Raw genomic sequence first — 41,207 nt, 5'->3', positions numbered from 1 at the left:
GCGGCCGGGATCGCGGGACTGCTCAAGACGCTGCTCGCCCTCCACCCCCTCCCCCCCCCCCCCACCCCCCCCCCCCCCCGCCCCACCCCCCCCCCCCCCCCCCCCCCCCCCCCCCCCCAGCCGCGGCAGGATCTCGGTCCGCACGTACTCGTGCGCGTCTCGGGTCGGCAGGATGTGCGGCCCCTGCACCCACACGATCCCGTGCCGCACCGCCGCGGCCGTCAGGCGTTCGCGCAGCGGGCCCACCACGCCCGCGCCCAGCACCAGCGCGTCGACCACGCCGAGCCGGGCCAACGCCGCTTCTTCCGAAACGACGCCGTCCGCGGCAAGACCTGCCGCGGACAGCGCCGTCGTCACCCTCGAGACCGTGGCCGGGTTGCGGCCGAACAGGAGCACCTTCATGCCCCCAGCCTCATACCTCGAGGGCGGTTGAGGTCAAGACAGTTCGAGCGTGGGCTGGTACATCTCGATCCAGTGGTACAGGTCGAGCACCCGGTCCAGGCCGATGCGCATGGCCGGGTCCATCGTCGCCGAGTCCACTTCGGACGCGCGGTGCGCCCAGCCGCGGTCGACCAGGCCGAACACCTCGTGCTTCGGCTCGGCCAGGACCTCCTTGACCTGCTGCTGCAACGCCGCCGCGTAGCCCGGGTCCTGCGTCGACGGGTACGGGCTCTTCACCCGCTGGGCCACCGACTCCGGCAGGACGTGCTTGGTCGCGTGCCGCAGGAGGCTCTTCTCGCGGCCGTCGAACGTCTTCAGCGACCACGGCGTGTTGTACACGTACTCGACCAGCCGGTGGTCGCAGAACGGCACGCGGACCTCGAGGCCCACCGCCATCGACGCGCGGTCCTTGCGGTCGAGCAACATCCGCACGAACCGGGTCAGGTGCAGGTTGCAGATCGTCCGCATCCGCGCCTCGAGCGCGGACTCGCCGTCGAGGTGCTCCACCGAAGCGACCGCGGAGGAGTACTGGTCCGCGACGTAGGCCTCGACGTCGAGGTTCTTCACCAGCTCCGGCGTGTACAGCGACGCCCGCTCGTTCATCATCGAGTTGCGGAACGCCAGCCACGGGAACGTGTCGGCGTTGACGGCCTTCTCGTCGTGGAACCAGCGGTAACCACCGAACACCTCGTCGGCCGACTCGCCGGACAGGGCGACCGTCGACTGGCCGCGGATCGCCTTGAACAGCAGGTAGAGCGAGGTGTCCATGTCGCCGAGGCCGGCCGGGATGTCGCGGGCCCGCAGCACCGCGCGCCGGACCTCGGGGTCGGTCAGGTCACCCGGGTTGAGCATGACGTCTTCGTGCGCCGAGTTGACCAAAGACGCGACGTCGCGCACGAACGGCGAGTCCGCCGTGTCGCGCATCTCGTCGGGCTTGAAGTTCTCCTCCTGGCCGAAGAAGTCGACGGAGAACGTCCGCAGCTGCTCGCCCTGCTCGGCCAGCCGCGCGGCAGCGAGCCCGGTGACGGCGCTGGAGTCGAGGCCGCCGGAAAGCAGCACGCACCGCGGGACGTCGGCGACGAGCTGGCGGTTGACGATGTCGGTCATCAGCTCGCGGACGCGGCCGACCGTCGTCTCCTGGTCGTCGGTGTGCTTCTTCGCGTCCAGCTTCCAGTAGGTGCGGGTCTTGATGCCCTCGCGGGACACGGTGACGATCGTGCCCGGCTGGACCTCTTCCATGTCCTTCCACAGCGACCAGCCCGGCCGCTTGGTGAAGCCGGCCAGCTCGCGGAAGCCGTCGAGGTCGACGACCTTCTTCGCGAGCGGGTTCGCCAGGATCGCCTTCGGCTCGGAGCCGAACAGCACGCCGTCGCGCGTCGGGTAGTAGTAGAACGGCTTGATGCCCATCCGGTCGCGGATCATCACGAGCCGGTCGTCGCGCTCGTCCCAGATCGCGAACGCGTACATGCCGTTGAGGTGGTCGACAACCGCGTCGCCCCACTGCAGGTAGCCGTGCAGGACGACCTCGGTGTCGCTGTCGGTCTCCCACTTGTGGCCGAGCTTGGTCAGCTCTTCCTTCAGTTCGGTGAAGTTGTAGGCCTCACCGCTGTAGACCATCGCGACGTCGCCGTTCGGCGTGTGCACGGACATCGGCTGACGGCCACCGGGCAGGTCGATGATCGCGAGCCGCCGGTGCCCCAGCGCGACGTTCCGGCGGACCCAGGTGCCCTCGTCGTCCGGGCCGCGGCAGGACATGGTCGCGGTCATCGCGTCGACCACGTCCTGGCGGCGGGTGAGGTCGGCGTCGTAGGAAACCCAGCCGGCGATACCGCACATAGGTGATCCCCTCTCCCAAATATTGCTTAGCCGATACAACTATCGGTAACACAGGTGTAACACGGGTCGAAGATCTTGTCTGCCCGAATTGCACGTTCCGCACTTGTTCGGTCACTCGGTGTGTCGTGAGTCACTGACCAACTGCATACAGTGATTAACCGGCAAACGTTTGCGTGACCGGCGCCACCGGCCATAAAGACGGCGTAAATGGGTGTCAGGAACGCATCAAGAGGCCGTCAGCCGCAGGTCGGGACGGGGTCCCCGAGCCGCACAGTGAACCGTCCGGTCACCGAACCCGGTGACCCGTCTTGAGAGGTGCCCTGTGGCCGACTTGCTCTACGCCGTCCTGCTGATCGGCGTGTTCGTGGTGCTCGCGCTGGCGCTGCGCGGGCTGGAGAAGCTGTGAGCGGCGCCGGGACCGTGGCCAACGTCGTCGGCGGGCTGCTGGCGCTGGGCCTGCTCGTGTACCTGTTCGTCGCCTTGATCAGGCCGGAGAAATTCTGATGTCCGACACGACGGCCGGGCTGATCCAGCTCGGCCTCCTCCTCGCCGCCCTCGCCGTGGTCTACAAGCCCCTCGGCGACTACCTGGCGCGCGTCTTCTCGACCGAGAAGCACCTGAAGCTCGAGAAGGGCCTGTACAAGCTCTTCCGCGTCAACCAGGACTCCGAACAGCGGTGGCCGACCTACGCCGCGGGGGTGCTGGGCTTCTCGTTCGTCTCCGTCGTCCTGCTCTACCTGCTGCAGCGGCTGCAGCCGATCCTGCCGTGGAACCTGGGCCGCGGCTCGGTGAGCCCCGCCGTCGCGTTCAACACGGCGGTTTCCTTCGTCACCAACACGAACTGGCAGTCCTACGTCCCCGAGACGACGATGGGCCACTTCGTGCAGATGGCCGGGCTGACCGTGCAGAACTTCCTGTCGGCCGGTGTCGGCCTGGCCGTGGCGATCGCGGTGACGCGCGGGTTCGTCCGCGCCAAGACCGACCGGCTCGGCAACTTCTGGGTGGACCTCACGCGCGGCACGGTCCGCGTGCTGCTGCCGATGGCGTTCGTCTTCGCGATCGTGCTGGTCGCGCTCGGCGTGGTGCAGAGCCTCAAGGCGGGCGTCGCCGTCACCAACCCCGATGGCAGCCAGAGCACCATCGCCCTCGCCCCGGCCGCGAGCCAGGAGGCGATCAAGGAGCTCGGCACCAACGGCGGCGGCATCCTCAACGCCAACTCCGCGCACCCGTTCGAGAACCCCAACGCCTGGACCAACCTCATCGAGCTGTTCCTGATCCTGGTGATCCCGGTCAGCCTCACCCGCGCGTTCGGCAAGCTCGTCGGCAAGCCCAAGCAGGGGTACGTCCTGCTCGGCGTGATGACGCTGCTGTGGGCGGCTTCGCTGGCGATCATCTGGTTTTCCGAGGCCTACGCGAACAACCCGGCCGCGCTGGCCGCGGGAGCGAGCATGGAGGGCAAGGAGCAGCGGTTCGGCATCGGCTTGACGTCGATCTTCGCCGACACGACCACCGGCACGTCGACCGGCGCGGTCAACGGCGCCCACGACAGCCTCTCGGGCCTCGGCGGCGGGGGACCGTTGCTGAACATGCTCTACGGCGAGATCTCGCCCGGCGGTGTCGGCACCGGCCTCTACGGAATCCTCGTCATGGCCATCATCGCGATGTTCCTGGCCGGCCTGATGGTCGGGCGCACCCCGGAGTACCTGGGCAAGAAGCTCGGCAAGCGCGAAGTCACGGCCGCGGCGATCGCCATGCTGGCGATGCCGACCGTGGTGCTCCTCGGCTCGGGGATCGCCCTGTTGCTGCCGGGCACGGCGGGGGCGCTCGGCAACAGCGGCGCGCACGGCCTGTCCGAAATCCTCTACGGCTACGCGTCCACCGGCAACAACAACGGCAGCGCGTTCGGCGGCCTGACCGCGACGAGCGACTGGTTCCAGTCCTCGTTCGGCGTGGCGATGCTGATCGGCCGGTTCGTGCCGATCCTCGCCGTGCTCTGCCTGGCCGGTTCGCTGGCCGCCCAGCGCAGGGTGCCCGAAACCGCGGGCACCCTGCCCACCACCGGGCCGCTGTTCGCCACCATGCTCACCGGCACGGTGGTGCTCGTCGCGGCCCTCACCTTCATCCCGGCGCTCGCGCTCGGGCCCATCGCGGAGGCACTCGCATGACCGTCACCGAAGAACGACCTCAGGTGACTCCGGCCGAAACCACGAGCAAGGTCGGCGCGGGAGTGTTCAGCCCGCGCCAGCTCTGGACGTCGCTGCCGGACGCGTTCCGGAAGCTCAACCCGAAGCACCAGCTCGGCAACCCGGTGATGTTCGTGGTGTGGGTGGGGTCCGCGCTCACCACGGTCTTCGCGGTCACCGACCCGAGTGTGTTCACCATCCTGATCGCCGTCTGGCTGTGGTTCACGGTCCTCTTCGCGAACCTCGCCGAAGCCGTCGCCGAAGGGCGGGGCAAGGCGCAGGCGGAGTCGCTGCGGAAGTCGAAGAAGGAGACCGTCGCCCGGCGGCTCACCTCGACCGGCGAGGAGCAGGTGCCCGGGGTCGAGCTGAAGATCGGCGACCTGGTCGTCGTCGAGGCGGGCCAGGTGATCCCGGGCGACGGCGATGTCGTCGAGGGCATCGCGACCGTCGACGAGTCGGCCATCACGGGCGAGTCCGCCCCGGTCATCCGCGAGTCCGGCGGCGACCGGTCGGCCGTCACCGGCGGCACGACCGTGCTGAGCGACCGGGTCGTCGTGAAGATCACGACCAAGCCGGGTGAGTCCTTTGTGGACCGCATGATCGCGTTGGTGGAAGGCGCTTCGCGGCAGAAGACGCCGAACGAGATCGCGCTGACCATCCTGCTCTCGACGCTGACGATCATCTTCCTGCTCGCCGTCGTGGCGCTGCAGCCGATGGCGCGCTACTCCGGGTCCGAGCAGTCCGTGATCGTCCTGACCGCGCTGCTGGTCTGCCTCATCCCGACGACGATCGGCGCGCTGCTCAGCGCCATCGGCATCGCCGGCATGGACCGCCTGGTGCAGCGCAACGTTCTCGCGACCAGCGGCCGCGCGGTCGAAGCCGCGGGCGACGTCTCGACGTTGCTGCTCGACAAGACCGGCACCATCACCTTCGGCAACCGCAAGGCGACCGAGCTGATCCCCGTCGGAACGTCCACGATGGACGAACTCGCGCGGGCGGCCCGGCTGGCGAGCCTCGCCGACGAAACCCCCGAGGGCCGCAGCGTCGTCGAACTGACCGACGCCTACGCGAGCCAGGACGTGCCGGGCGAGTTCGTCCCGTTCACCGCCCAGACCCGGATGAGCGGGCTCGACGTCGGCACCCGGCGGATCCGGAAGGGCGCGGCGAGTGCCGTGCGCGCATGGGTCCGGGACAACGGCGGGCAGTTCCCCGACGAGACCGAGCGCGTGGTCGACGAGATCAGCGCCCAGGGCGGCACCCCGCTCGTCGTCGCCGAAGACACCGTGGTGCGCGGTGTGATCCGGCTGTCCGACGTCGTCAAGCCCGGCATGAAGGAGCGCTTCAAGGAACTGCGGGCGATGGGCATCAAGACGGTGATGATCACCGGTGACAACCCGCTCACCGCCAAGGCCATCGCCGCGGACGCCGGTGTCGACGACTACCTCGCCGAGGCCAAGCCCGAAGACAAGATGGCGCTCATCAAACAGGAGCAGGAGGGCGGCCGCCTGGTCGCGATGACCGGTGACGGCACCAACGACGCCCCCGCGCTCGCGCAGTCCGACGTCGGCGTCGCGATGAACACCGGCACGTCGGCCGCGAAGGAGGCCGGCAACATGGTCGACCTCGACAGCGACCCGACGAAGCTGATCGAGATCGTCGAGATCGGCAAGCAGCTGCTGATCACGCGCGGCGCGCTGACGACGTTCAGCGTGGCGAACGACCTCGCGAAGTACTTCGCGATCCTGCCGGCGATGTTCACCGGCATCTTCGCCCAGCTCGGCGCGCTGAACATCATGCACCTGGCCACGCCGAAGTCGGCGATCCTCTCCGCGGTCATCTTCAACGCGCTGATCATCGTCGTGCTGATCCCGCTGGCCCTGCGCGGCGTGCGGTACAAGCCGTCGTCGGCCTCCGCGCTGCTGCGCCGCAACCTGCTCGTCTACGGCCTCGGCGGCATCGTCAGCCCCTTCCTCGGAATCTGGCTGATCGACCTGCTCGTGCGCCTCATCCCTGGAATCGGGTGAATGTCGTGAACACTCTGCTCAAGCAGACCTGGGCCGGGCTGCGCGTCCTCGTCGTGATGACCGTCCTGCTCGGGATCCTCTACCCCCTCGCCGTGTGGGCGGTCGCCCGGATTCCCGGCCTGGAGGGCAACGCGGAAGGCTCGGTCGTCACGCAGAACGGCCAGGCCGTCGGGTCGTCGCTGATCGGCGTCGACCCGGTGCCCGCCGACCCGGCGCGCGACCCGTGGTTCCACAACCGGCCTTCGGCGCTGTCGAAGGACGCGCTCGGCCCCGGTGACCCGTCGACCTCCGGCGCGTCCAACAAGGGCCCGTACAACGAGGACCTGGTGAAGACGATCCAGGAGCGGCGCGCAGCGATCGCCCAGCGCGAAGGGGTGTCGCCCGATCAGGTGCCGCCGGACGCGGTGACGGCGTCGGGCTCCGGCCTCGACCCGGCGATCAGCGTCGCCTACGCCGACCTCCAGATCGCCCGGGTCGCCCGGGTGACGGGGCTGCCGGTGGACCGCGTCAAGCAGCTGGTCGAGCAGAACACGAGCGGCGCGGGCATCGGCGTCCCGGGTGTGAATGTGCTCCAGCTCAACTTGGCCGTGCAAGCCGCGGCCGGAGGGGCACACTGACAGCGTGACCAGTGCAAAGAAGCCGCGCCGGGGGGAACTGAGGATCTACCTCGGCGCGGCTCCGGGCGTCGGCAAGACCTTCGCCATGCTCGGCGAGGCGCGGCGGCGCCTGGACCGCGGCACCGACGTCGTGGTCGGGCTGGTGGAGACGCACGGCCGCGAGAAGACCGCGAAGCTGCTGGAAGGCCTGGAAACCGTGCCGCGGCGGCACGCCGAGCACCGCGGCCGCGAGTTCGACGAGATGGACGTCGAAGCCATCCTCAAGCGGGCCCCGGAAGTCGCCGTCGTCGACGAACTGGCGCACACCAACGTGCCGGGCTCGCGCAACGCCAAGCGCTGGCAGGACGTCGAAGAGCTCCTCGAAGCCGGGATCGACGTGCTGTCGACGGTCAACGTGCAGCACCTGCAGAGCCTCAACGACGTCGTCGAGCGGATCACCGGCGTCACCCAGCAGGAGACCGTGCCGGACGAGGTCGTCCGCCGCGCCGAACAGCTCGAGCTGGTCGACATCACGCCCGAGGCGCTGCGGCGGCGGCTCGCGCACGGCAACGTCTACCCCGCCGAGCGCATTGACGCCGCCCTCGGCAACTACTTCCGGCCGGGCAACCTGACGGCGTTGCGCGAGCTCGCCCTGCTGTGGGTGGCCGACCAGGTCGACGTCGCGCTCCAGCGCTACCGCGCCGAGCAGCGGATCACCGACACGTGGGAGGCGCGCGAACGCGTCGTCGTCTCCATCACCGGCGGCCCGGAGAGCGAGACGCTCATCCGCCGCGCCAGCCGGATCGCCACCCGCGCCGGCGCCGAGCTGCAGGTGGTGCACATCCTGCGTGGCGACGGCCTGTCCGGGCTCGGGCCCACCGCGATCGCCCGCTGCCGGACGCTCGCCGAAGAAGTCGGCGCGACCTTCCACACCGTGGTCGGCGACGACGTCCCGACCGCGCTGCTGGACTTCGCCCGCGGGGTCAACGCGACGCAGCTGGTGATCGGCACCTCCCGGCGCTCCCGCGTGGCGCGGCTGTTCGACGAGGGCATCGGCGCCGGCGTGGTCCGGCAGTCGGGCCCGATCGACGTCCACATGGTCACCCACGCCGAGGCCGGCGGCCGGCTGCGCGCCCGGCTCGGCGCGAGCCCGCTCGGGTTCTCGCGGCTCGTCGCGGGCTGGGTGCTCAGCGTGGTGCTGCCGGTGCTGGTCACCGTGGTCGGGTTCTTCATCCCGGCCGGGCTCGACTTCGCCACCGACGTCATCTCCTACGTGCTGGCGACCGTGGTCGTCGCGCTGGTCGGCGGCCTCGGCCCGGCGCTGGTCGCGGCCGTGCTCGGGGCCGGGCTGCTCAACTTCTTCTTCACCCCGCCGCTGTACACGCTGACCGTGCACACCCCGCAGAACCTCGTGACGCTGATCGCGATGGTCGTGGTCGCGGTGCTCGTCGCGCTGGTCGTCGACCAGGCGGCGCGCCGCGCCACGCAGGCGGCGCGGGCGCGGACCGAAGCGGCGCTGCTCGCGTCGTACGCGCGGACCGTGCTGACCCACACGAACCCGATCGAGCGGCTGCTGGAGAAGGTGCGGGAGAACTTCGCGCTGACGTCGGTGACGCTGCTGGAGAAGCAGGAAGGGCAGTGGTGGCGGGTGGCGGTCGCGGGGGAGCACCCGTGCGCCGACCCGGACGAGGCCGACGTCGACATCGCCGTCACCGCCGACGTGCACCTGACCCTGCGCGGGCGGGCGCTCCCGGCGGCGGACCGGCGGGTGCTGGAAGCCGTGGCCGGGCAGGCGTTGCTGGCCCTGCGTCAGCAGCGGGCGGCCGCCGCCGCGGCCCGCGCCGAGCGCAAGGCCGAGGCGACCGAGCTGCGCACGACGTTGCTTTCGGCCGTCGGGCACGACCTGCGCACGCCGCTGACGTCGATCAAGGCGTCGATCGGCAGCCTGCGAGCGCCCGACCTCCAGCTGTCCGAAGAGGACACCGCGGAGCTGATGGAGGCCATCGAGCTGTCGGCCGACCGGCTGGCCGGGCTGATCGACAACCTGCTGGACTCCTCGCGGCTGGCGACCGGCGCGGTGAAGCCGCTCCTGCGTCCGGTGGGCTACGACGAGGTCGTCGCGCACGCTCTGTCCACTGTAGACTCATCGGAGGCGGTCGAGGTCGCGGTCGACGACCGGCTGCCGCCGGTGCTGGCCGATCCGGGCCTGCTGGAACGGGTGGTGGCGAACGTGCTGGACAACGCGCTCCGCCACGGCGGGGGCCGGGTGTCGGCGCGGGCGTCCACCCACTCCGGGCAGGTCGAGCTGCGGATCGTCGACCACGGCCGTGGCCTGCGCAAGGGCGCCGCGGACTCGGCGTTCGCGCCGTTCCAGCGGCTCGGCGGCGACCGGGACACCACGCCGGGCGTCGGGCTCGGGCTGTCGGTGGCGAAGGGGTTCACCGAGGCGATGGGCGGCACGATCCGCGCCGAGGACACCCCGGGCGGCGGGCTCACGATCGTGGTCTCGCTGCCGGCTTTCAGCGTCGAGTTCGAAGAAGAGGGGGTGCGATGAGCGACCCGGGGGCCACCGTGCTGGTGGTGGACGACGAGCCGCAGATCGTGCGGGCGCTGCGGATCAACCTGAACGCCCGCGGCTACAAGGTGATCACCGCGCACGACGGCACGGCGGCGCTGAAGGCGGTCGCCGAGACCAAGCCGGACGTGGTCGTGCTGGACCTCGGCCTGCCCGACCTGGACGGCACGGAGGTGATCGCGGGCCTGCGCGGCTGGACGACGGTCCCGATCATCGTCCTGTCGGCCCGCGGCGACTCGGCCGACAAGGTCCAGGCCCTCGACGCGGGCGCGGACGACTACGTGACCAAGCCGTTCGGCATGGACGAGCTCCTGGCCCGGCTGCGCGCGGCGGTCCGCCGTTCGGCGGTGGCCGGCGCCGACGGGGTCGAAGCGGTGGTCGACACGGAGTCGTTCAGCGTCGACCTGGCGGCCAAGCGCGTCCGCCTCCGCGACGGCGCGGAGGTCCACCTGACGAAGACGGAGTGGGGCGTGCTGGAGCTGCTGGTCCGCAACCGCGGCCGGCTGGTGGCGCAGAAGCAGCTGCTGCACGAGGTGTGGGGCCCGTCGTACGAGACGGAGTCGCACTACCTGCGGGTCTATCTGGCCCAGCTGCGGCGCAAGCTGGAGCCGGAGCCTTCGCGGCCGCGGCACCTGCTCACCGAACCGGGTATGGGGTACCGCTTCGAGGTATGAACCGGGGGCCGGGTGGGTACCTCAGCAGGGTGAAGCGATCGACGAACCTGATGCCCGGCGGGGTGCGCGTCCCGGCGGGGCTGTCCCTGCTCCTGGCGGTGGGCTGGTCGCTCGGCGCGTTCACCTGGATCGTGATGGCCTTCGACGGCGGCGCCGTCGAATGGGTGCGGCTGGCGTCCGCGACCGCGGGCCTGCTGCTGGCCGGCTACTTCTGGGCTCTGTACGCCCAGGTCAACCGCTTCAAGCGGTAAGAGGGACCCTGGTGCTCGGACAGGGGCAGCGCCGCCCTTGCCCGGATATGTCGAAGGCCACCGCCGCGGCGGTGGCCTTCGATGCTTTCCCACTCACTGAGCGTGCGTCGGGCTTCCGGTCGAACCCGAGGTGGCGCCGCTCGACGGGGACGTCGGCGCGCCGCCCGTGCTGGTTCCGCCGCCCGAAGTCGGTGTCGACGGCTCCGTGGTCGGAGTGGTCGGCGTTGTGGTCGGGGTCGGCGTCGTCTTGGTCGTCGGCGTCGTCTTGGTCGGCGTCGGCGTTGTCTGGGGCGGCGGGTTGTCGCCCGTGTCGTTGCGCGGCGGGGGCGGCGCCTGGGTGACCACCGTCGTCGTGGTCTTACCGTCCGGGCTCACCGACACCACCGTGCTCGGGGCGGTCGACGGCGCGGTGGACGACTCCGTCGTCGGCACACCGCCGACGGTCGACGGGCCGCTCACCGGTGTGCTCGGCACCGTCTGCAGGCCGGCCTGCGACGTGCCCTGGCCGCCGGTGCCCCCGGTTCCACCCGCGGTGCCGGCGGGGTCGGGGCCGGCGAGCTCGGCGACGGCGGCGAACGCGGTCGCGACGACCAGCCCGGCGACCCCGAGCACGACGTACCCGGTGCGGTTGGGTTTGCTGCTCTTGGGCGGCGCGGTGTCGACCCTGGTCACGTGCGGCCCGTCGGGGCGGGACATTGCAGGCTCCTCGGGGGTTCGGGAGAGGCGCGGGCGAGGCCGTGAATCGATCACTGCCTCCCCGGGCGGGGGAACCCGAGAGGGCGACCTCGGCGGCGAGGCTATCACCGTCGGTGCCGTATTCGCCCAGGTAGTAGGGCCGCGTGATCACTGTGCGCAGTCGAAGTGTCCGGAAAGGATGAAAGCGTGAGTGAGGGACAAACGAACACGCGGTTGACCGCGTGGGTGCGCGGTCGCGTCCAAGGTGTCGGTTTCCGCTGGTGGACTCGGAGCCGGGCGCTCGAACTGGGGCTGGTGGGCAGCGCCCGCAACATGCCCGACGGGCGTGTTGAGGTCATAGCGGAGGGTGATCGAGACCACTGTGAGCGGTTGCTCGACGCTCTTCGGTCCGGGGAATCACCCGGAAGTGTGGAGACGGTCGTCGAGCGCTGGTCTGACCCGAAAGGGGGACTCGACGGCTTCCGGGAACGCTGATCCGGAGCTTGGTACTTCCGGGGCGGGTGTGACGCAGGAGGTTGCTGAGCACGCGCACGCTGTGCTAAGGCGCGCCGATGAGGGGGCGCGTCCGGCGGTGCCGGGAGGCCCCCAGGTAGCCTGGGACGATTGAAACGCCAGTACCGGCAGCCAGAGGGGTCAGCACGCAGTGCACCTGAAAAGCTTGACGCTGAAGGGCTTCAAGTCCTTCGCCTCGGCCACCACGCTGCGCTTCGAACCGGGCATCACCTGCGTGGTCGGCCCGAACGGTTCCGGCAAGTCCAACGTGCTGGACGCGCTGCGCTGGGTCATGGGCACCCAGGGCGCGAAGGACCTGCGCGGCGGCAAGATGGAGGACGTCATCTTCGCCGGCACGGCGGGCCGCGCCCCGCTCGGCCGCGCCGAGGTCACCCTCACCATCGACAACGCCGACGGCGCGCTCCCCATCGAGTACGCCGAGGTGTCGATCACCCGCCGGATGTTCCGCGACGGCGCGAGCGAGTACGAGATCAACGGCGACCGCTGCCGCCTGATGGACGTCCAGGAGCTGCTCTCGGACTCCGGCATCGGCCGCGAGATGCACGTCATCGTCGGGCAGGGCCAGCTCTCGGCGATCCTCGAGTCCAAGCCCGAAGAGCGCCGCGCCTTCATCGAAGAGGCCGCCGGTGTCCTCAAGCACCGCAAGCGCAAGGAACAGACCCTGCGCAAGCTGGCCAACATGCAGGGCAACCTCGACCGCCTCGGCGACCTCACCACCGAGCTGCGCCGCCAGCTCAAGCCGCTGGGCAAGCAGGCCGAGATCGCCCGCAAGGCCCAGTCGGTGCAGTCCGAGCTGCGCGACTCCCGCCTGCGCCTGCTCGCCGACGACCTGGTCACGCAGCGGGACACCATCGCGCGCGACGAGGCCGACGAGAAGACCGCCCGCCAGCGCCGCGGCGAGGTCGAGCAGCACCTCGAGCTCGTCTCCGCCGAGGAAGCCGAGCTGGAGGCCTCGCTCGCCGAGGACGCTCCGCTGCTCCAGACCGCCCAGGAGACCTGGTACAAGCTGTCCGCGCTGGCCGAGCGCCTGCGCGGCACCGTCCGCCTCGCGATCGAGCGGCAGCGGCACCTCTCCGCCGACGTCGCCGGGCACACCGGCGGCCGTGACCCCGAAGAGCTGCTCGAAGAGGCCGAGCGCGTCGCCGAGCAGGAAGAAGAGCTCAACGAGGCCGTCATGGAGGCCCGGGAGCTGCTCGCCCAGACCGTGCTGCGGCGCGAGGACCTCGAACAGCGCGTCCAGGCCGCCGAGCGTGCGCACTGGGCCGCCGTCCGCGCGATCGCCGACCGCCGTGAGGGCATGGCCAAGCTGACCGGCCAGGTCGAGGCCCTGCGCAGCAAGAACGGCGCCACCACCGACGAGATCGACCGGCTCAGCGTCTCCATCGAAGAGTCCGCCGAGCGCGCCGAGATCGCCGTCGAAGAAATGGAAATGGCCAAGGCCGAGGGCGGCGCGGAGGAGTCCGACGACTCCGGGCTGATGGCCCACCACGACCGCGCGGTCGAGGCCAACAACGCGGCCAAGGCGCGCGTCGAAGAGCTGGTCAAGGCCGAACGCGCCGCCGAGCGCGAGATCGCGTCGGAGAAGGCGCGGGTCGAGGCGCTGTCGATGGGGCTGCGGCGCAAGGACGGCGCGGGCGCGCTGCTCGGCGCGTCCCACGAGCTGCCGGGCCTGCTCGGCTCGGTCGCGGCGCTGCTGACCGTCGAGCCCGGATACGAGGTCGCACTGGCCGCGGCGCTCGGCCCGGTGGCCGACGCGATCGCCGTCTCGGGCGGCGAAGACGCCCTGCGTGCGCTGAAGTACCTGAAGGAAACGGACTCCGGCCGCGCGGGCATCCTGCTCGGCGGGCCCGAGTCCACTGTGGACACCTACTCGTGGCCGTCACTGCCGGAAGGCGCGCGCTGGGCGCGTGAGGTCGTCACGGCGCCCGCGCAGCTGCGGCCCGCCGTCGAGCAGGCTCTCGACAAGCTGGCCCTGGTCCGCGACCTCGACGCGGCGCGGCAGCTCGTCGCGGTGCACCAGGACGTCCGCGCGGTCACCGCCGAGGGTGACGTCTTCGGTGCCCGCTGGGCGATCGGCGGCTCCGGCAAGCGCGAGAGCGTGATCGAGGTCCAGGCGGCCGTCGACGAGGCGGGCGACCGGCTCCGCACGGCCGAGCGCTCGCTGGAGCGGTACGCGGCCGAGCTGGAAGGCGCCCGCGCCGAGCAGCAGGCGCGTCGCGAAGAGGTTTCCCAGGCCAAGGACGCGCTCGGCGACGCCAAGGTCCGCAAGGCCCGCTCGTCGGAGCGGCTCAGCCGGCTGCAGCAGGCAGCCCGCCAGGCGCAGGCCGAGGTCGAGCGGCTCACCGGCCAGCGCGCGAAGGTCGAGCAGAGCCGGGTGCAGGCCCTGGCCCAGCTCGCCGAGCTGGAGGAACGGCTCGCCGCCGTCGCCGAGCAGCCGGTCGAGGACGACCCGGACACCGCGGAGCGCGACGCGGCCGCCGAGGAGCTGGCCGTCGTCCGGCAGGAGGAGATGGAGGCGCGGCTCGCGCAGCGCACCGCCGAAGAGCGGGCGCGCAGCATCGCCGGCAAGGCCGAAGGCCTCCGTCGCGCCGCGCACGCCGAGCAGCAGGCCCGCGAACGCGCCGAGCGTGCGGCCGCGAACCGCAAGCGCGGCGCCGAGATCGCCAACGCCGTGGTCAACGGCGGTGAGCTCGCGCTGGAGCGCATCGAGCAGTCGGTGCAGCGCGCGGCCGCCGAGCGCGACCAGGTCCAGTCCCGCCGTCAGAGCCGTGAGTCCGCGCTGACCGGCGTCCGCGCCAAGGTCCGCGAGCTGACCGGCGAGCTGGAGAAGCTGACCGACGCCGTCCACCGCGACGAGGTGCTGCGCGCCGAGCAGCGGCTGCGCCTGGAGACGCTGGAAGCGAAGATCGCCGAGGACTTCGGCATCGGCCTCACCGACCTGGTCCAGGAGTACGGCCCGGACGTCCCGGTCCCGCCGAGCGCGGGCGAGATGGCCGAGTACGAGGCGGCCAAGGACCGCGGCGAGGACGTCACCCCGCCGCCGCCCATGCCGTACGACCGCGACACCCAGGCCCGCCGCGCCAAGCGCGCCGAGAAGGACTTGTCGTTGCTGGGCAAGGTGAACCCGCTCGCGCTCGAGGAGTTCGCAGCGCTGGAGGAGCGGTACAAGTTCCTGTCCACGCAGCTGGAAGACCTCAAGGACACCCGCAAGGACCTCGAAGCCGTCATCAAGCAGGTCGACGAGAAGATCCTCGAGGTCTTCGCCGGCGCGTACGCGGACGTGGCCCGCGAGTTCGAGACAGTGTTCAGCGTCCTCTTCCCGGGCGGCGAAGGCCGGATGGTCCTCACCGAGCCGGACGACCTGCTGAGCACCGGCGTCGACGTCGAAGCGCGCCCGCCGGGCAAGAAGGTCAAGCGGCTGTCGCTGCTGTCGGGTGGCGAGAAGTCGCTGGTCGCGGTGGGCATGCTGGTCGCGATCTTCCGCGCCCGGCCGTCACCCTTCTACGTCATGGACGAGGTCGAGGCGGCACTCGACGACACGAACATGCGCCGGCTGATCGGACTGCTGGAGCAGCTGCGCGACTCGTCGCAGCTGATCATCATCACCCACCAGAAGCCGACCATGGAGATCGCCGACGCGCTCTACGGCGTGAGCATGCAGGGTGACGGCATCACGAAGGTGATCTCGCAGCGCCTGCGCACAGCCGACGACGAGCCCGTCGCCGTCGGCTGACACTCACATCTCGTCTTCGCGCGGCGCCCGGCGGTCGTCGCCGCGCACGCGAGGCTCGTAGGTGCCGAGATCGTTGCCGATGTGGGTGGCGTCGCCGATCCGCGGACGGCGCCCGCGCGGTGCCATCATGCCCCGCTTGACGCCCCGTTTGCGGTCGGACCGGTCCATGACCAGCGCGATGGCGAGCACCACGACGACCACGGCGCCGACCCCGATGAAGAACCCCATGTGAAACCCCCTGTCCCCGCAGCCAGCTTACGGCGGTGCGGGAGCAGGGGGCAGTTCGATTTCCCGAACGCTACTACTGGGCCACCCAGAAGGCGTAGTCGGCCGAGTAGCGCACCGCGGTCTGCGCTCCGTCGGTGCAGGCTCCCGCGGGGGCCACGCCGCCGCGGGTGTTGAGCCGCTGGACGTACGTGACCTTCCCGAAGATCCCGTCACCCGTGTTGAGGTTGGCCTTGAGCAGCAGTTCCGGGATCGCGCCGTCGCGTGGCGCGTTCGCCACCGCCGCCGCGCCGACCGTGCTTCCGTCCACAATGGACGTCCACACCGGACCCTTGCTGTGCAGGGCCACCGGCTTGCCGTGTCTGGAGAGCACCGCCGCGGGCTGGATCAGCGCCCACGCGCCGGTGGTGCACCCGTAGATCTGGACACCCTCGGCCGGGTACGTCGCGAGCGCCCGGTTGCCGGCCGGGACCTTGATCGTCTCCGGCACCTTCGGGCCCGCCGGGCTGGCCGAAGCCGTCGCCGCGCCGCCGAGCACCAGGGCGCCGACCGCGAGCGCCACCGTCATCCGTTTCATGAACCCACCTTCGATTCCTCCCGCCGCTTCCCGGCGGGCACCCGCTGACCAACACGGGCGCCCGCCGGAAGCGGTTCAGAAGAATCAGGCGGCGGCTTCCTCCGGCGCCGTCTCGGCGGCCTCGGCCTCGGCCGCCTTCGGGTCCGGCGTCCGGTGCCGTAGGGAGAGCAACCCGCCGACGACCAGCGTGATCACCACGCCCAGCAGCGTGTACCAGGGGTAGGCGAGCGCGACCTTGTCCCCGGCGGCCTTGCTGAAGTCGATGCCCAGCAGACCGCCGGTCTTCGCGCTGAACTTCACCCCGAGGATCACGAACGCCATCACCACGACGGTCGTGACGAACGCGATGACCGCGTCCGCCTGCCGCGCCTTCTTGACCAGCAGGCCGAGCAGGAACGACCCGAGCAGCGCGCCGTAGGTGTAGCCGGTGATCGCGAGCCCCAGCTCGATCACGGAGTTCTTCGTGGTGGAGAACAGCGACGCGAACACCGCGAACACCACGGCCCAGATGAGTGTCCACATGCGACCGTGCTGCAGCAGCTTGGAGTCTTCCGGCGAGCGCTTGGTGAAGCGCTGGTAGAGGTCGGCCACGGTCGACGTCGAAAGGGCGTTGAGCGCCGACGCCAGAGCCCCCATGGTCGAGGCGAGGACACCCGCGATGAGCAGGCCCGACACCCCGACCGGCAGGTCGTCGATGATGAACCGCGAGAACACGTCGTCCGGGCTCTGCAGGCCGAGCTCCGCGACCGACTTGCGGCCGTTGAACACCCACAGCATCGCCCCGACCAGCAGGAACAGCGCGAACTGGATCGTCACGATGATGCCGCTGCCGATGAGCGCCTTCTGGCCGTCGCGCAGGCTGCGCGTCGCCATCAGCCGCTGTGCGATCAGCTGGTCGGCGCCGTGCGAGGCCATCGAAAGCGCCGCGCCGCCGAGCACCGCCGTCACAAAGGCGTACGGGCTGGTCAGGAGGTTCTTCGTGAAGTCGACGAGCATGAACTTGCCGTCGTCGGACGCCTGGGTCATCCAGTCGCCGGGCAGCTTGTTCAGCAGCACGATCGCGGCCACCGCGGCGCCGCCGAGGTACAGCGTGAGCTGGATGACGTCGACCCAGACGACCGCCTTGATCCCGCCGATGTAGGCGTAGATCAGCGTCAGCGCGGTCAGGATCACCACGATGACCCAGTAGTCCAGGTGGATGTTGTAGTGCCCGAGGATCACCTTGATCGGGATCGCGCCGGCGAACAGGCGCACGCCCTCGGCGAGCAGCCGGGTGATCACGAACGTCACCGACGCGGTGCCCTGCAGGCCCGAGCCGAACCGCTTCCCGAGGAAGGCGTACGCGCTCACGAGGTTGCCCCGGAAGTACCGCGGCAGCAGCACGAACGCGGCGATGACCCGGCCGATGATGTAACCGAAGGCCAGCTGCAGGAACAGGAACGCGTTGCCGAACACGAGACCCGGCGTGCTGATCACGGTGAGCGTCGAGGTCTCGGTGGCCACGACGGACAACATGACCGCGCCCCACGGCAGGCTGCGCTCGCCGACGAAGTAGTCGGCGGCAGAGCGTTGTTTCCGCCCGACCAGCACGCCTATCAGCGGCATCGCCGCCAGGTAGACCACGATGATGGCGAGGTCAACACCACGCATGGACTTCTCCTACTGTCTGTTCATCCGGCCTTCTCCGCGACTCGCAACCGCGTCACGGCGCCCCCCAGCGGGGCGGGAAGGGTCAGTGGCCCGGCGCCCGGCACGAGCGCGCCGAGCAGGCGGGGTCCGCGGGCGCCGGTCGCCGACGGAACCGTACCCGGCACGCCGCACCAGGTGAGCCAGCCGAGCAGCGCGGTCAGGTACGCCTCCTTGCCGGCGCCGGGCAGGCCGAGGTCGTCGCTGGTCTTGAGCGCGGCGGACGGCAGGTTCCGGGCCAGCGCGGCCATCACGGCCGGGTTCGCGACCCCGCCGCCGGAGGCGATGACCGCCGTGACGCCGTGCCGGCGGCATTCGTCGGCGACGGTCACCGCGGTGAGCTCGGTCAGCGTCGCCAGCAGGTCGCCGGGGGCGACCGGCGGAAGGTCGTGCAGGGCGGCGTCGAGGAACGGCGCGTTGAAGTGCTCCTTGCCGGTGGACTTCGGCGGCGCGGCGGCGAAGTACGGATCGGCGAGCAGCCGCCGGAGCAGGTCCGCGCGCACCGAGCCGCTGAGCGCGAGCTGCCCGTCGACGTCGCTGCGGCGCCCGGTGACGCGGTAGGCGGCCAGGTCGAGCAGCGCGTTGGCCGGTCCGGTGTCGTAGGCGACCGCCGGCCGTCCCTCGGCGACGACGGTGATGTTCGCGATGCCGCCGAGGTTGAGCGCGGCGACGGGGCCGCCGGTGTCCTCGGCCACGCCGCGCAGCCACAGCTGGTCGAACGTGCTCGCCAGCGGCGCGCCGTGCCCGCCCGCGGCGACGTCCCGGGCCCGCAGGTCGGCGACCACCGGCAGCCCGGTGCGCTCGGCGATCCAGGCGGGCTGGCCGAGCTGCAGCGTCCCGTGGACGTGGCCGTCCTCTACCCAGTGGAACACCGTCTGGCCCAACGACGCGACGAAGTCCGCGGTGCCACCGGCGAGCTCGACGGCGCCGCGCAGGGCCGCGTCGGCGAACGCCTGGCCGACGCCGGTGTCGAGCCGCGTCAGCTCGCCGGCGGTGCACGGGTTCGGCGGGAGGGCGGCGAGCAGGCCGTCACGCAGCGGCTCGGGGTAGGCGATGTCGAGCTCGCCCAGCGGGGTCAGCACCACCGTGCCGTCCTCGGCGTGCAGGTCGGCGGCGGCCACGTCGATGCCGTCGACCGACGTGCCCGAAATCAGCCCGATCACCCGGAAGCCGTGGCCGGCTCGTTTCCCCATCCGGAGGGGTTTAGTGCAGGCTTCCGGGTGACGCAACCCACGTGGTGAAGTCTTGGCCCAATCGGGATCTACGTCGTTACGAATTGCCTGTGTGGACGGGGTGTCCGGCGCGAGCGGGTGCGGATGAAAGGATGGGCCGGTGTCGAGCACCTGGTTCCTGTTCGTAGTCCTCGCCGTTGTCGTGCTGGTCGCCCTCCTGGTGACCGGTCTGCTCATCGCGCGCCGGCGCCGGATCACCCTGGACGCCCAGCGGGAGGTCGAGGAGAAACCGAAGGGCGGCAGTTACGCGGCCAGCGGCGGCATCGCGCTCGCGCCCGGCGGGACCGAGGTCGAGCACCCCGTCGAAGACCGGCCGGAGACCGACGGCCAGCCCGCGGTCGGTGACGACGCCGCGGTGCCGCGCGACTCGGCCCAGCGCACGGTGCGCGACGTCAAGCTGCCGGACGCCGAGGTGGTCGAGCCGGCGCCCGCGTCGGCCCCGGTCGCCGAGGAGATCGACCCCGCGACCGGGCGCATGGAGCGGCTGCGCGGGCGGCTGGCGAAGTCGCGGTCGGTGTTCGGGACGAGCCTGCTCGGCCTGCTCGGCGCCGGTGACCTCGACGAGGACTCCTGGCAGGACGTCGAAGACACGCTGCTGATGGCCGACCTGGGCGCGGCCACCACGAACCAGATCGTCGAGCGGCTGCGCGACGAGCTGTCCCGCCGCGCGATCCGGTCGTCGGCCGAGGCCCGCGAGGTGCTGCACGAGGTGCTGACGGCGCAGCTGTCCACCGACAGCGAGCGCGCGGTGCGGGCGCTGCCGCACATCGTCGACGGCCAGAAGCAGCCCGCGGTGGTCCTGGTGGCCGGCGTCAACGGCACGGGCAAGACGACGACCACGGGCAAGCTCGCCCGCGTCCTGGTGGCCCAGGACAAGACGGTGGTCCTGGGCGCGGCGGACACGTTCCGCGCGGCGGCGGCCGACCAGCTCCAGACGTGGGCCGAGCGCGTGGGCGCGGAGGTCGTGCGCGGCAAGGAAGGCGCGGACCCGGCCGCCGTGGCGTTCGACGCGGTCAAGCGCGGCGTGGACACGGGCGTCGACACGGTCCTGATCGACACCGCGGGCCGCCTGCACACGAAGACCGGCCTGATGGACGAGCTGGGCAAGGTCAAGCGAGTCGTCGAAAAGCAGGCGAAGGTCGACGAGGTCCTGCTGGTCCTGGACGCGACGACCGGCCAGAACGGGTTGATGCAGGCCCGCGTGTTCGCCGAGGTCATCGACGTGACGGGCATCGTGCTGACCAAGCTGGACGGCACCGCCAAGGGCGGCATCGTGTTCCAGGTCCAGCGCGAGCTCGGGGTGCCGGTGAAGCTGGTCGGGCTCGGTGAAGGCCCGGACGACCTGGCGCCGTTCGAGCCCGGCGCGTTCGTGGACGCCCTGCTCGGTTAGAGCCGGAAGAGCGGCGTCCCGTCGGTCCGGCGCAGGCCGAGCTGCAGGACGGCCGGCTCCGACGGCCGCTGGGCCGAGATGAGCAGCGGCGACGTCCGGTGCGCCGTGACCGTCAGGTGCGACCACCCGATGCCCTGCAGGACCGGGCCCGACCGGGTGCGCCGGCCCGGGTCGACGACCAGCGCGGCCCCGAAGTACCGGCCGCCCGGCAGGGTGAGGCGGGCCGTGTGCCCCAGCACCACGGAAAACGCCGTGCCGCTGCGGCTGCCGTCCAGCTGCAGCGTGACGATCACCGGCGTGCGGACCTTCGCGGCCCGGTGGTGCCGCACGGTGATCTCGACCTTCCCGCCCGTGCCCGAAGCGGGCGGGTGCGGCCACGCGGGAGGCGGCGGCGAGCCGTCGAGCGCACGGTCGACGAGTCTTTCGACGGTGTGCGAAGCGGCGAGCCACGCGAGCGCGCCGCCGACGTGCGGGTCCATGGTGGTCCCTTCGGCGAAAATCGGATGACGGAGGCCGTGCGCCGGCGCACACTCCGGGCATGCCCGGTTGACGCACGTCCTCTCGTGCCCCTCCTCGTACCCGACGTCGCCCAAAGCCGTCATTCGCTACGAGAGAGGACCAAAGCATGCCCATCATCCCTGGTGCGCGCGTACTTTTGCGTACCATTTCGGCAAAAGACCGCGGCCGCGTCCGCGAGATCCTGGCCACCCCGGAGGTAGCCCGCTGGTGGGGCGACCCGGACCACGAGGTCAACGGCCTGTACGAGGTCGAAGACGGCTACACCTGCTACGTCATCGAACTCGGCGGTGAGGTCGTCGGGATCATCCAGAGCTGCGAGGAGCTGGAGCCGCAGTACCGCCACGCCGGGATCGACATCTCGGTGCACCCGGACGTCCACGGCCGCGGCGTCGGCACGGACGCCCTGCGCACGTTGGCCCGGCATTTGCTGGAGAACGGCCACCACCGCCTGACGATCGACCCGGCGGCGTCCAACGAGACGGCGATCCACGTGTACGAGAAGGTCGGCTTCCGCAGGGTCGGAATCATGCGGAACTACGAGCGCGCCCCGGACGGAACCTGGCACGACGGCCTGCTCATGGACCTGCTGAAGGGAGAGCTGAAGTAGCGGTCAGTCCTTCTTGAGCGCCTGGTTGAGCAGCTGGGCGATCTGGTCGATCGCGATGTTGACCTTGGTGAATCCACTGTCGACCTTGGCTTCGAGTGTGCCGACCCGAGCGTCGACGCCGCCGAGCTTGGTTTCGAGCCGGTCGATCTGCTGACCCTGCTCGACCTGCGTCTCACGCAGAGAGTTCAGCACCTTGGTGTGACCGTTCAAGGCCTGCTTGAACTCGGAGACGTCGCGGTCCGCCGTCCCGGCGAGTACGCGAGCGGCCGCGGCGTCTTGCCTGGTCGACCGCATCTGCTCTTCCAGAGCGGACACCCGGGTTTCGAGGTCTTCGAGGCTGGCCATGTCCGGAACTTTACCGGCCGAGGCGGAGCCCTCAGCAGCGGGGTCACTTTCAGTCACTGGATATCACCTAAAGTTACACTGATAGTGGAGCGCTCGACAGGCTGGCTCCCAGGGCGTCCGCCACCCGCTGCACCGCCGGGGCGATGTGCGCCACCGCCTCGGCGGTCAGCCGGCCCGACGGGCCCGACACCGAAACCGCCGCCGGCACCGGAGCCCCCGGCACCGCCACCGCCACGCACCGGACGCCCAGCTCCTGCTCGGCCTCGTCAAGCGCGTACCCCTGCTCGGCGATCCGCGAAAGCTCGACGGCCAGCGCGTCCGCGTCGGTGAACGTGTGCTCGGTGTAGGCCGGCATCCCGGTCCGGTCCAGGATCGAGCGGACCTCCGACGCCGGCAGGTGTGCCAGCATCGCCTTGCCCACCCCGGTGCCGTGCGGCAGCAGCCGCCGGCCGACCTCGGTGAACATCCGCATCGAGTGCTTCGAGGGCACCTGGGCCACGTACACGACTTCGTCGCGCTCCAGGACCGCCAGGTTCGCCGTCTCGCCGACCTCCTCGACCAGCTCCGCCAGCAGTGGCCGCGCCCAGGCGCCGAACTGCATGCTCGCGTTTTCGCCGAGGCGGATCAGCCGGGCGCCCAGCGCGTACCGGCGGTTGGTGTTCTGCCGGACGTACCCCAGGTCGACCAGGGTGCGGATGAGCCGGTGGATCGTCGGCATCGGCAGCCCGGACAGCGTCGCGAGCTCGGACAGGCTGGCTTCACCACCGGTGTCCGCGAGGTGTTCCAGCAGCTCGAAGGCACGCTGCAGGGACTGGACGCCGCCGTCGCGCCCGTTCTTCTCCGCCGGCACGGTGGCCCTCCTTACGTCGGCGTTGAGCTTCCGCTATGCAGAAACTATAGTCCGGCTGGTAGAAAACCGTAGGGCCGTTATCCAAAGATCCGAACCCTCGAGGTGTTCCACATGTCTTCTGAAGCCCAGGTGCTGGGTGACGCGGTCGAGCGCGGCGACGAGATCCTCACGCCGGCGGCGCTCGACTTCCTCGCCGGCCTGCACGATGCCTTCGCCGGCCGCCGCGACGAGCTGCTCCAGGCGCGGAGCAAGCGTCGCGAGGAGGCCCAGACCACCGGCCGGCTCGACTTCCTGCCGGAGACGAAGGAGATCCGCGAGGGCGACTGGCAGGTCGCCGGCGCGCCCGAGGCCCTGCGTGACCGCCGGGTCGAGATCACCGGGCCGACCGAGCGCAAGATGACCATCAACGCGCTCAACTCCGGCGCCAAGGTCTGGCTCGCCGACCTCGAGGACGCCAACACGCCGCACTGGGCGAACGTCGTGTCCGGCCAGGTCAACCTCTACGACGCCGTCCGCGAGACCATCACGCTGGAGAGCGGCGGCAAGAGCTACGCGCTGAAGGACGACGTCGAGCACGCCACGATCGTGGTCCGCCCCCGCGGCTGGCACCTGCCCGAGCGCGGCCTGTCCTTCGGTGGCCGCCAGGCGGTCGGCGCGCTCGTCGACTTCGGCCTGCACTTCTTCCACAACGCGGCCGAGCTGCTCAAGCGCGGCAAGGGCCCGTACTACTACCTCCCGAAGATGGAGAGCCACCTCGAAGCGCGGCTCTGGAACGACGTCTTCACCCACGCCGAGAAGACCCTCGGCATCGACCACGGCACCATCCGCGCGACCGTGCTGATCGAGACCATCCCGGCCGCGTTCGAGATGGAAGAGATCCTCTACGAGCTGCGCGAGCACGCGTCGGGCCTCAACGCGGGCCGCTGGGACTACCTCTTCAGCGTCATCAAGTACTTCCGCGACGCGGGGGAGAAGTTCGTCCTGCCGGACCGCAACTCCGTCACCATGACCGCGCCGTTCATGCGCGCCTACACCGAGCTGCTCGTGCGCACCTGCCACAAGCGCGGCGCGTTCGCGATCGGCGGCATGGCCGCGTTCATCCCGAGCAAGGACCCCGAGACCAACAAGGGCGCCTTCGACAAGGTGCACGCGGACAAGTCCCGCGAGGCCGGCGACGGCTTCGACGGCTCCTGGGTCGCGCACCCCGGCATGGTCGCCCTCTGCAAGGAGGAGTTCGACAAGGTCCTCGGCGACGAGCCGAACCAGCTCGGGCGCAGGCGCGACGAGGACTGGGATCTCTCTGCCACCGCCGACCAGCTGCTGGACGTCGCTTCGACGCCGGGTGGCGCGACGGCGGGCGGCCTGCGTGCCGCGGTCGACGTCGGCGTCCGCTACATCGCGTCCTGGCTGGGCGGCAACGGCGCGGCGGCCATCCACAACCTGATGGAAGACGCGGCGACGGCGGAGATCTCGCGTTCGCAGATCTGGCAGTGGGTCAAGAACGGGACCACTTTGGACACCGGCGACGTCGTGACGTCGGAGCTGGTGCGCGGGGTGCTGGCGGAGGTCCGCGGTGAGCTGGCCGCCGAGCTCAAGCCGGAGCTGCTGGAGCCGGCCGTGGAGCTGTTCGAGCAGGTCGCGCTGGCCGACGACTTCCCGGACTTCCTGACGCTGCCCGCTTACGAGCGGATCAAGTAGTGCGGCTGTCCCAGGACGTCTACGACGCCGCGGACGCGCGCTTGGCCGAGGCCGACGCGCGCGTCGCGGCGGCGTACCCGGGGGAGCGCCCGGGACGGCAGCCGGTGCACACCGTATACGTCCCGGCGTCGCAGTACCGCACCCGCCTGGTCGCCGACTGGGGCAAGCAGGCGATGCGGGTGTTCATCGAGCACGAGGACCTGCTCGGAGTCGACGCGGACGTCTACGAACGCGTGCGGGCGAAGCTGCTCACCGAGCCGATCGAGGACCTGCGGATCGACTTCGAGGACGGCTTCGGCCGAGTGCCCGACGACGTCGAGGACGCGGCCGCGGTGGCGGCCGGGCAGACTCTGGCCACGACCGGGGGAACGCCGTTCTGCGGCATCCGCTTCAAGAGCTTCGAAGCGGCGACGCGCCGGCGTGGCATCCGCACTTTGGACTTGTTCCTGGGCTCGTTGCTGGACAACGGGCCGCTGCCGCCGGGGTTCGTGGTCACCCTGCCCAAGGTGACGGCGGTCGAGCAGGTCTCGGTGGCTGCGGAAGTGCTGGCCCGGCTGGAATCGGCGTACGGCCTGGCTTCGGGAGCGCTGCGGTTCGAGGTCCAGATCGAGACAGCTCAGTCCATTGTGGACCTCGACGGCACGCTCTCGGTGGCGCGCATCGTCCACGCGGCGGCCGGGCGTTGTACGGGGCTGCACTATGGCACGTATGACTACAGCGCCGGCCTCGGCATCGCGGCGGCGTACCAGAGCATGGAGCACCCGGCGGCGGACCTCGCCAAGGGCTTGATGCAGGTCTCGGCGGCGGGCACGGGTGTCCGGCTGTCGGATGGTTCGACCAACCGCCTGCCCATCGGCGACACACTGCCGGAGGCGTGGGCGGAGCACCTGCGCCTGGTCCGGCGTTCGCTGGAGCGGGGCTTCTACCAGGGCTGGGACCTGCACCCCCACCAGCTGCCGACGCGCTTCGCGGCGACGTACACGTTCTACCGCTCGGGATTCCCGGCGGCGGCGGAGAGGCTGCGCGCGTACGCGGAGAAGCAGGCCGGGGGAGTACTGGACGAACCGGCGACGGCGCAGGCTTTGGCGGTGTACCTGCTGCGCGGCCTGGACTGCGGGGCCCTTGACGAGGGGGAGCTGCCGTTCGGGCGGCCGGAGCTGGAGAAGTACGCCCGCCGCGAGGACTGAGCAGCGGTTTCAGCGCAGCCGGGCGCGGTCGGCGGCCGACCGGCCCGCGTCCCAGCCGTCGAGGTCGCGCACTGTCACGGATTTGCCGACCACGTCGGGGAAGAGGGCGGTGAAGGCCGACTCCACCCTCAGCTCGTGCGAAGCCAGCACTGGCAGCAGGCGAGCCGAGTCCGGTGACGCCGCGATCGTCGTTTCCGCGGCGCGTTCGAGGCGCTCGCCGATCCGGGTGGCGTAGGCGACGAGGAACGACTTCCGGAACGGCCGCGACCGGCCGGCCGGGTCGGCGATCATCGCCCGTGTCGCCTGTACCAGCAACGACGTCGTCAGCACCGCGACGGCGTCCAGGTCTTCCTCGTCGCCGACAACGGTGACGAACCCGAAGCGCGGGTCGAAGATCGCGCGGCACCGGTTGGCCTTCGAGACCACCTGGACCAGCAGCGACTTGGCGTCGACGTACGGCGTGTCGAGCCAGATCCGGCGCGACGTCGGCCGGTCGGGCTCGGCCTCACCGGCCTCGACGAGCACTCGGTCGAGGGCGTGGCGGGTCATCAGCTCCTGCGCCTTCGCCGAGAGGGCTTCGGCCTCCTCCGGGAACGAGCTCGACTCGGCCTTGGCCAGCAGCGCGCGGACCCGGCCCAGCTTCTTCTCGTCGGCGGTGTGGGGAACCGTCCGGTCCGGCAGCGGCAGGTCCGGCAGCGACAGCAGGAATCCCAGCGCTTCGATGACGGAGGTCAGCGCTTCGGCCGGGGTGAGGATGTGCCGGGCCGCCCACTGGGTCAGGTGCGGCTCGGCAAGGGCGTCGAGCACGTAGGAGCGGGCGAACTCGTCGACGCGCCGCCGAGCCGCTTGGTCGAGGTCTTCGCGCAGCCACCCGCCCCGCCGGACCCGCGCGATGACGTGCCGGGTCGCGAGCCCGGCGCCTTCGACCGGTCCGGCCGGCCAGTCGAGACCCGGGGCGAGCCGGTTCGCGCACCGCTTGGCCGCGCCCGGGATCCCGCGCGCGGTCTCGGAAGCGGCGACGAGCAGCGTGTCGCGGAACTCGTCGGCCGTGCTCTCGCCGCCCCGAGCCTCACGCTTCTGCTTGCCCATGCTCTCCCCTCTACCGGTCTCGCGCTGGGGCCCGAGCCGTCGCTCTAACGTAACCGCGGAAGAGCGTCGCGCGCGAAGTGGCTCAGCGTTCGCAGGTCCTCGGCGAACCGCTCACGATGCCCCGGCGGCAACGGCCGGAAGAAGAGCTGCTCGATGTTCTCGACGTGCAGCCGGCTGGCCCGCACGGTGGTCTCCTCACCCCGCGGGGTCAGCCGCACCAGCTGCACACGCCCGTCGCGCGGGGACGCCGAGCGGGTCACCAGGCCGAGCGCGGCCATGCGGTCGACCAGGCGGGTCGCGCCGCCCGTCGTGAGCACCTGTTCCTGGGCGATCGAACGCATCGTGAGCCCGTCCGCGCCCGCGCGGCCCACGATCAGGAGCACCTCGTACATCAGGTGCGTGATCCCGCATTCACGCTCCAGCGCCCGCCCGAGCAGGTACTCGAGCCGGTTCGCCGCGCCCTGCAGCCGCCCGAAGGCCAGCACGCGCGGGTCGTTCGCCGCCTGCCGGGCCGAGGTGATCTCGTCGCTCATCCTGGTTGGTCTCCCGCGCGCAACGCCAGGTAGACGTCGAGCTGGTCGGTGAACTCGGTCAGGTCCGCGCCGAGCAGCTCGCCCGCCCGGCCGATGCGGTAGCGCAGGGTGTTGACGTGGACGTGCAACGCCTTCGCCGCCCGTGTCGGCGATCCCGAGCATTCGAGGAACACCCGCACCGTGTGGACGAGGTCCGTGTGCTGCTCGGCGTCGTACTCCAGCAGGGGCCCGAGGACCCGCCGCCGCACGGCCGCGCGCAGCCCGTCGGGCGCCCCGGCCAGCAGCAGCTGGTGGACGTCGACGTCGCCCTCCGGGACCACGACGACGCGTCCGGGGCGCCGGGCCGCCACTTCGAGTGTGTACCGCGCGGCTTCCCAGGCCTCGGCCCGCGGTCCTGGATCGCTGACCCCACAAAGGATCCGCTTCGCCTGCAGCAAGGGTTCCACAGTGGACAGCTCGGTCGACGCCGAGTCCGGCCACCCCGCGGTCGCCGCGTACGACGTGTCCCCGTCGGACTCCAGCAGCAGCCCGCCGGGCAGCAGCTCCCGCAGCACGTCCCCGCTCTCGTGACTGCCTTCGGTCCGCAACGCGACGACGCGCGCTTCGCCGGGCAGCTCGCCTTCGGGAGGAGCAACCCGTGCCCGCGCGACACCGACGAGCCCGGCCAGTTCCTCGGCCAGCTCGGTCTGCGCGCTGCTCACCGTCCCGCCGACGGCGACCAGCCACGGCACGGCGTGCTCGCCCGCCACCGGGAGCAGCGTCAGCGGCCCGGGTTCCTTGCCCGCGTGCCGGCGGACGACCTCCTCGACCGGCATCGGCAGCGGGGTGCTCCCGGCGACCACCCGCCCGAGGCCCGACAGCACCCAGCAGGGCAGGCCGAGCTCCGTCGACGCGCGCTCCAGCAGCGTCTCCATGGGCGCGTCCGCGGCGGCGTGCAAACGTTTGCGCGAGCTGTCCGACGCGGCCGCCAGCGCCAGCACCACCTGTTCGGTGATCACCGAGAACGACAGGTCGGTGGGCACCTCCAGCAGCGGGATCCGGTGCCGCTCGCAGGCGTCGACCACGTCGTCCGGGATGCCGTCGGAGTCCGCGCCGGACGCCGCCAGCGCCGCCGCGCCCGACCGCGCGAGCGCGGCGACGAACGGCTCGGCGTCCCCCGGCTCACGCCACCAGAGCAGGCCGGAAAGCACCAGCTCACCGGCCGACAGATACCGTCCGGGGTCGGACAGCTCCGTGACGTAGATGCGCGTCACGGGCCGGTCGAGCAGGTCGGCGCCGGCACGCGGGCGCAGGCGCAGACCGGTGAGGCCCAGCAGAGTTTTCACGGTCGTCATCAGGCTTGTAGGAAAGCACAAACGCCCGGTGTTTCGCTGCTGTGCGTTTCATGCGCCGTGCCGTTGCCGCCCGCCCCCGGGTGGGCGTCTACTGGTCTATCGCCCTCACAAAGGAGCAAGCGTGGAGTTCCTGCGTCCCACGACGCTGGCCGAGGCCCTGGCGCTGAAGGCCGAGCGGCCCGACGCCGTGCCCATCGCCGGCGGCACCGACGTCATGGTCGAGCTGAACTTCGACCACCGGCGGCCCGAGGCCCTGCTGGACCTGACCACGGTCGGCGAGCTGACAGAGTGGTCCACATCGGACGGAACGGTCCGGCTCGGCGCGGGCGTCCCGTACAGCCGCGTCATCGCTGAAGTGGGTGAATCCGTCCCGGCGCTGGCGATGGCGTCACGCACGGTCGGCTCGCCGCAGATCCGCAACCGCGGCACGGTCGGCGGCAACCTCGGGGCGGCGTCCCCGGCCGGGGACACCCACCCGGTGCTGCTGGCCCTGGACGCGTGGGTCGAGGTCGCGTCCGTCCGGGGGACCCGGCTCCTCCGCGCGGAGGAGTTCTACGTCGGGGTCAAGCGCCACGCGCTCGAGCCGGACGAGCTGATCACCGCCGTCCACCTGCCCGCGCACGCCGGGCCGCAGCAGTTCGCCAAGGTCGGGACGCGCAACGCGATGGTCATCGCGGTCTGCTCGTTCGCGCTGGCCCTGCGGGGTGGCGAGGTGGGTGCCGCGATCGGGTCCGCCGCGCCGACCCCGCGCCGGGCTCGCGCGGCGGAGGACTTCCTCGCCGCCGAACTGCCGTGGGGCTCGCCGGAGCCGTTGCCCGACTCCCTGAAGCGCCGCTTCGGCGACCTGGTGGCCGAAGCGACGTCGCCGATCGACGACGTCCGGGGCAGCGCCGCGTATCGAAAGCACGCGCTGGGGGTACTCGCACGGCGTACGTTGACCTGGGCCTGGGACGAACACCGGACGGGGGAGCGGGCATGCGCCTGAATGTCACGATCAACGGCGAGAAACGGCAGGCCGACGACGTCTGGGAGGGCGAAAGCCTGCTCTACGTGCTGCGGGAGCGGCTCGGCCTGCCGGGCTCGAAGAACGCCTGTGAGCAGGGCGAATGCGGCTCCTGCACGGTCTACCTCGACGCCGTCCCGGTGTGCGCCTGCCTGGTCGCGGCCGGGCAGGCCGAGGGCCGCGTGGTGCGCACGGTCGAGGGCCTGGCCGACGGCGAGACGCTCGACCCGATCCAGCAGTCCTTTGTGGACCAGGGTGCGGTGCAGTGCGGGTTCTGCACGCCGGGCTTGGTCGTGGCCGCGCACGACCTGCTGAACCGCGTCCCCGATCCGAGTGACGAGGAGATCCGCGAGGCCCTCGCCGGCAACCTGTGCCGCTGCACCGGCTACGAGAAGATCCTCGACGCGGTGCGTGTCGCGGCGAAGGGCGGTGTCGCGTGAGGACGCTCATTTCCGGCGCCGCGATCGCCACGGTCAGCGGTCCCGAGCACAAGTCCGGCCACGTCGTCATCGAGAACGACCGGATCGCCGAAGTCGGCGAAGGCGTCTACACGGGCGAGTTCGACGAGCGCGTCGACGCCTCGGGCTGCCTGGTCACGCCCGGCCTGATCAACACCCACCACCACCTCTACCAGTGGGCGACCCGCGGAATGGCCGCCGACCACACGCTCTTCGAGTGGCTGGTCGCGCTCTACCCGGTCTGGGGCCGCCTCGACGACGGGATCACGCACGCCGCGGGCACCGCCGGGATGGCCCGGCTGGCGCTGACCGGCTGCACGACCGTCGCCGACCACCACTACGTCTTCCCGCGCGACGGCGGTGACCAGGTCGCGGCGCTGGCCGCGGCCCGCCAGCGGATCGGCGTCCGGCTGCACGTCGTGCGCGGGTCGATGGACCGCGGCGAGTCCGACGGCGGGCTGCCGCCGGACAACCTCGTCGAGACGACCGAGGACGCGCTGACCGGCACCGAAGCCGCGATCGCCCGCTTCCACGACGACTCGGCGGGCGCGCACCTGCAGATCGCCGCGGGCCCGTGTTCGCCGTTCTCGGTCACCGAGCGCCTGATGTCCGGCGCGGCCGAGCTGGCCCGCCGCAAGGGTGTCCGCCTGCACACGCACCTCGCGGAGACCCTCGACGAGGAGAAGCAGTGCCTCGCCGAGGTCGGTTGCACGCCGGCCGAGTACGCCGACAAGCTGGGCTGGCTCGCTGAGGACGTCTGGCTCGCGCACACGATCCACCTCGCGCCCGACGCTATCCGCCGCTTCGGCGCGACCGGCACCGGCTCGGCGCACTGCCCGACGTCCAACGGCCGGATCGGCGCCGGCATCGCCCCGGTCCGCGACCTCCTGGACGCGGGAGTCGCGGTCGGCCTTGGTGCCGATGGAGCCGCGTCCAACGAGTCCGGCGGCCTCGGGGAAGAGCTGCACCAGGCGTTGCTGCAGGCCCGCCAGCGCGGCGGGCCACGCGGGCTGACCACGCGCGAAGCCCTGTGGATGGGCACGATGGGCGGCGCCCGCTGCCTCGGCCGGGCCGACGACCTGGGCTCGATCGAGCCCGGGAAGCTCGCCGACCTCGCGATCTGGGACCTGACCGGCCTGAACTACGCGGGCATCGCGGACCCGGTCGCGGCGCTGGTCCTGGGGACGACACCGCCGGTGCGGCGGCTGTTCGTCGGCGGCAAGGCCGTGGTCGAGGACGGGGTTCTGCGCGAGGCGGACGAGTCGGAGATCGCGGCCGAGCTGGCGGCCGCGAGCGCCCGGTTGCGGGAGGACAGATGACCACTTCCGTCGGCACGCAGACGGTCAACGGGGTCGGCACCTCGCCGCGCCGACCCGACGGCACGGTCAAGGTGCGCGGCGAGTTCGCGTACTCCTCGGACCTGTGGCACGAGGACATGGTCTGGGGCGTGACGCTGCGCAGCCCGCACCCGTACGCGCGGATCACCGGCATCGACATCACGGAAGCTTTGAAGGTGCCCGGGGTCTACGCGGTGCTGACCCACGAGGACGTCCCCGGCGTCAACCGCTACGGGCTGGAGCACTCCGACCAGCCGGTGCTCGCGTCCGAAGTCGTGCGGTACCAGGGTGAACCGGTCGCGTTGGTCGCCGCCGATCACCCGGAAACCGCGCGACGCGCGATGAAGCGGATCGCCGTCACGTACGAAGAGCTTTCTCCCGTGACGGACTCCGAAGCGGCTGTCGCGGGCGAAGGGCCTTCGCTGCACGACGGCGGCAACGTCGTGCGGCACGTGAAGATCCGCCGCGGACCGCAGGATCTCTCCGCCGACGTCGTCGTCTCGGGCGTTTACGAGGTCGGCATGCAGGACCAGGCGTTCCTCGGCCCGGAGTCGGGCCTCGCCGTGCCGGACACCGAAGGCGGCGTCGACCTGTACGTCGCGACGCAGTGGCTGCACGTCGACCAGCAGCAGATCGTCGCCGCGCTGGGCCTGCCGGTCGAGAAGGTGCGGCTGACGCTCGGCGGCGTCGGGGGAGCGTTCGGCGGGCGTGAGGACCTGTCGATGCAGGTGCACGCGTGTCTGCTGGCGCTGCACACCGGCAAGCCGGTGAAGATGGTCTACAACCGCGAAGAGTCCTTCTACGGTCACGTCCACCGCCACCCGGCGAAGATGTACTACGAGCACGGCGCCACCCACGACGGGCGTCTCGTGTACGTGCGTACGCGGTTGTTCCTCGACGGAGGTGCGTACGCGTCTTCGACGGGCGCAGTGGTCGCGAACGCCGCCACCCTCGGCGTCGGACCGTACACAGTGGACAGTGTCTCGGTCGACTGCTGGGGCACGTACACGAACAACCCGCCGTGCGGTGCGATGCGCGGCTTCGGCGCCGTGCAAGCGGCGTTCGGTTACGAGTCGCAGATGGACAAGCTGGCTCTCGCGTGTGGCCTGGACCCGGTCGAGATCCGCGTCCGCAACGCGATGAGCGAGGGTTCGCTCATGCCGACGGGCCAGGTCGTCGACTCCGACGCGCCGGTCGCGGAGCTGCTGGAGCGGGTCCGCGCGAAGCCGATGCCGCCGGACCGGCCGTTCGACCTGCGGCACATGCCAGGCGGCGTCTCGAACACGACGCACGGCGAAGGTGTTGTCCGCGGGGTCGGGTACGCCGTCGGGATCAAGAACGTCTGCTTCTCCGAAGGTTTCGACGACTACTCGACGGCCCGCGTGCGCCTGCAGCTGGTCGGCGGCGAGCCGGCGGCGACCGTGCACACCGCGGCCTGCGAGGTCGGCCAGGGCCTGGTGACGATCATGCAGCAGATCGTCCGGACCGAGCTGGGTGTCGAGCAGGTGACGGTGCTGCCGATGGACACCTCGATCGGCAACGGCGGCTCGACGTCGGCGTCACGCCAGACCTACGTCACCGGCGGCGCGGTGCAGGCCGCCTGCGGGGCGGTCCGGGCACGGCTGCTGTCCCGGTTCGACGAGCGGGTGCGCCTGGTCGGCGGCAAGCTCGTCGCGGCCGACGGCCAGGTGGTCGCCGAGCTGGGCGACGTCCTCGGCGCCGACGTCTACGACGAGACGATCGAATGGCGGCACCGGCCGACCACCGCGTTGGATCCGGAAACCGGGCAGGGCACCGCGCACGTCCAGTACGCGTTCGCCGCGCACCGGGCGGTCGTCGACGTCGACGTCGAGCTGGGCCTGGTCAAGGTGGTCGCGCTCGACTGCGCCCAGGACGTCGGCAAGGCGCTCAACCCGCAGGCCGTGCTGGGCCAGATCCAGGGCGGGTCGGCCCAGGGGCTCGGGCTCGCGGTGATGGAGGAGATCCAGACCTCCGGCGGGAAGATCCGGAACCCCTCCTTCACCGACTACCTGATCCCGACGGTCCTGGACATGCCGCCGATGAGCATCGACGTCCTGGAGCGCCCGGACCCGCACGCGCCGTACGGCCTGCGCGGCGTCGGCGAGCCGCCGACGATCTCGTCGACCCCGGCGATCGTGGCGGCGATCCGGGCCGCGACCGGGCTCGCGCTCACGCGCGTCCCGGTGCGGCCGGAGCACCTCACCGCTACCTGAGCTGCCAGTTCTGGTTGGCGTCGTCGTTGCAGCCCCAGAGCTCGAGCTGCGTGCCGTTGACGTTGCCGGCGGGCTTGTCGCCGCCGGTGACGTCGACGCAGAGCCCGGCCTGGGTGATCGAGCCGTCCGGCGCGAGCTTGAACTTCTGGTTCGCGCCGCCGTGGCAGGTCCAGACGATGAGCTTGGTCCCGGCGGCGCTGCTGCCGCCGTCGGCGTCCAGGCACAGGCCGTTGGCCTTCAGCTCACCGGCGCTGGTGAACGTCCAGGACTGGTTCGGGCCGCCGTCGCAGTCCCAGATGTCGACCTTGGTGCCGGGGGTGGTCACGTTGCCGTTGATGTCGATGCAGCGGGACGACGACGCGCCTTGCAGCGCCTTGGCAGTGGTGCTTCCGGTCGCATTGGCCTTGACGCGGTAGATGACGGTGCCGTGCGACGGGACGTTCGCGCTGATCGGGCCGCTGCTCGTGGTCTGTTCCTTGGACCAGAGGTTGGTCAGCCGGTAGCTCGACGCGCCGGGCAGCCCGGCCGCGGCGGCCGTCGTCGAGACGGTCTTCGTGGTGCCGTTTTCGTTGAACAGCACGACAGCGACATCCCCGCCTTGGAGCGGTTTCGCGAGGACATCCAGGCCGTTTCCGGTGCTGATGCGGGTCGCCTGCTTGCCGAGCGGGTCCTGGTCGACGGCGATGACGTCGCCGTTGAGGTAGGTCGAGAAGGTGGCGACGCTGGCTGAACGGAGATCCGCGCCCGCGATCAGGGGCGCGGCCATCGCGGCCCAGAGCGTGAAGTGGGCGCGGTCCTCCTGGAAGTCCATGCCGTCGCCGACCTCGAGCATGTCGGGGTCGTTCCAGGCGCCGGGCTTCGCGGCGGACGCGAGGCCGACGTTCTGGCGGTAGATCGAGTCGATGCTGCCCCAGTTGTTGGTGATGTCGCCGGTGGTGCGCCACAGGTTGCCGACGTCGGGCGCCCAGTTCGACGGCGTGAAGTTGCCCCATTCGCAGATGCTGTAGGCGATCGGGCGGCCGGTGGCCTTGAGCGCGTCACGCATCGCGGAGTAGCGGCGGACGTAGTCCTGCTGGGTTTCGCCGCCGGGGCTGCCGCAGTTGTCGTACTTGAGGTAGTCGACACCCCAGCTCGCGAAGCTGTTCGCGTCGGTCTGCTCGTGGCCGAGGCTGCCGGGGTAGTGCTGGCAGGTCTCGGAGCCGGCGCTTTCGTAGATGCCGAACTTCATGCCGCGCGCGTGAATGTAGTCACCGAGCGACTTGAGCCCGCTGGGGAACTTGGCGGAGTCGGCGACGAGGTTGCCCGCGGCGTCCCGGTTGCGCGTCATCCAGCAGTCGTCGAGGTTGACGTAGGTGTAGCCGCGGTCGCGCATCCCGGAGCTGACCATGAGGTCGGTGGTCTGCTTGACGAGCGTCTCGTTGATGTTGCACTCGAAGGTGTTCCAGGTGTTCCACCCCATCGGGGGTGTTCGGGCGAGCCCGTTCTCGAGGGCGTTCGCGGCCGGGGTGACCAGCCCGATCGCGGCGACAGCGGTGGCAAGGACGGCGAAGACTCGGCGCATGGCAGCTCCAACCGACAGCGGTGGGGGAGGAGAAGAGCAGCTTCCGTGTCCACTGCTGCGCGGTCAAGCGCCATTTTGAGTATTCTTGTTGGATTCCCGACTAAAGTTGCGTCGCTTCTTGGAGCAGTCGCCGGGCGACGTCCACGGTCGCCGCCCCCGCGACGGCCATGGCCTCGGTGTCCCGCAGCGAGCGGCAGAGGACGAAGGCGCCTTCGAGGTTGTTGACGGCGGTGATCGTGAGCGTCCGGGCAGCTTCGGTGCCGATGCCGAACTTCGCGAACTTCTCGGTGCCGGCGTCGATCCAGGCGGTGAAGACGTCGGCGGTGGCCTGCCGCAGCGGCTCGTTGGTGCTGGCGACCTCGAGCGCGACGGTGGCGATCGGGCAGCCCTCGACGTAGTCGGTGGCTTCGAGGGTCGCGATCCCGGCGGCGAAGAAGGCCTCGATCCCGCTGACCAGGTCGGGCGCGGGCGCGATGAAGAGGTCGAAGAGCTGGATGTAGGCGAGCCCGGAGGTGCGGATTACTTCTTGGCCGAGCTGTTCCTTGCCGCCGGGGAAGAAGTGGTAGAGCGACCCGAAGGGGGCGTTCGCCTCGGTGACGATCTGCTTCAGCCCGGTCCCGCTGTAGCCGTTGCGCCGGAACAACTCGGCGCCGGCGGCCATGATGCGTTCCTTGGTCCCTGCCACGACGCCACGATACGCCCGGATTGATAGAACGCTCTATCAATCCGGGCTCGCGGTCAGTGGATGTCCCAGGCCGGGCCGGGGTCCTCGGCGTCGTCACGCAGGATCGTGCCCTCGATCAGGCCGTACGGCCTGTCCGCCGCGTAGAACACCTCGTTGTCGTTCTTCAGCCCGAACGGGCTCAGGTCAACGAGGAAGTGGTGCTTGTTCGGCAGCGAGAGCTTCACCTCGGCGACCTCGGCGCGCGCTTCCAGGACGGCTTCGCCCATGGCGTACAGCGTCTGCTGCAGCGAAAGGCTGTGCTTCGTCGCGAACGTCTCCAGCATCACGCGCCGGATTTCGCGGTGGCTCTCCGCCCAGTCGATGTCCTCGCCCTGGTAGCGCCACTTCGCCGTGACGGCGGTCGCCAGGATCCGGTCGTCGGTCTCGGCGAGCGTGGTGTACTCCTCGCGCGGGAAGCCGTGGAACTCCGAACCGGTGGACTTGAGCAGCGTCAGGCCGTCGATGCCGGAGACGACCCACGCGCCGTCACCCTGGATCGTGACGGCCGTGGTGCGCCGTTCGTCACCCGAGCGGCTGAAGGCGTGGTCGTGCGGCTCACCGCCGACGGCGATCCGGTCCCAGCCGTGCTCGTCGATCTTGATCCGGGCGCCGGTGATGTTTTCCTGCGTGCCGGTGAAGTGCCGCCCCAGCCGCAGCGCGAAGTCCTCGATCTCGCCGACCGGCGCCTCCTTCGCGAAGGCGTACACGGTGTTCTTCTGCGTGTCCGTCGCCAGCACGCCCGCGTTGTCGCCGGTCAGGTGCGTCGCTGCGAGCTCACCGCGCAACGACGTCGACACGGTGAGGTCCTTCAGGTGGTGCACGGGGCCGTCGCGGCGCACCGTCACCAGGCGGACCTCCGCCTTGCCGTACTGGTTGGGGCCCAGGGTGATGGCCACGGTTCAGCTCCCTCGGTAGGTCGAATAGGCGAACGGGCTGAGCAGGAGCGGCACGTGGTGGTGCGCGGTGCCGTCGGTGATCCGGAAGGTGAGCGCCACCTCCGGGAAGAAGGCGTCCGGGCCCAGGTAGGCGCCGGTGTCGAAGACCAGCCGGTAGGCGCCGGGGTCCAGGGTTTCGGGGCCGAGGTCGCGGATCCGGCCGTCGTCATCGGTGCGCCCGTCGGCGATCTTTTCGCCGGTTTGCGCCTCGAACCGCACGGAGATTCCCGGGGCGGGGCGCCCGGTCGCCGTGTCGAGGACATGGGTGGTCACGAGGCTCACGCGGTCACCGCTTTCGCGAGTCGGAGTTCGGCGATCTTCAGCAGCTCCCGCCCGGCGACGGCCAGTTCGGTCGCGGGGTCGTTGTCCAGCCTCGCTTGCAGGATCTTCAGCAGCTCTTCGCCGCTTCGACCGCTGGCGCAGACGAGGTAGACGTGCCCGAACTTGGCTTCGTACTCGGCGTTCGCCGCGGCAAAGGCTTCGGCATTGTCCACACCGGACTGTTCCGAGCGCGACCAGTCACCCTCGGTGCCCTGCTGCTTCGGCTTTTCCCCGATCCGGGGATGCGCGGCCATGGCCTGCCGGATCTCGTCACTGCTCAACGGCAGCTCGGCGGCGGCCTTCAGGGCGTCGGCGTTTTCGTAGGGCCGGCGCTCGAGAACCGCGTCCACCCAGCGGGGGACGGCGAGACACGCGGTCAGCGCCGGCCGCACGTCATCGGCATCGGCGGTGTTGAAGTCGGTGAGGGTGAGCGGCACGGGGAACTCCTCGTGAGTGGCGTCCCGCTGACCGTACGTTGGTGCCGGAGTTCCGTCAACATTTTGTTGAAAGCCCAGGTCAGTCGGCTTCCCGGTTGAGGTAGTTGTAGACGGTGAACCGCGTGACCCCCAGCGCGTCGGCCACCGAGGAGACGGATTTCCGCAGCCCGAAGGCCCCGCGTTCCCGAAGCAGCCGGACGGCCCGTTGCTTGCCGGTCCGGTCGAGGTCGCCGAGTTTGGCGCCGAGTTCGCGTTCGACGTCGGCGATCAGCCGGGCGAGCGCGTCGTGCAGCTCGACGACGGTTTCGGGTGCGCTGGCTTTGCTCGTGTCCTGCGGTTGGCGGCCGGTTTCGGGTGCGCTGGCTTTGCTCGTGTCCTGCGGTGCGCTGCCGGTTCCGGGTGCGCCGGTCTTGCTCGTGTCCCGCGGTGCGCTGATGGTTTCGGGTGCGCCGGGTTTCCTCGCGTCCTGCTGTTTGCTGCCGGTTCCGAGTCCGCCGGTTTTCCCCGTGTCCCGCGGTTCGCTCGTGGTTCCCGGGGCTGCCGTGCCGGCCGGTTCGGCGGCGTCGGCCTGGCCTGAGCCTGCGTGGCGCACCTGCAGCGTCACCTGGGTCGCGCCGCCCTCGAATGCCGCCTTCGCGATGGCCGGGATGGCGTCGAGCAGAGCCGTCGCCTCGCCCCGGGCGAGCGTCCCGAGCGGGCCGAAGTCGGTCTCCAGTCCCGCTTCCGCTGCGGCGTCTCGCGCGGCGAGCGCGTGCTCGGGCGGCGAACCCTCGCCGTGGAACGGTTCGCTCGTGAACTCCGCTTCAAGCCGCACGGCTTGACCGTAACGCGCCGCGTCCGTCGTTGACGAGCGGCGCGCGCCGTGGTTACTGTCGTTGTGCGAAACCGTCTTTCCGTACTGTGAAATCGGCGGTGGTCAATCCTCCCGGAGAAGGGTTTTCGGATGGATCTTGTGGTGCGCGCAGCCCGGGCCGTGACGGCCGAGGGTGAGGTTCCGGCGACCCTCGGCGTCGACGGCGGCCGGATCGTCGCGGTCGAACCCGGCGGTGCTTCGCTGACCGGCGACCGGGTGCTCGAGCTCGGCGAAGACGTCGTGCTGCTGCCGGGACTCGTCGACACGCACGTCCACGTCAACGATCCCGGTCGCGCCGAGTGGGAAGGCTTCGAGACGGCGACCCGCGCGGCCGCCGCCGGCGGGGTGACCACGATCGTGGACATGCCGCTCAACAGCCTGCCCCCGACCGTCGACGTCGCGGCGCTGGAGGTCAAGCGCAAGGCGGCGGCCGGCCGGGTGCACGTCGACGTCGGCTTCTGGGGCGGCGCGATCCCGGGGAACGTCTCGGACCTGCGGGGCCTGCACGAAGCCGGCGTGTTCGGCTTCAAGTGCTTCCTGCTGCATTCGGGGGTCGACGAGTTCCCGCCGCTCGACCCGGCCGGCCTCGACGAAGCGTTGCGGGAGCTGAGTTCCCTCGACGCGCTGATGATCGTCCACGCCGAGGACGCCCACGAGATCGACTCGGCCCCGGAGCCGCACGGCGGTCGCTATGTCGACTTTCTGCATTCGCGGCCGCGGCAGGCGGAGAACCTCGCGATCACGCACGTGATCGAGGCGGCGCGCCGGAACTCGGCCCGGGCCCACATCCTGCACCTGTCCTCTTCGGACGCTCTGCCGCTGGTCGCTTCGGCGCGCAGCGAAGGAGTGGCGTTGACCGCGGAGACCTGCCCGCACTACCTCAGCTTCATCGCCGAGGAGATCCGCGACGGCGCGACGCAGTTCAAGTGCTGCCCGCCGATCCGCGAGGCGGCCAACCGCGAGCGGCTCTGGCAGGGGCTCGCCGACGGCGTGATCGACACGATCGTCAGCGATCACTCGCCGTGCACGCCGGAGCTGAAACGCTTCGACAGCGGCGACTTCGGTCTAGCCTGGGGCGGGATTTCCAGCCTGCAGCTGGGGTTGCCGGCGATCTGGACGCAGGCGCGCCAGCGCGGGTTCGCGCTCACCGACGTCGTCCGCTGGATGGCCGAGCGCACGGCCGCGCAGGCCGGGATGCGCCGCAAGGGCCACCTCGCGGTGGGCTACGACGCGGACTTCTGCGTCTTCGCGCCGGACGAGGCGTTTGTGGTCGACGTCGCGAAACTGAAGCACCGCAACCCGGTCAGCGCGTACGACCGGCGGCCGCTCGCCGGCGTCGTGCGCTCGACCTGGTTGCGGGGCACACCAATCACCGGCGACGAGCCGCGCGGCGCGTTGCTGACCCGGGGGGACTGCTGAAATGGAGGCTGCTTTGCCCGATCGTCCTGATCACCCTGATCGTCCTGAGTGGACGGAACTGCCCGACCTCGCCTCACGCCGGTTCGGCGGGACGGTGATGTGGGCGACCGACGAGCTGTTCGCCGAGAAGGAGAACCTGGTCAACCCGTGGACGCCGGCGCACCGCGCCGAGACGTTCGGCCCGAAGGGCCAGGTCTACGACGGCTGGGAGACCCGCCGCCACCGCGAACCGGGCGACGACCAGGCGATCCTGCGCCTCGGCCTGGCGGGCACGGTCACCGGAGTGGTCGTCGACACGGCGTTCTTCAAGGGCAACTACCCGCCGTTCGTGTCCGTCGAGGCCGCGTCGGTGCCGGGCTACCCGAGCGCGGCGGAGCTGACGTCGGCGGACTGGGACGTCCTGGTCGACCGCGCCCCGGCTTCGGGGCACACGGAGAACTTCTACACGGTCAACGGTTCGCGCCGGTACACGCACGTGAGGCTGACCCAGCACCCGGACGGCGGTGTCGCCCGCCTGCGGGTGCACGGCGCCCCGATCCCGGACCCGGACCTGCTCGACGTGGACGCGCTCGACCTGGCGGCACTGGAGAACGGCGCCTTGGTCACCGGTTGCAGCAACAGGTTCTACTCGTCGCCGAACAACATGCTTTCGCCCGGCCTGGCCGCGCACCAGGCCGAAGGCTGGGAGACGGCCCGCCGCCGCGACGACGGCAACGACTGGGTGACCCTCCGCCTGGCCGGCGCCGGCATCGTCCGGTTCGCCGAGCTGGACACGAGCAACCTCAAGGGCAACGCGCCCGGCTGGGCCTCGGTCAGCGGCCGTGACACGTACGGCGAGTGGGTCGACCTGCTGCCGAAGACCCGCTTGCAGCCGGACACCCGCCACCGGTTCGCCCTGAAGGACGGCCCGGAGATCACGGAGGCCCGCCTCGACATCTACCCGGACGGCGGCCTCGCAAGGCTGCGCCTGTTCGGCCGCCTAACCGAAGCGGGGCGCGCCAACCTGAAGGCCAGGTTCGCCAAGACGCGCTGAGCAGCGCCGACCTGCGCGGGGGGGGGGGGGGGGGGGGGGGGGGGGGGGGGGGGGGGGGGGGGGGGGGGGGGGGGGGGGGCGGGGCGCGGCTGCGACAC

Annotated in this window: 37 protein-coding genes and 1 pseudogene; 19 read left to right on the top strand and 19 right to left on the bottom strand. The window is 71.0% G+C overall.

Annotated features, from left to right (window positions below; all coding sequences use genetic code 11):
* Positions 1-435: 435 nt before the first annotated feature.
* Positions 436-2,277 (bottom strand): asparagine synthase (glutamine-hydrolyzing), encoded by a 1,842-nt coding sequence (gene asnB, locus ACZ63J_RS42450; RefSeq protein ID WP_465401704.1) that lies wholly within the window; start codon positions 2,275-2,277, stop codon positions 436-438.
* Between the two features lie 402 nt (positions 2,278-2,679).
* Here asnB and kdpF point away from each other — a divergent pair, with 402 nt between their 5' ends.
* From kdpF to ACZ63J_RS42415, 7 genes are read left to right on the top strand one after another with little or no spacing between them, the layout of a single operon-like run.
* Positions 2,680-2,781, top strand: a complete 102-nt coding sequence (gene kdpF, locus ACZ63J_RS42445; RefSeq protein WP_247062298.1) for a K(+)-transporting ATPase subunit F — start codon at positions 2,680-2,682, stop codon at positions 2,779-2,781.
* Entirely contained in the window at positions 2,781-4,442 is a 1,662-nt protein-coding gene (kdpA, locus tag ACZ63J_RS42440; RefSeq protein ID WP_465401705.1) for a potassium-transporting ATPase subunit KdpA, read from the top strand. The genes kdpF and kdpA overlap by 1 nt, the downstream gene beginning before the upstream one ends.
* A complete protein-coding gene (gene kdpB / locus ACZ63J_RS42435; protein WP_465340179.1) occupies positions 4,439-6,484 on the top strand; it encodes a potassium-transporting ATPase subunit KdpB in 2,046 nt (681 codons plus the stop codon). Before kdpA ends, kdpB begins: the two co-directional genes overlap by 4 nt.
* Positions 6,485-6,489: 5 nt before the next feature.
* A complete protein-coding gene (locus tag ACZ63J_RS42430) occupies positions 6,490-7,101 on the top strand; it encodes a potassium-transporting ATPase subunit C (protein ID WP_465401706.1) in 612 nt (203 codons plus the stop codon).
* Between the two features lie 4 nt (positions 7,102-7,105).
* Positions 7,106-9,634: a sensor histidine kinase gene (locus ACZ63J_RS42425; RefSeq protein WP_465401707.1), complete on the top strand. Its 2,529-nt coding sequence runs from the start codon at positions 7,106-7,108 to the stop codon at positions 9,632-9,634.
* Positions 9,631-10,329, top strand: a complete 699-nt coding sequence (locus ACZ63J_RS42420; RefSeq protein ID WP_465340183.1) for a response regulator — start codon at positions 9,631-9,633, stop codon at positions 10,327-10,329. Before ACZ63J_RS42425 ends, ACZ63J_RS42420 begins: the two co-directional genes overlap by 4 nt.
* 29 nt (positions 10,330-10,358) lie before the next feature.
* The gene (locus ACZ63J_RS42415) at positions 10,359-10,580 is read left to right on the top strand and encodes a hypothetical protein (protein WP_465401708.1); all 222 of its coding nucleotides are present in this window, start codon (positions 10,359-10,361) and stop codon (positions 10,578-10,580) included.
* 93 nt (positions 10,581-10,673) lie between these two features.
* Here ACZ63J_RS42415 and ACZ63J_RS42410 read toward each other — a convergent pair whose 3' ends face one another.
* Entirely contained in the window at positions 10,674-11,276 is a 603-nt protein-coding gene (locus tag ACZ63J_RS42410; protein WP_465401709.1) for a hypothetical protein, read from the bottom strand.
* A gap of 186 nt (positions 11,277-11,462) precedes the next feature.
* Here ACZ63J_RS42410 and ACZ63J_RS42405 point away from each other — a divergent pair, with 186 nt between their 5' ends.
* Together ACZ63J_RS42405 and smc are read left to right on the top strand one after the other, a co-directional pair.
* Positions 11,463-11,750 (top strand): acylphosphatase, encoded by a 288-nt coding sequence (locus ACZ63J_RS42405; RefSeq protein WP_465310739.1) that lies wholly within the window; start codon positions 11,463-11,465, stop codon positions 11,748-11,750.
* 169 nt (positions 11,751-11,919) lie between these two features.
* Positions 11,920-15,522, top strand: coding sequence for a chromosome segregation protein SMC (smc, locus tag ACZ63J_RS42400; RefSeq protein WP_465401710.1), 3,603 nt, complete (start codon positions 11,920-11,922; stop codon positions 15,520-15,522).
* A 3-nt stretch (positions 15,523-15,525) separates the two neighbouring features.
* Here the strand turns inward: smc and ACZ63J_RS42395 are convergent, their stop codons facing one another.
* From ACZ63J_RS42395 to ACZ63J_RS42380, 4 genes are all read right to left on the bottom strand, one after another.
* Complete coding sequence (locus ACZ63J_RS42395) at positions 15,526-15,750, bottom strand: hypothetical protein (RefSeq protein ID WP_465401711.1); 225 nt, start codon at positions 15,748-15,750, stop codon at positions 15,526-15,528.
* A gap of 73 nt (positions 15,751-15,823) precedes the next feature.
* Positions 15,824-16,324: a DUF3455 domain-containing protein gene (locus ACZ63J_RS42390; protein WP_465401712.1), complete on the bottom strand. Its 501-nt coding sequence runs from the start codon at positions 16,322-16,324 to the stop codon at positions 15,824-15,826.
* A gap of 84 nt (positions 16,325-16,408) precedes the next feature.
* Positions 16,409-17,974: a sodium:solute symporter gene (locus ACZ63J_RS42385; protein ID WP_465310570.1), complete on the bottom strand. Its 1,566-nt coding sequence runs from the start codon at positions 17,972-17,974 to the stop codon at positions 16,409-16,411.
* Between the two features lie 20 nt (positions 17,975-17,994).
* Positions 17,995-19,203, bottom strand: a complete 1,209-nt coding sequence (locus ACZ63J_RS42380; RefSeq protein ID WP_465401713.1) for an anhydro-N-acetylmuramic acid kinase — start codon at positions 19,201-19,203, stop codon at positions 17,995-17,997.
* Positions 19,204-19,342: 139 nt separating this feature from the next.
* On the opposite strand from ACZ63J_RS42380, the gene ftsY reads away from it, so the two are divergent.
* Positions 19,343-20,632 carry a signal recognition particle-docking protein FtsY gene (gene ftsY / locus ACZ63J_RS42375; RefSeq protein WP_465340195.1) on the top strand — a complete coding sequence of 430 codons (1,290 nt, stop codon included), beginning with the start codon at positions 19,343-19,345 and terminating at the stop codon, positions 20,630-20,632.
* On the opposite strand, the gene ACZ63J_RS42370 is transcribed toward ftsY, so the two are convergent.
* A complete protein-coding gene (locus ACZ63J_RS42370; protein WP_465401714.1) occupies positions 20,629-21,111 on the bottom strand; it encodes a hypothetical protein in 483 nt (160 codons plus the stop codon). The genes ftsY and ACZ63J_RS42370 overlap by 4 nt on opposite strands.
* Before the next feature lie 146 nt (positions 21,112-21,257).
* Here ACZ63J_RS42370 and ACZ63J_RS42365 point away from each other — a divergent pair, with 146 nt between their 5' ends.
* A complete protein-coding gene (locus tag ACZ63J_RS42365) occupies positions 21,258-21,758 on the top strand; it encodes a GNAT family N-acetyltransferase (RefSeq protein ID WP_465401715.1) in 501 nt (166 codons plus the stop codon).
* Between the two features lie 3 nt (positions 21,759-21,761).
* On the opposite strand, the gene ACZ63J_RS42360 is transcribed toward ACZ63J_RS42365, so the two are convergent.
* Both ACZ63J_RS42360 and ACZ63J_RS42355 read right to left on the bottom strand, forming a co-directional pair.
* The gene (locus ACZ63J_RS42360) at positions 21,762-22,103 is read right to left on the bottom strand and encodes a hypothetical protein (protein ID WP_465401716.1); all 342 of its coding nucleotides are present in this window, start codon (positions 22,101-22,103) and stop codon (positions 21,762-21,764) included.
* Between the two features lie 73 nt (positions 22,104-22,176).
* Complete coding sequence (locus ACZ63J_RS42355; protein ID WP_465401717.1) at positions 22,177-22,953, bottom strand: IclR family transcriptional regulator; 777 nt, start codon at positions 22,951-22,953, stop codon at positions 22,177-22,179.
* 111 nt (positions 22,954-23,064) lie between these two features.
* Between ACZ63J_RS42355 and aceB the strand changes: the two genes are divergently transcribed.
* Positions 23,065-24,651 (top strand): malate synthase A, encoded by a 1,587-nt coding sequence (gene aceB, locus ACZ63J_RS42350; protein ID WP_465401718.1) that lies wholly within the window; start codon positions 23,065-23,067, stop codon positions 24,649-24,651.
* Positions 24,651-25,838 carry a DUF6986 family protein gene (locus ACZ63J_RS42345; protein WP_465401719.1) on the top strand — a complete coding sequence of 396 codons (1,188 nt, stop codon included), beginning with the start codon at positions 24,651-24,653 and terminating at the stop codon, positions 25,836-25,838. The genes aceB and ACZ63J_RS42345 overlap by 1 nt, the downstream gene beginning before the upstream one ends.
* A 9-nt stretch (positions 25,839-25,847) precedes the next feature.
* Here the strand turns inward: ACZ63J_RS42345 and ACZ63J_RS42340 are convergent, their stop codons facing one another.
* From ACZ63J_RS42340 to ACZ63J_RS42330, 3 genes are read right to left on the bottom strand one after another with little or no spacing between them, the layout of a single operon-like run.
* A complete protein-coding gene (locus ACZ63J_RS42340) occupies positions 25,848-26,927 on the bottom strand; it encodes a DUF2786 domain-containing protein (RefSeq protein WP_465401720.1) in 1,080 nt (359 codons plus the stop codon).
* A 44-nt stretch (positions 26,928-26,971) separates the two neighbouring features.
* On the bottom strand, positions 26,972-27,460 hold the full coding sequence (locus ACZ63J_RS42335; RefSeq protein ID WP_465401721.1) for a MarR family winged helix-turn-helix transcriptional regulator: 489 nt from the start codon (positions 27,458-27,460) through the stop codon (positions 26,972-26,974).
* Positions 27,457-28,794 carry a PucR family transcriptional regulator gene (locus ACZ63J_RS42330; protein ID WP_465401722.1) on the bottom strand — a complete coding sequence of 446 codons (1,338 nt, stop codon included), beginning with the start codon at positions 28,792-28,794 and terminating at the stop codon, positions 27,457-27,459. The genes ACZ63J_RS42335 and ACZ63J_RS42330 overlap by 4 nt, the downstream gene beginning before the upstream one ends.
* Positions 28,795-28,915: 121 nt before the next feature.
* Here ACZ63J_RS42330 and ACZ63J_RS42325 point away from each other — a divergent pair, with 121 nt between their 5' ends.
* The 4 genes from ACZ63J_RS42325 to pucD are packed head-to-tail and all read left to right on the top strand — an operon-like array spanning position 28,916 to position 33,826.
* Positions 28,916-29,779, top strand: coding sequence for an FAD binding domain-containing protein (locus ACZ63J_RS42325; RefSeq protein ID WP_465401723.1), 864 nt, complete (start codon positions 28,916-28,918; stop codon positions 29,777-29,779).
* Positions 29,770-30,237 (top strand): (2Fe-2S)-binding protein, encoded by a 468-nt coding sequence (locus ACZ63J_RS42320; protein ID WP_465401724.1) that lies wholly within the window; start codon positions 29,770-29,772, stop codon positions 30,235-30,237. The genes ACZ63J_RS42325 and ACZ63J_RS42320 overlap by 10 nt, the downstream gene beginning before the upstream one ends.
* Complete coding sequence (locus ACZ63J_RS42315; RefSeq protein WP_465401725.1) at positions 30,234-31,574, top strand: 8-oxoguanine deaminase; 1,341 nt, start codon at positions 30,234-30,236, stop codon at positions 31,572-31,574. Before ACZ63J_RS42320 ends, ACZ63J_RS42315 begins: the two co-directional genes overlap by 4 nt.
* Positions 31,571-33,826, top strand: a complete 2,256-nt coding sequence (gene pucD, locus ACZ63J_RS42310; RefSeq protein WP_465401726.1) for a xanthine dehydrogenase subunit D — start codon at positions 31,571-31,573, stop codon at positions 33,824-33,826. The genes ACZ63J_RS42315 and pucD overlap by 4 nt, the downstream gene beginning before the upstream one ends.
* Here pucD and ACZ63J_RS42305 read toward each other — a convergent pair.
* The 7 genes and pseudogenes from ACZ63J_RS42305 to ACZ63J_RS42275 form a co-directional block, all read right to left on the bottom strand.
* Positions 33,819-35,387, bottom strand: a complete 1,569-nt coding sequence (locus ACZ63J_RS42305) for a glycoside hydrolase family 27 protein (RefSeq protein ID WP_465401727.1) — start codon at positions 35,385-35,387, stop codon at positions 33,819-33,821. The genes pucD and ACZ63J_RS42305 overlap by 8 nt on opposite strands.
* A gap of 100 nt (positions 35,388-35,487) precedes the next feature.
* The gene (locus ACZ63J_RS42300) at positions 35,488-36,072 is read right to left on the bottom strand and encodes a TetR/AcrR family transcriptional regulator (protein WP_465401728.1); all 585 of its coding nucleotides are present in this window, start codon (positions 36,070-36,072) and stop codon (positions 35,488-35,490) included.
* Positions 36,073-36,125: 53 nt separating this feature from the next.
* Positions 36,126-37,007 carry a factor-independent urate hydroxylase gene (pucL, locus tag ACZ63J_RS42295; protein ID WP_465401729.1) on the bottom strand — a complete coding sequence of 294 codons (882 nt, stop codon included), beginning with the start codon at positions 37,005-37,007 and terminating at the stop codon, positions 36,126-36,128.
* A gap of 3 nt (positions 37,008-37,010) precedes the next feature.
* Complete coding sequence (uraH, locus tag ACZ63J_RS42290; RefSeq protein ID WP_465401730.1) at positions 37,011-37,328, bottom strand: hydroxyisourate hydrolase; 318 nt, start codon at positions 37,326-37,328, stop codon at positions 37,011-37,013.
* Positions 37,325-37,804 (bottom strand): 2-oxo-4-hydroxy-4-carboxy-5-ureidoimidazoline decarboxylase, encoded by a 480-nt coding sequence (gene uraD / locus ACZ63J_RS42285; protein ID WP_465340218.1) that lies wholly within the window; start codon positions 37,802-37,804, stop codon positions 37,325-37,327. The genes uraH and uraD overlap by 4 nt, the downstream gene beginning before the upstream one ends.
* 79 nt (positions 37,805-37,883) lie before the next feature.
* Complete coding sequence (locus ACZ63J_RS42280; RefSeq protein ID WP_465401802.1) at positions 37,884-38,240, bottom strand: helix-turn-helix domain-containing protein; 357 nt, start codon at positions 38,238-38,240, stop codon at positions 37,884-37,886.
* 143 nt (positions 38,241-38,383) lie between these two features.
* Positions 38,384-38,618 (bottom strand): annotated as a pseudogene (locus ACZ63J_RS42275) (helix-turn-helix domain-containing protein); the annotation flags it as partial.
* Positions 38,619-38,747: 129 nt separating this feature from the next.
* Here ACZ63J_RS42275 and allB point away from each other — a divergent pair.
* Both allB and alc read left to right on the top strand, forming a co-directional pair.
* A complete protein-coding gene (gene allB / locus ACZ63J_RS42270) occupies positions 38,748-40,076 on the top strand; it encodes an allantoinase AllB (protein WP_465401731.1) in 1,329 nt (442 codons plus the stop codon).
* 1 nt (position 40,077) lies between these two features.
* Positions 40,078-41,109: an allantoicase gene (alc, locus tag ACZ63J_RS42265; RefSeq protein ID WP_465401732.1), complete on the top strand. Its 1,032-nt coding sequence runs from the start codon at positions 40,078-40,080 to the stop codon at positions 41,107-41,109.
* Positions 41,110-41,207 lie beyond the last annotated feature (98 nt).

This window comes from Amycolatopsis sp. NPDC104863, from assembly GCF_055582965.1.
Note: the sequence above shows the minus strand (reverse complement) of the source record. Positions and strands in the feature narration are given on the sequence as shown.

Coding starts and splice junctions, on each gene's coding strand:
- ACZ63J_RS42370 (WP_465401714.1), bottom strand. CDS start 21,111: ATGGACCCGCACGTCGGCGGCGCGCTCGCGTGGCTCGCCGCTTCGCAC.
- ACZ63J_RS42410 (WP_465401709.1), bottom strand. CDS start 11,276: ATGTCCCGCCCCGACGGGCCGCACGTGACCAGGGTCGACACCGCGCCG.
- ACZ63J_RS42360 (WP_465401716.1), bottom strand. CDS start 22,103: ATGGCCAGCCTCGAAGACCTCGAAACCCGGGTGTCCGCTCTGGAAGAG.
- ACZ63J_RS42380 (WP_465401713.1), bottom strand. CDS start 19,203: ATGGGGAAACGAGCCGGCCACGGCTTCCGGGTGATCGGGCTGATTTCG.
- alc (WP_465401732.1), top strand. CDS start 40,078: ATGGAGGCTGCTTTGCCCGATCGTCCTGATCACCCTGATCGTCCTGAG.
- ACZ63J_RS42330 (WP_465401722.1), bottom strand. CDS start 28,794: ATGACGACCGTGAAAACTCTGCTGGGCCTCACCGGTCTGCGCCTGCGC.
- ACZ63J_RS42395 (WP_465401711.1), bottom strand. CDS start 15,750: ATGGGGTTCTTCATCGGGGTCGGCGCCGTGGTCGTCGTGGTGCTCGCC.
- ACZ63J_RS42420 (WP_465340183.1), top strand. CDS start 9,631: ATGAGCGACCCGGGGGCCACCGTGCTGGTGGTGGACGACGAGCCGCAG.
- ACZ63J_RS42385 (WP_465310570.1), bottom strand. CDS start 17,974: ATGCGTGGTGTTGACCTCGCCATCATCGTGGTCTACCTGGCGGCGATG.
- ACZ63J_RS42390 (WP_465401712.1), bottom strand. CDS start 16,324: ATGAAACGGATGACGGTGGCGCTCGCGGTCGGCGCCCTGGTGCTCGGC.
- ACZ63J_RS42320 (WP_465401724.1), top strand. CDS start 29,770: ATGCGCCTGAATGTCACGATCAACGGCGAGAAACGGCAGGCCGACGAC.
- kdpB (WP_465340179.1), top strand. CDS start 4,439: ATGACCGTCACCGAAGAACGACCTCAGGTGACTCCGGCCGAAACCACG.
- pucD (WP_465401726.1), top strand. CDS start 31,571: ATGACCACTTCCGTCGGCACGCAGACGGTCAACGGGGTCGGCACCTCG.
- ACZ63J_RS42365 (WP_465401715.1), top strand. CDS start 21,258: ATGCCCATCATCCCTGGTGCGCGCGTACTTTTGCGTACCATTTCGGCA.
- kdpA (WP_465401705.1), top strand. CDS start 2,781: ATGTCCGACACGACGGCCGGGCTGATCCAGCTCGGCCTCCTCCTCGCC.
- asnB (WP_465401704.1), bottom strand. CDS start 2,277: ATGTGCGGTATCGCCGGCTGGGTTTCCTACGACGCCGACCTCACCCGC.
- ACZ63J_RS42335 (WP_465401721.1), bottom strand. CDS start 27,460: ATGAGCGACGAGATCACCTCGGCCCGGCAGGCGGCGAACGACCCGCGC.
- aceB (WP_465401718.1), top strand. CDS start 23,065: ATGTCTTCTGAAGCCCAGGTGCTGGGTGACGCGGTCGAGCGCGGCGAC.
- ACZ63J_RS42340 (WP_465401720.1), bottom strand. CDS start 26,927: ATGGGCAAGCAGAAGCGTGAGGCTCGGGGCGGCGAGAGCACGGCCGAC.
- ACZ63J_RS42305 (WP_465401727.1), bottom strand. CDS start 35,387: ATGCGCCGAGTCTTCGCCGTCCTTGCCACCGCTGTCGCCGCGATCGGG.
- allB (WP_465401731.1), top strand. CDS start 38,748: ATGGATCTTGTGGTGCGCGCAGCCCGGGCCGTGACGGCCGAGGGTGAG.